General features: G+C 43.1%; 52 protein-coding genes (2 of these 52 only partly in view). 14 read left to right on the top strand and 38 right to left on the bottom strand.

The genetic code is table 11. The annotated features are described in order from the left end of the window. The 9 genes from gspK to gspC all read right to left on the bottom strand — a co-directional run. On the bottom strand, positions 1 to 920 hold the 5' portion of the coding sequence (gene gspK / locus DXX92_RS17445) for a type II secretion system minor pseudopilin GspK (RefSeq protein WP_116001948.1). 112 nt of this gene lie to the left of the window's left edge; the window shows 920 of its 1032 coding nt (coding positions 1–920); it begins with the start codon at positions 918 to 920; its stop codon lies beyond the left edge, outside the window. After that, entirely contained in the window at positions 913 to 1608 is a 696-nt protein-coding gene (gene gspJ, locus DXX92_RS17450; protein WP_116001949.1) for a type II secretion system minor pseudopilin GspJ, read from the bottom strand. The genes gspK and gspJ overlap by 8 nt, the downstream gene beginning before the upstream one ends. After that, positions 1608 to 2027 (bottom strand): type II secretion system minor pseudopilin GspI, encoded by a 420-nt coding sequence (gspI, locus tag DXX92_RS17455; RefSeq protein ID WP_116001950.1) that lies wholly within the window; start codon positions 2025 to 2027, stop codon positions 1608 to 1610. Before gspI ends, gspJ begins: the two co-directional genes overlap by 1 nt. Then, positions 2027 to 2620, bottom strand: coding sequence for a type II secretion system minor pseudopilin GspH (gene gspH, locus DXX92_RS17460; RefSeq protein WP_116001951.1), 594 nt, complete (start codon positions 2618 to 2620; stop codon positions 2027 to 2029). Before gspH ends, gspI begins: the two co-directional genes overlap by 1 nt. Positions 2621 to 2721: 101 nt before the next feature. Then, complete coding sequence (gspG, locus tag DXX92_RS17465) at positions 2722 to 3186, bottom strand: type II secretion system major pseudopilin GspG (protein WP_116001952.1); 465 nt, start codon at positions 3184 to 3186, stop codon at positions 2722 to 2724. A 2-nt stretch (positions 3187 to 3188) separates the two neighbouring features. Continuing rightward, positions 3189 to 4409, bottom strand: coding sequence for a type II secretion system inner membrane protein GspF (gene gspF, locus DXX92_RS17470; RefSeq protein WP_116001953.1), 1221 nt, complete (start codon positions 4407 to 4409; stop codon positions 3189 to 3191). Between the two features lie 12 nt (positions 4410 to 4421). Beyond that, positions 4422 to 5924 carry a type II secretion system ATPase GspE gene (gspE, locus tag DXX92_RS17475; protein ID WP_428977366.1) on the bottom strand — a complete coding sequence of 501 codons (1503 nt, stop codon included), beginning with the start codon at positions 5922 to 5924 and terminating at the stop codon, positions 4422 to 4424. 83 nt (positions 5925 to 6007) lie between these two features. After that, entirely contained in the window at positions 6008 to 8053 is a 2046-nt protein-coding gene (gene gspD, locus DXX92_RS17480; RefSeq protein ID WP_116002502.1) for a type II secretion system secretin GspD, read from the bottom strand. Between the two features lie 101 nt (positions 8054 to 8154). Beyond that, on the bottom strand, positions 8155 to 9126 hold the full coding sequence (gspC, locus tag DXX92_RS17485; protein WP_116001955.1) for a type II secretion system protein GspC: 972 nt from the start codon (positions 9124 to 9126) through the stop codon (positions 8155 to 8157). A 243-nt stretch (positions 9127 to 9369) separates the two neighbouring features. Here gspC and DXX92_RS17490 point away from each other — a divergent pair, with 243 nt between their 5' ends. The 4 genes from DXX92_RS17490 to DXX92_RS17505 all read left to right on the top strand — a co-directional run bounded on the left by DXX92_RS17490 (position 9370) and on the right by DXX92_RS17505 (position 13413). Further along, entirely contained in the window at positions 9370 to 9780 is a 411-nt protein-coding gene (locus DXX92_RS17490) for an RNA-binding S4 domain-containing protein (protein ID WP_116001956.1), read from the top strand. Positions 9781 to 9786: 6 nt separating this feature from the next. Then, entirely contained in the window at positions 9787 to 10653 is an 867-nt protein-coding gene (hslO, locus tag DXX92_RS17495) for an Hsp33 family molecular chaperone HslO (protein ID WP_116001957.1), read from the top strand. Between the two features lie 288 nt (positions 10654 to 10941). Continuing rightward, a complete protein-coding gene (gene pckA / locus DXX92_RS17500) occupies positions 10942 to 12552 on the top strand; it encodes a phosphoenolpyruvate carboxykinase (ATP) (protein WP_116001958.1) in 1611 nt (536 codons plus the stop codon). A 471-nt stretch (positions 12553 to 13023) separates the two neighbouring features. After that, positions 13024 to 13413, top strand: a complete 390-nt coding sequence (locus DXX92_RS17505; protein ID WP_116001959.1) for a hypothetical protein — start codon at positions 13024 to 13026, stop codon at positions 13411 to 13413. Between the two features lie 82 nt (positions 13414 to 13495). Here DXX92_RS17505 and envZ read toward each other — a convergent pair whose 3' ends face one another. From envZ to DXX92_RS17595, 18 genes are all read right to left on the bottom strand, one after another. Beyond that, on the bottom strand, positions 13496 to 14797 hold the full coding sequence (envZ, locus tag DXX92_RS17510) for a two-component system sensor histidine kinase EnvZ (protein ID WP_116001960.1): 1302 nt from the start codon (positions 14795 to 14797) through the stop codon (positions 13496 to 13498). Between the two features lie 56 nt (positions 14798 to 14853). Then, complete coding sequence (gene ompR, locus DXX92_RS17515; RefSeq protein ID WP_116001961.1) at positions 14854 to 15579, bottom strand: two-component system response regulator OmpR; 726 nt, start codon at positions 15577 to 15579, stop codon at positions 14854 to 14856. A gap of 305 nt (positions 15580 to 15884) precedes the next feature. After that, on the bottom strand, positions 15885 to 17798 hold the full coding sequence (locus tag DXX92_RS17520; protein WP_116001962.1) for an alpha/beta hydrolase family protein: 1914 nt from the start codon (positions 17796 to 17798) through the stop codon (positions 15885 to 15887). 151 nt (positions 17799 to 17949) lie between these two features. Beyond that, positions 17950 to 18429: a hypothetical protein gene (locus DXX92_RS17525; protein ID WP_116001963.1), complete on the bottom strand. Its 480-nt coding sequence runs from the start codon at positions 18427 to 18429 to the stop codon at positions 17950 to 17952. Between the two features lie 168 nt (positions 18430 to 18597). Further along, positions 18598 to 19215, bottom strand: a complete 618-nt coding sequence (locus tag DXX92_RS17530) for a DUF938 domain-containing protein (protein ID WP_116001964.1) — start codon at positions 19213 to 19215, stop codon at positions 18598 to 18600. 140 nt (positions 19216 to 19355) lie between these two features. Continuing rightward, complete coding sequence (locus DXX92_RS17535; protein ID WP_116001965.1) at positions 19356 to 19676, bottom strand: AzlD domain-containing protein; 321 nt, start codon at positions 19674 to 19676, stop codon at positions 19356 to 19358. Then, the gene (locus tag DXX92_RS17540) at positions 19673 to 20422 is read right to left on the bottom strand and encodes an AzlC family ABC transporter permease (RefSeq protein WP_220347671.1); all 750 of its coding nucleotides are present in this window, start codon (positions 20420 to 20422) and stop codon (positions 19673 to 19675) included. Before DXX92_RS17540 ends, DXX92_RS17535 begins: the two co-directional genes overlap by 4 nt. Positions 20423 to 20634: 212 nt before the next feature. Beyond that, a complete protein-coding gene (locus tag DXX92_RS17545; protein WP_116002504.1) occupies positions 20635 to 21468 on the bottom strand; it encodes a mechanosensitive ion channel family protein in 834 nt (277 codons plus the stop codon). A gap of 177 nt (positions 21469 to 21645) precedes the next feature. Continuing rightward, a complete protein-coding gene (locus DXX92_RS17550; protein ID WP_116001966.1) occupies positions 21646 to 22716 on the bottom strand; it encodes a sterol desaturase family protein in 1071 nt (356 codons plus the stop codon). Between the two features lie 242 nt (positions 22717 to 22958). After that, positions 22959 to 25205: a TonB-dependent receptor family protein gene (locus DXX92_RS17555; RefSeq protein WP_116001967.1), complete on the bottom strand. Its 2247-nt coding sequence runs from the start codon at positions 25203 to 25205 to the stop codon at positions 22959 to 22961. A 2-nt stretch (positions 25206 to 25207) separates the two neighbouring features. After that, the gene (locus tag DXX92_RS17560) at positions 25208 to 26479 is read right to left on the bottom strand and encodes an imelysin family protein (RefSeq protein ID WP_116001968.1); all 1272 of its coding nucleotides are present in this window, start codon (positions 26477 to 26479) and stop codon (positions 25208 to 25210) included. A gap of 111 nt (positions 26480 to 26590) precedes the next feature. Then, positions 26591 to 28351, bottom strand: a complete 1761-nt coding sequence (locus DXX92_RS17565; RefSeq protein ID WP_245961521.1) for a DUF4856 domain-containing protein — start codon at positions 28349 to 28351, stop codon at positions 26591 to 26593. 213 nt (positions 28352 to 28564) lie between these two features. Further along, on the bottom strand, positions 28565 to 29728 hold the full coding sequence (locus DXX92_RS17570) for a glycosyltransferase family 4 protein (RefSeq protein ID WP_116001969.1): 1164 nt from the start codon (positions 29726 to 29728) through the stop codon (positions 28565 to 28567). Beyond that, positions 29729 to 31261 carry an oligosaccharide flippase family protein gene (locus tag DXX92_RS17575; RefSeq protein WP_116001970.1) on the bottom strand — a complete coding sequence of 511 codons (1533 nt, stop codon included), beginning with the start codon at positions 31259 to 31261 and terminating at the stop codon, positions 29729 to 29731. Further along, a complete protein-coding gene (locus DXX92_RS17580) occupies positions 31254 to 32579 on the bottom strand; it encodes an O-antigen ligase family protein (protein ID WP_116001971.1) in 1326 nt (441 codons plus the stop codon). Before DXX92_RS17580 ends, DXX92_RS17575 begins: the two co-directional genes overlap by 8 nt. After that, positions 32576 to 33667, bottom strand: coding sequence for a glycosyltransferase (locus DXX92_RS17585; protein ID WP_116001972.1), 1092 nt, complete (start codon positions 33665 to 33667; stop codon positions 32576 to 32578). The genes DXX92_RS17580 and DXX92_RS17585 overlap by 4 nt, the downstream gene beginning before the upstream one ends. Further along, the gene (locus DXX92_RS17590) at positions 33660 to 34781 is read right to left on the bottom strand and encodes a glycosyltransferase (protein WP_116001973.1); all 1122 of its coding nucleotides are present in this window, start codon (positions 34779 to 34781) and stop codon (positions 33660 to 33662) included. Before DXX92_RS17590 ends, DXX92_RS17585 begins: the two co-directional genes overlap by 8 nt. Further along, positions 34778 to 35209 (bottom strand): serine O-acetyltransferase, encoded by a 432-nt coding sequence (locus DXX92_RS17595; RefSeq protein ID WP_116001974.1) that lies wholly within the window; start codon positions 35207 to 35209, stop codon positions 34778 to 34780. The genes DXX92_RS17590 and DXX92_RS17595 overlap by 4 nt, the downstream gene beginning before the upstream one ends. Positions 35210 to 35307: 98 nt before the next feature. Here DXX92_RS17595 and DXX92_RS17600 point away from each other — a divergent pair, with 98 nt between their 5' ends. The 4 genes from DXX92_RS17600 to DXX92_RS17615 all read left to right on the top strand — a co-directional run bounded on the left by DXX92_RS17600 (position 35308) and on the right by DXX92_RS17615 (position 39821). Next, the gene (locus tag DXX92_RS17600; RefSeq protein WP_116001975.1) at positions 35308 to 35901 is read left to right on the top strand and encodes a sugar transferase; all 594 of its coding nucleotides are present in this window, start codon (positions 35308 to 35310) and stop codon (positions 35899 to 35901) included. Beyond that, positions 35901 to 36518, top strand: coding sequence for an acetyltransferase (locus DXX92_RS17605; protein ID WP_116001976.1), 618 nt, complete (start codon positions 35901 to 35903; stop codon positions 36516 to 36518). Before DXX92_RS17600 ends, DXX92_RS17605 begins: the two co-directional genes overlap by 1 nt. Before the next feature lie 8 nt (positions 36519 to 36526). Then, the gene (locus DXX92_RS17610; RefSeq protein ID WP_116001977.1) at positions 36527 to 37729 is read left to right on the top strand and encodes a DegT/DnrJ/EryC1/StrS family aminotransferase; all 1203 of its coding nucleotides are present in this window, start codon (positions 36527 to 36529) and stop codon (positions 37727 to 37729) included. A 97-nt stretch (positions 37730 to 37826) separates the two neighbouring features. Next, positions 37827 to 39821 carry a polysaccharide biosynthesis protein gene (locus tag DXX92_RS17615; RefSeq protein WP_116001978.1) on the top strand — a complete coding sequence of 665 codons (1995 nt, stop codon included), beginning with the start codon at positions 37827 to 37829 and terminating at the stop codon, positions 39819 to 39821. A gap of 107 nt (positions 39822 to 39928) precedes the next feature. Here DXX92_RS17615 and DXX92_RS17620 read toward each other — a convergent pair whose 3' ends face one another. The 3 genes from DXX92_RS17620 to DXX92_RS17630 form a co-directional block, all read right to left on the bottom strand. Then, on the bottom strand, positions 39929 to 41026 hold the full coding sequence (locus DXX92_RS17620; RefSeq protein WP_116001979.1) for an NAD(P)-dependent oxidoreductase: 1098 nt from the start codon (positions 41024 to 41026) through the stop codon (positions 39929 to 39931). 62 nt (positions 41027 to 41088) lie between these two features. Next, the gene (locus tag DXX92_RS17625) at positions 41089 to 41553 is read right to left on the bottom strand and encodes an RNA methyltransferase (protein WP_116001980.1); all 465 of its coding nucleotides are present in this window, start codon (positions 41551 to 41553) and stop codon (positions 41089 to 41091) included. 12 nt (positions 41554 to 41565) lie between these two features. Continuing rightward, positions 41566 to 42768: an MltA domain-containing protein gene (locus DXX92_RS17630; protein ID WP_116001981.1), complete on the bottom strand. Its 1203-nt coding sequence runs from the start codon at positions 42766 to 42768 to the stop codon at positions 41566 to 41568. A 158-nt stretch (positions 42769 to 42926) separates the two neighbouring features. Here DXX92_RS17630 and DXX92_RS17635 point away from each other — a divergent pair, with 158 nt between their 5' ends. Then, entirely contained in the window at positions 42927 to 43475 is a 549-nt protein-coding gene (locus DXX92_RS17635) for a sel1 repeat family protein (protein WP_116001982.1), read from the top strand. A 123-nt stretch (positions 43476 to 43598) separates the two neighbouring features. Here DXX92_RS17635 and DXX92_RS17640 read toward each other — a convergent pair whose 3' ends face one another. From DXX92_RS17640 to DXX92_RS17650, 3 genes are all read right to left on the bottom strand, one after another. Further along, complete coding sequence (locus DXX92_RS17640; RefSeq protein WP_147301986.1) at positions 43599 to 44423, bottom strand: hypothetical protein; 825 nt, start codon at positions 44421 to 44423, stop codon at positions 43599 to 43601. 105 nt (positions 44424 to 44528) lie between these two features. Beyond that, positions 44529 to 46352 (bottom strand): alkaline phosphatase, encoded by a 1824-nt coding sequence (locus tag DXX92_RS17645; RefSeq protein WP_116001984.1) that lies wholly within the window; start codon positions 46350 to 46352, stop codon positions 44529 to 44531. 10 nt (positions 46353 to 46362) lie between these two features. Further along, positions 46363 to 47943 (bottom strand): alkaline phosphatase, encoded by a 1581-nt coding sequence (locus DXX92_RS17650; protein ID WP_116001985.1) that lies wholly within the window; start codon positions 47941 to 47943, stop codon positions 46363 to 46365. Between the two features lie 465 nt (positions 47944 to 48408). Here DXX92_RS17650 and DXX92_RS17655 point away from each other — a divergent pair, with 465 nt between their 5' ends. Continuing rightward, the gene (locus DXX92_RS17655) at positions 48409 to 48903 is read left to right on the top strand and encodes an acyl-CoA thioesterase (RefSeq protein WP_116001986.1); all 495 of its coding nucleotides are present in this window, start codon (positions 48409 to 48411) and stop codon (positions 48901 to 48903) included. An 80-nt stretch (positions 48904 to 48983) separates the two neighbouring features. Here the strand turns inward: DXX92_RS17655 and DXX92_RS17660 are convergent, their stop codons facing one another. Beyond that, positions 48984 to 49835 carry a PEP-CTERM sorting domain-containing protein gene (locus DXX92_RS17660; protein ID WP_116001987.1) on the bottom strand — a complete coding sequence of 284 codons (852 nt, stop codon included), beginning with the start codon at positions 49833 to 49835 and terminating at the stop codon, positions 48984 to 48986. Between the two features lie 342 nt (positions 49836 to 50177). On the opposite strand from DXX92_RS17660, the gene DXX92_RS17665 reads away from it, so the two are divergent. Continuing rightward, the gene (locus DXX92_RS17665) at positions 50178 to 51443 is read left to right on the top strand and encodes a S1 family peptidase (RefSeq protein ID WP_116001988.1); all 1266 of its coding nucleotides are present in this window, start codon (positions 50178 to 50180) and stop codon (positions 51441 to 51443) included. Continuing rightward, entirely contained in the window at positions 51434 to 52396 is a 963-nt protein-coding gene (locus DXX92_RS17670; protein ID WP_116001989.1) for an FHA domain-containing protein, read from the top strand. The genes DXX92_RS17665 and DXX92_RS17670 overlap by 10 nt, the downstream gene beginning before the upstream one ends. A gap of 128 nt (positions 52397 to 52524) precedes the next feature. Here DXX92_RS17670 and trpS read toward each other — a convergent pair whose 3' ends face one another. Continuing rightward, the gene (gene trpS / locus DXX92_RS17675) at positions 52525 to 53529 is read right to left on the bottom strand and encodes a tryptophan--tRNA ligase (protein ID WP_116001990.1); all 1005 of its coding nucleotides are present in this window, start codon (positions 53527 to 53529) and stop codon (positions 52525 to 52527) included. Positions 53530 to 53589: 60 nt separating this feature from the next. Next, positions 53590 to 54267: a ribulose-phosphate 3-epimerase gene (gene rpe / locus DXX92_RS17680; RefSeq protein ID WP_116001991.1), complete on the bottom strand. Its 678-nt coding sequence runs from the start codon at positions 54265 to 54267 to the stop codon at positions 53590 to 53592. 284 nt (positions 54268 to 54551) lie between these two features. Between rpe and DXX92_RS17685 the strand changes: the two genes are divergently transcribed. Both DXX92_RS17685 and DXX92_RS17690 read left to right on the top strand, forming a co-directional pair. Beyond that, positions 54552 to 55211, top strand: a complete 660-nt coding sequence (locus DXX92_RS17685; RefSeq protein ID WP_116001992.1) for a TorF family putative porin — start codon at positions 54552 to 54554, stop codon at positions 55209 to 55211. A gap of 181 nt (positions 55212 to 55392) precedes the next feature. After that, positions 55393 to 55596 carry a DUF2970 domain-containing protein gene (locus DXX92_RS17690; RefSeq protein ID WP_116001993.1) on the top strand — a complete coding sequence of 68 codons (204 nt, stop codon included), beginning with the start codon at positions 55393 to 55395 and terminating at the stop codon, positions 55594 to 55596. Positions 55597 to 55605: 9 nt separating this feature from the next. On the opposite strand, the gene DXX92_RS17695 is transcribed toward DXX92_RS17690, so the two are convergent. Together DXX92_RS17695 and DXX92_RS17700 are read right to left on the bottom strand one after the other, a co-directional pair. After that, on the bottom strand, positions 55606 to 56427 hold the full coding sequence (locus DXX92_RS17695; RefSeq protein ID WP_116001994.1) for a Dam family site-specific DNA-(adenine-N6)-methyltransferase: 822 nt from the start codon (positions 56425 to 56427) through the stop codon (positions 55606 to 55608). Positions 56428 to 56509: 82 nt separating this feature from the next. Then, positions 56510 to 57671, bottom strand: the 3' portion of a protein-coding gene (locus tag DXX92_RS17700; protein ID WP_116001995.1) for a hypothetical protein. The gene runs 338 nt beyond the window's last position; only the last 1162 of its 1500 coding nucleotides appear in the window; the start codon falls outside the window, past its right edge; its stop codon occupies positions 56510 to 56512.

Consider the following 57671-nt stretch of genomic DNA (forward strand, 5'->3'; position numbering starts at 1 on the left):
GTAAAGTATTCACTATCAACAACAAACTGTTGTTTTAGTGGCTCGCTGATATTGAGCTGGGTTACTTCTGGTAAGTTGTAAAATTCGGCTAATTCGTCAAAACCTTTTTCATCACGGGCACGAATAATATTGTTTGCTTCGTCTTGGCTGATATCGAGCATTGCAGACAACAAAATCGCCTGTTCATCGGTTAAGGTATTGATATTAATTTTGTGGCTTTCATTTTGCGGTAACACACAAACATAAGGCAAAATTGCCGCGATAATCGCTGGCGTAAAGTGCTCAATCACACGTAATTCACTGACACTGGCAAGGTAATGGTTAGCAGCAAAATATGGATATTCGCGTCCAGCATAATCATTATCTTCAGCACCACCGCTGCTCACTAGGCGATCATCTTCATCGAGCCAATCGGTTAAGGCATCTGCCATGTATTCCGCTTCAAAATCACCAACCCCTTCAATATTTAATTTAACTAACAAGCGTTCTAGGGTTTGTCGCTGAGGTGATTTATTTTCGCCGTCGCCAGCATTGTCTGTACCTTCACTGCGCAGCGCGTTCAAATTCAAGCATGCATGCAAGTCATAAATCGCACCAGTTATTTGGCCATTATCAACTGGATAAGTATTTTCGCCACGCGCCCATTGCTGGCTTAAATGGGTGACGTCTTCATCTTGTTCGTTATCAAGCTGTAACACCCTTTTTGCCAAGGCTTCGGCACTCATCGCATACCAATATGCCTGCTGATTAAACTGAATATTGGCGCTACGCTGCAACTGTACTTGTAGGCGGGCACTCATTTCCGTTGCCAAGATAGCGGCGAGTGCAACAACCAACAACACAGTGATCAATGCGACACCACGGGCGTTAACTAAGGGGTTCTTGCTAGGTGGACGTTTAAGTAAGGAGCTGTTAGCCATTGGCATCCCCTCCCCCTTCTTCGTCTGCACCATTTTGTGCTTCATCACCAGCAATAATAAACTGACGGCGAATTTCACCTAAGTCTTCTGTTTGAATAATAAGTGCCATGGCTTGCGGAAGACTGTCGCCGTTAATTTCTTTTTGCCATTTTCCCGCTTGGTAAAACTCGAATTTAACATCATCAACTTGCGTGATCAGTGGCCTAACTTTCGGCTCCTTGCCAACCACAGGATCAACAAAGGTAAAGTGCAATCGGTTAAGCGTGTTGTCACTAAGTTGATAGGCCACCGACTGCAAATCACTGCGGGGTAATAATAAATTAGGGTTTGCCCAACCAGAGCGAATAAAAGCTAAGGCATTGGTTTCAGAGAAAAAGCCTTGATCGTCTAAATGAATAAAACGACTACTGGGTGCTTCGCCATTAATGCGCATAGTGCGGCGAGTCAGTTGCAGCATGTCGCGTTCAATCACAATAAACGCACGGTTAAGTTCATTAATACGCTCATTCTTAATGCGTGACTGTTCGTCGCTGCGAAATACGGTATCAAATATAGTAAAACTGGCTAGACTCACCATCGCAAAAATTGCCATGGCAATGAGCACTTCAATGAGCGTAAAACCTTGCGCTTGATAAGCCTTGTTTCGCCTATTCAATTGAACTGATAAATGCACTGAACGCGATTTCATTATTTGGCCGTCCTTGCCAAAAAGGTGGTTAGCTCAGAAAGTGGCTGTTCATCGCTGGCTTGCTGGCGCACTTCAATGGTTACTTGGCGCAAGTTAGCATCTTGAGTACGAACAACTTTCTGCTGCCAATACCAAGTGGCTCCTGCCATTTCCACTTGCCCTTTACGATTGTTGCGCGGCGGCCAAGTTTGCGTATCTAAACTGGCTGCGGTCAATTGATTAGCAGCCACCCAATTGGCCACCGTTTTCTGCTCAAGCCGAGATAAATTGTCAAAGTTACTTTGTGCTGCGCCTAAAAGCGCGACACCGGCAATAGCAAAAACCGCCATGGCAAGCATCACTTCAATCAGGGTAAAGCCACGCTTGCTTGTTGGTCGTTTTTGGGAAAACTCTGATTTATCGAAACGTCTAGCTGGCATTACCTGTCCTGCCCGTTGATTGGGCCTTCAATGGTCAGCGGCGTATGATATAGCCCTGTCACCTTGTACTCGATGTCAGAGTCGGCAAATTCATCAAGGAAATAAAACGACACACTAAATGGCGTGATATCGCCACCAGATAACATCAGCACTTGTGGCTGTGGTGGCAGGTCTTCATCTTCTTTGAAGTCATCTTGCTCTGCTAACACTAACTGCAATTCTGTTAATAACGAAGGTTCGACAGGCAGTTCATCAAGCGTGAGTGATAGCCCCATGTTTTCTGGTAATTCAACAGGTACTAGGGTTTCCGTATCGCTCAGCTCAATCCATTGCTTACCATCGAATGCCAAAAACTGATAGCTTTGTTCTTCAATATACAGGCCAAGCTCGATATTGTTGAGCATGCCATATTCGCTGGCTAACTCGAACATACCAGCAAAACGCTGGCTTTCTTTTGCTAGCTGTTTATCGCTTTGATTACCACGAAAGGTGAATTGAATTGCTGAGGCAAGAATACCCACCACGACAATCACCATCATCATTTCAATTAGCGTAAAGCCAGTTGAGTGTGATGAAGGAGTACGATTTAACATGATGATGGCAAGCTATGACTGATAAGTTGAGAGTACTAAATAAATTGAGTTTGCAAGCACTAAACTAACCTTTTAAGCCTAGTGCTTGTTGGCGCTGATGGTTATTGAAAGTCAGTTAAGTTCCAGTTACCAATATCGTCATCTGTGCCTGCTTCACCGTCAGGTCCCATTGAGAAAATATCAATTTTACCGTTTTCACCTGGATTCAATAGCTGGTACTCGTTACCCCAAGGATCACTAGGTAGACGCGTGATGTAACCTTCTTCAGGGAAGCGGCGCGGTAACGGCTCAACATCTGTCTGGGTAACTAAGGCTTCTAGGCCTTGTTCGGTTGTTGGATAGTTGTAGTTATCCATTTTGTACATTTTTAAGTTAGTTTCTAGTGACGTAATGTCGGCCACGGCTTTTTGCACGTTCGCGCGATCTTGGCTGCCAATAATGTTCGGTACGACCATAGTGGCAATAAGGCCGATAATAACGATAACCACCATGACTTCTAGAATCGTAAAACCCGCTTGTTTGCTTGTTTTTGTGGCACGAATTTGTGATTGTTTTGCTGAATGCATATCTAATTTCCTACTAACGTATTTAGCTGTAATATCGGCTGTAAAATCGCCATTACAATAAAGAGTACAACGCCTGCCATGGTGACCATTAGTGCAGGCTCAAACGCCTTGATAGAAATATTCATCAAGGCTTCAAATTCTCTGTCTTGGTTGTCAGCGGCGCGGCCAAGCATTTGCTCTAGCTCACCACTTTTTTCACCACTGGCTATCATATGAAGCATCATTGGCGGAAAAAGTTTCGTTTGCTCAAGCGAAACTCGCAAACTGGTACCTTCACGCACCATGTCAGCTGACTCTTTGATTTTTTGTTTAATATACAGATTGTCTAGCACTTCGCCGGCAATTCGCATACTTTCCAATAGCGGTACGGCGCTGGCGGTTAAAATGCTTAGCGTTCGCGCAAAGCGCGCAGTATTAAGACCGCGAGATACTTTTCCGATCATTGGCAGCGCAATTAATCGCTGATGAAAACCAAAACGAAATTTCGGCTTTTTCAACAATTGACTAAACCCTAGCATCATCAATGAGAACATCAGTAATATGGCTAAACCATAGTTACTCAGAAAATCGCTAGCACTGATCAAAAACTGTGTGGTGCCGGGTAAGCCCTGCCCCATGCGTTCGAACTGCCCGACGATTTTGGGCACCACCACGGTGAGTAAAACCGCGACTACGGCAATGGCAACAAAGGTCATAATCACCGGATAAACTAAGGCTTGAGTCATTTGCGAGCGCAATTGCTGACGCTGCTCGGTGTAATCGGCAAGGCGGTTTAGCACGTTGTCTAAATGGCCTGATTTTTCACCCGCTGCGACCATTGCGCGATAAAGATGTGAGAATACTTGCGGAAACTCTGCCATGCTCTCAGCGAGGCTATAACCTTCAGTTACCTTAGTGCGCACCGCCATGATCATACTTTTCTGGCGATTCTTCTCACTCTGCTCAGCAACCGCCATTAACGACTCTTCTAGCGGTAGGCCAGATTCGACGAGGGTTGCTAGCTGGCGAGTCAATAAGGCTAAATCGGCAGCAGATACTTTGTCTCTACGGCTTGTTTTACCTTCACTGCGATCTGATTTTTTACCTAGACTGGCATTAATCTCGATTGGCATTAAGCCTTGTTCGCGCAACAAACTGCGGGCATGGCGCGGGGTATCGCCCTCAATCACGCCTTTAACGTTTTTCCCTTTAGCATTTACGGCTAAATAATCGAATGCGGCCATAAATAAATTCCGTTAATCTTCACGCGTCACGCGCAGCACTTCTTCTAACGTGGTTATACCCGCTAACACTTTGTCGAAACCGTCGCGGCGAATACTTGGTGTGCTTTGGCGAATGTATTTTTCAATCACCTGCTCACCTTGACCGTTGTGAATAAGTTCACGCACTTTGTCATCAACAAACAACAGTTCATGAATACCAGTACGGCCTTTGTAACCTTTAAAGTTACACTCACTACAACCAACGGCGCGATAAATTGGGGTTTGTTTGTCACTGATACCCAATAAATTGCACTCTTCGTCATCTGCCAAATGAGCTTCTTTACAATGCGGGCAAAGCGTTCGTACCAGTCGCTGTGCTAACACCCCAAGTAAGCTTGAAGACAATAAGAAAGGCTCAACCCCCATATCTTCCATACGAGTAATAGCACCTGCAGCGGTATTTGTGTGCAGTGTTGATAGCACTAAGTGACCCGTTAAACTGGCTTGCACGCCAATTTGTGCGGTTTCTAAATCACGAATTTCACCAACCATCACCACATCAGGGTCTTGACGAAGAATTGCGCGTAAACCACGGGCAAAGGTCATATCAACCTTAGTGTTCACTTGGGTTTGACCAATACCTTCAATGGCATACTCAATCGGGTCTTCAACCGTTAATACATTGCGTTGATGGTTATCAATCTGGCTAAGACCTGCATACAAGGTGGTTGATTTACCGGAGCCAGTTGGACCGGTCACCAAAATAATGCCGTGCGGCTTATCAATTAGCTCGGCAAAACGCTGACGGTTTAGATCTGTCATGCCTAAGTCTTGCAGATCAAGACGGGCGGCATTTTTGTCTAATAAACGCAGTACAACGCGCTCACCATGACCCGTAGGCATAGTCGAAACACGCACATCAACGGCACGGCCAGCAATTCGCAGGGAAATACGACCATCTTGCGGAATGCGCTTCTCAGCGATATCGAGTTTCGCCATGACTTTGATACGCGACACTAACAGCGAAGCCAGTTTGCGGTTTGGCTTTAATACCTCACGCAATACGCCGTCGATACGAAAGCGAATTTGCAAAACTTGCTCAAACGTTTCAATGTGAATATCAGACGCGTTTTCTTTGATCGCTTCGCTCAGCATGGCGTTGATTAGTTTGATAATCGGCGCGTCGTCTTCGTTTTCGAGCAGGTCTTCGGTTTCGGTCATTTCATCGGCAAGCGAGTATAAATCGACTTCGTTGCCAATATCTTCCATCATCTGTTTCGCTTCAGATGAGTCGCGCTGATACGCTTCGGTTAACAGCTGCTCAAAGTCTTCAGGAGACTGAACAATCACCTCATATGGCTCAGCTAAAAAGCGGCGCACTTCCATTAACACTTCAGGCTCAGTGGTGGCAATGCAATAAAGTTGGTAACCTTGCTCAGCGCTCACCAACAAAGCGTGATGGCGTTTGGCAAAACCAAACGGCAATTGCTTAGTGCTCACAGCAAGTGCAGCCTCGTCACGCATTTCAGTACTCATGTCAGCACTCATTCCTGCACTAATCCCAGTACTTGGCTCGTCAGTTGCGTCACTAGACGATGATTCAAGCGTTTGCGACATAGCTAATTAACACCACCATCAGAGCCATTTTCAGACTCGTTTTTGTCTTGTTCACGCTGCTTCATATACTCTTCGTAGCTTGGCGGCAGTGATAATTGATCATTCCACTCAGGCAAAATAGGAAGCTTACTGCCGTCCATCAAGCTCAAGCCTTCTTCTTGCTTGCGAATTTCGTCGGCACGAATGTAGTTGTATTTCGCTTTGGTCACTTCATTCATCAAGGTACCATCACGAATAATGGTTGGGCGTAAAAATACCATCAAGTTGCGCTTGCGCACCGTGTTACTGGTTGATTTAAACAAGTGGCCTAGTACTGGAATATCGCCAAGCAGCGGTACTTTTTGTTCGCTTTCTTGCACATCTTCGTCAATCAAGCCACCTAAAATCACGGTATCGCCATTGTCTGCCATGATCGTGGTTTTAATTTCACGCTTGTTAATCGAGATATCAACGCCGGTCGCACCACTAACAGATGAAACTTCTTGCTCAATCGTTAGTTGCACACCAGAGCCTTCATTGACCTGCGGCGTAACTTTTAGCTTAATCCCAACTTCTTGGCGCTCAACCGTTTGGAATGGGTTTGAGTTGTTATTACCAGTTGTCGAGCCAGTAATAATCGGCACTTCCTGACCAACTATGAAAAAGGCTTCTTCATTATCTAATGTAGTAATACTTGGTGTTGCCAAAATATTGGAATTCGTATCAGCACTGACCGCTTGCACAATAGCGCCCCAATTATCATCAACCACACCAAACATCATACCGTTAACTGACCCTAACAGTTGCGCAAGTAAGGTGTAATCGCCATCAGTATCAGGGTTAGTCGTAGTCACTGGGTTGCCGTTGCCATCAATGGTGGTCACAGTCGTGCCATCTTCGCCACGGGCATTAATAGCCGCAGCACCAGCTGCACTAATTGGCACAGGGCCATTGGTAAACTGAGTAAAGCCGGCATTTTCGTGATACCACTGCACGCCTAAATTAACACCGTCACTTTCAAACACTTCCACGATAATCGCTTCAACCAGCACTTGCGCTCTGCGCACATCAAGTTGGCGAATGACTGCTTCAAGTGAACGCAACATATCTGGCTGTGCGGTGATCACTAAGGTGTTGGTATCTTCATGAGCATCAATGCTGACATTGCGTTTTTGGCTACGCGATTTAGTGGTTTTCGCGCTATTCTCTTCCGCTTCAATTGATTTACTAACCCCTTCAAGCACATCAACTAAGTCTTCTGCTTTGGCATATTTCAGGTAGTAAACACGGGTATTACCACTGGTTTCTAATTCACTGTCTAGGCGCGAGATTAATTTAGCAATGCGCTCACGTGCTTGCGATTCACCACTGACAATCACACTATTAGTGCGATCATCAGCGACAATTTTGGGAATAAGGAAGGTTGGCGTACCAGCTTTAGTACCTGCTTTAGGTTTATTCATCGCTTCGATAATACGAACCATTTCACCCGCAGATGCATACTTAAGTTTAATAATTTGTACGTCTTGGTCGCCTGCGCGATCAACACGTTCAATAATTTTTACTAAACGATTAACGACCGCTGCAGAGCCTGTGATCATAATCACGTTAGCAGGGTCATAATTGGTCACATTACCGCCACCTGCCTGATCGGATAGCTGACGCAATAAAGGTACAAGCTCACGTACCGTGACGTTTTTAACTTCAACAATGCGGGTAACCATTTCGTCACCGACAAATTCACCAGCGCTGCCAACGACAGGGATTGCTGAGGTTTTCGCATCTTTATTACGGATAACTTTAACAATGTTGTTATCCATTTTAACCGCCGAGAAACCATACACTTCCAACACATTGAGAAAGAATTGGTAGTACTGCTCTTCGGTTAATAAATCGTAGCTTCGTACATTAATTTTACCGCGCACATTTGGGTCAACAATCATGGTTTTTTGCAGATTGCGGCCAACAATATTAACGAACTCATCAATATTGGTGTCTTTAAAATTCGGTGAAAACTGCGCAGCAAAAGCGGTACTGCTCATTGGCGCTTGGCTAAGCGCCAATGCCATCGCTAATGGGGTCAATACACGCTTCAATTTGTTTAGCTTATATTTGTTTGACTGAGTGGCTTGTTGCCATAGTGAACGACGGTTATTTTTATTTCTTAATATCATGGTGCAATGCTAAACAGTATTTCTGTTAACTCCCCGTTGCGATCAACTAATAAAGCCAGATCACTGGTTTCTCGTAATAACTTTAATGCTTGTGCTGACTCGCTTGGAATCGATAAATCCAAGCCATTCATTTGCACGGCGACATCGCCAGATTTCAATCCAGAAGCCCGAAAAAATGCAGGATCTTTGCCAGGCATCAAGCGATAGCCTTGTATTTTTCCTTGTGCGCGCTTGGGTGATATTTTCAAATAATCACTCAACTTTCCTGGATTTGACGCAATATCCGTTTTTAATGCTTTCATCGCTTTGCTCAGCTCAGCATTATTACGCTGATCTACCGCTTGCCCGCGCTTGACTGTACTTCGATTAGGGCGACTTTTAGTTGATGACGCGCGGTTTTTATCACGATTAGATGAAGCTTTGATGACACTTGGTTTTGGCTGCTTGTTATAGTCAAAACCGTCTAGCATCAAGGTTTCGACGCGACCAGATTGCTTTAATATCACTCGGTCAGCATACACTTGATGAAGCTGAGCACGTGTATTGATTATCTTATCGCCAACACCATAAGTTTGCTGTTTGCCATTATGCTCAATAATGGCTGCCGCTTTTTTAGGGTCACTAGCTGCGACCACCCCAGACAGCGTTAAGTTCAATTTAGTTTCAGGTGCATCCTGCACTTCTGGCAATGTTTCAACCACTTGCTCTGTATTGTACTGGCCAAAAATGTTGAGAGAGATAAAACGTTCAACATTAAATCGCGTTGATGAAGACGAGCTTTGGGAAGACGGTGAGTCTTGAATAGATAATGTTGGTGTTTGCTCAATGGGCACAAGTTGCCACGTAATCTGCGCCAGCAAATAAGCGATATAAAGAAGAATAATGAGGCTTATCGCTTTTGCGATCTGCACTTGCGGTAGTTTATTGAAATACTCGCTAAATGACGCCAAGTTGTCAGGCAACTGCATGGTAAAACATATTATTTTAATTCCATATTAGCAGTGATGATACTTGAGCAAAGGCAAAGCAACAAGAGAGCCTAGGCACTTTTATTGTATATACGAGTAAATATCATTCTTATTACAGTAAAATTCGTACTTATATGTAACCTAGCGCTGATATTTTGTTATTCAAGCCCTCTACTGCATAGCTAAAAATTAGATTTTGTGGTAAATTTCAGCCAATTTTTTCGGTAAATATTTGTGTCTTTTATGGCCGCTAAACAGCAAACTTCATCGCAATCTGGTGCAACGCGATTAGACAAATGGTTGTGGGCTGCACGCTTTTATAAAACCCGTGCTATCGCTAAGCAAATGATCGACGGTGGTAAAGTTTTTTATAACGGCCAGCGTACCAAATCAGGTAAAGCGGTAGCTATTGGCGATCGCGTTAAAGTTCGCCAAGGGTTCGACGAAAAAGAAGTCATTATTGTTGAGCTCGCAGATAAGCGCCGCGATGCAACTTTTGCACAAACGCTATATCAAGAAACGGATGCGAGTATCGAAACTCGCGAGCGCAACACTCTTGCCAGAAAGCAAGGTGCTTACTTTAGCCCAGCAACAGAGACAAAACCGGATAAGAAACAACGCCGACAAATCCGTCAATTCAAAGAAAGGATATAAAAGCTCATGCCCAATCAAGATGTGTTAAATCGCTATTTATTTGACGATAAGCATGCGCGCGGTGAATTAGTGCAAATTCACCAAGCTTACCAAGACATTCTTGCCAATCACCAATACCCTGATGGAGTAAAAACATTACTGGGTGAATTGTTAGCGGCAACGTGTCTATTAACCGCCACCTTAAAGTTTGAAGGTGAAATTGCTGTGCAGTTACAAGGCAGCAGCGATGCGCCAATCAACTATATGGCAATCAATGGTAACGACCAGCAAGAAATGCGCGGCGTTGCTAAACTGCAAGCTGAAACAAATGCGACTTCGTTACAAGAGCTCATTGGCAAAGGCATTATGGTGATCACTATTCGCCCAAATAAAGGCGAACCTTACCAAGGTGTCGTGCCACTAGAGCAACCAACGCTCGCGGAATGTTTAGCGCACTATTTTGAAACTTCGGATCAAATTCCAACCACAGTATGGTTATTTACTGACTTAGCTGCGAAAAAAGCGGCTGGGAGCCTAGTGCAATTGCTGCCAGACAGTGAAGATAAAGCTAAGCAGCACGAAGATTACGAACACCTTTGTCATTTAACCAGCACGATTAAAGCAGAGGAAATCTTTAATTTACCAGCACAAGAATTACTGCACCGCCTTTACCACGAAGAGCAAGTGCGTATTTTCGAACCACAGCAAGTGACTTACCGCTGCTCATGCTCAGAAGAGAAGTGTTTAAACGCTATTACTCAACTAGGCACGAGCGAAATTAAAAGCATTATCGCAGAACAAGGTAGTGTTAGCATGACTTGTGATTATTGTTTAACCACTTATGCCTTTGATGAGCAGCAACTTTCACCTTACATAAGTGAAGTAAAACACTAGTTAATCATTAATTTAAACTCAGGGCGCTAATAAGCGCCCTTTTTTATTGCTCACGCCTTATATTTACTGCACTTATAGCGAACATAAATTTATATCAATTTACCTTTTTGTCGTTTTATTACATAAAAAAACTGCTGATTAAGGCACTTAATGTAATAAAAGATGAAAACTTTCATTCACAATAATTTTTTCCTTTTTTTTTAGCCGACTATCACCTATTATCGATGGCCTCAGAGCGACTCTGAGCAACCCCATAACCTAATTGCTTTACACTGGAGAAATAAAGCCATGGCTGCTTTGCAAGACAAGATTGATCTATCTCAATACGGTATCACTGATGTTGCGGAGATTGTTTACAATCCTTCTTATGAGTTTTTATTTGAAGAAGAAACAAAAGCAGAGCTCTCAGGTTATGACAAAGGCGTTGTCACTGAGTCAGGTGCCGTAGCGGTAGATACGGGTATTTTCACTGGCCGCTCACCAAAAGATAAGTACATTGTGCGCGACGATACTACACGCGATACCGTGTGGTGGGCTGACCAAGGTAAGAATGACAACAAGCCGATGACTACTGAAACGTGGAACTCACTAAAAGGCTTAGTGACCACGCAATTATCTGGCAAGCGCTTATTTGTTGTGGATACTTTCTGTGGTGCCAACGAAGACACGCGTTTAAAAGTACGTTTCATTACCGAAGTCGCGTGGCAAGCACACTTTGTGAAAAACATGTTTATCCGCCCAACTGATGAACAACTTGCCGATTACGAGCCAGATTTTGTGGTAATGAATGGCGCTAAAACCACTAACCCTAACTGGCAAGAACAAGGATTAAATTCAGAAAATTTCGTTGCCTTTAACTTAACTGAGAAAATGCAGTTAATTGGCGGTACTTGGTACGGCGGCGAAATGAAAAAAGGTATGTTCTCAATGATGAACTACCTATTACCACTGAAAGGCATTGCCTCAATGCACTGTAGTGCAAACGTCGGCAAAGATGGTGACGTTGCGGTATTCTTCGGCCTATCAGGTACAGGTAAAACAACACTTTCAACTGATCCTAAGCGCGAACTAATCGGTGACGATGAGCACGGTTGGGATGACAACGGCGTATTTAACTTTGAAGGTGGTTGCTACGCAAAAACCATTAACCTAAGCAAAGAAAACGAACCAGACATTTACAATGCAATTCGCCGTGACGCATTACTTGAAAACGTAACGGTAGATGAAAACGGTAAAATTGATTACGACGATAACTCAAAAACTGAGAACACGCGTGTTTCTTATCCAATCCATCACATTGATAACATTGTTAAACCAGTGTCTCGTGCCGGCCATGCCAAGAAAGTTATTTTCTTAACGGCTGATGCGTTTGGTGTACTACCACCAGTTGCGAAATTAACGCCAGAGCAAACAGAATACTACTTCCTGTCTGGTTTCACGGCGAAGTTAGCAGGTACTGAGCGCGGTATTACTGAGCCAACACCAACTTTCTCAAGCTGTTTTGGTGCGGCGTTCTTAAGCTTACACCCAACGCAATACGCTGACGTTTTGCGCAAGCGTATGGAAGCGGTAGGCGCAGAAGCTTACCTTGTTAACACAGGTTGGAATGGCACAGGTAAACGTATTTCAATTAAAGATACTCGTGCGATTATTGATGCCATTCTTGACGGCTCAATTGAAGATGCGGAAATGGTTGAGCTACCACTGTTCAACTTAAGCGTACCAACAGCATTGCACGACTGTGATAGCAACATTTTAGACCCACGCAACACTTATGCTGATGCAGCTGATTGGGAAGCAAAAGCAAAAGACTTAGCGGGTCGTTTTGTTAACAACTTTGACAAGTTCACTGATACTGAACACGGTCAATCGCTAGTAGCTTCTGGTCCTCAGCTATAGCCAGTACCTTATTGCAAAAACCACATAGCAAGAAACAGAAAGGCCGCTAACATTAGCGGCCTTTTTTATTGTTGAGCAACTGAGCATTTTGAACTTTCACCTTTAGCATCATTCGCCTGCTAGATAGAAAACTGCAACAGGCAAGTCGCAAATCGAAAACTGTAAATTACAGCCAGATACTTTAAGTAACCTCAGGTTTGGATAAGAAATAGTGAATAACAAATTAATTCAGATAGTTATGCTCATCATTATCTTCTGGCGAGAAATTTTTGCTGATATCAAGGCAAATTTGCACGTCAATAGCTGGCCTATTGCAAGTAAATTTAACGCAGGTAGCAGTAGAAATAGCCGCTAGAAGCACATTAGTTATCCAGAGCTGAGGTTAAGTAAATACACCTCTTACCTGTTTGCCATTATCGCGAATTATCGACTAAGGTTTATTTGTTCACAGCATAATTTAAAGGAGTAAATATGCTCTACATATTGCTAATAAAGTTCACCTTATTTCTTTTACTTTGTGCATGGCTAACCAAACGAAATAATGTCGCGGTAAAAACTTGGAGCGACGAGCAACTTATCAGTGGCTTACCCCATTACCTAAAATTGAAAAAACAAACCCGTCCGCATCGCTTAACCACGCGCTTTTTAGATGTCGATAAGCGTATTAGCCAGATAAAATCAGAAACAGCTCAGCGATTTTCGCCAACATCAATCAAGATGTCGCAACTCAATTTAGCAAGCCGAAAAGCACTAGTCCGCCGTTTGTTGAATAAGCGCCAACAGGCCAAGCTCAATGGCAATTCGTTTGCGCATAAGTTGCTTGAGCAGCAAATTGAAAAGGTAGTTTTTCGTCATAGCTAGCCGCTAAAGCATCAGAGTTCTTAAATCCTAATTCCTACATAATGGCTGCGCTATTGGGCTATTTCGCGGTCAGATTCCTTTTCTATTTTGATTTATGACTAAGAGGGAGCAAGAGTTTCGCCTGTAAGCCACCGGTATCGCGATTAATTAACTGCACCTTGCCGCCATGAGTATCAACAATCCGTTTAATAATCGCTAAACCAAGACCACTGCCTTCGGTACCGCGTGCTTTGTCGCCTTGAGTAAATGGCTGAAATAAGCGCTCCATATCAGCCTCAGGAATACCAGCCCCTTCATCACAGACACTGATATGGGCGTAATGCTTGCCTTCAACGCCTGTGCACACTTGAATATTGCCGTGAGTATAGCGAATCGCATTTTGAATTAAATTGGCCACCGCCCGTTTTATTGCAACATAACGAAGTGGTAGTTGCGGCACTTCACCTGCCATAAAGGTTACTTGTCGATCACTAGGTGTTTCAGCATGAACCACGTCATCCACTAAAACATTCAGATCGGTGAGTTCCGCTTTATCTTTGCTATCGTGACGAATGTAATCAATGAATTGATCGATAATGGCGTTCATATCATCAATATCGCCTTCGATGCCGTCTTTTAGATAGTCGTCCTGCTCCGACATCATTTCCGCACTCAAACGAATACGTGTTAGCGGTGTGCGTAAGTCGTGTGAAATCCCCGCCATCAGTAAGTTACGATCGTCTTCTAACTGCTTTATCCCCTTCGACATATGGTTAAATGCCTGAGTCACCGCCATTATTTCAGTGGTACCTTCTTCTTCCAAAGGCTCAGGAAAATCACCTCGGCCGACGTCTTCAGCGGCGTGTTGCAGCGCACGCAGTGGTCTATTCAAGTTACGTACAAACAACCAACCAGCAGCAACCGATAACACCCCTAAAATGACAAGGAAAAAGAATAAAGGCACAAAATTAGATTGCTCTAAACCAGTAAAGGGAATTTTTACCCATAAACTGGGGGCTTGTGGGGGGCGAATCCAAAATAAATATTCATCGCCTTGTGTGATACGAACTTCTGCAGGGCCATCAAGTAATTCTGACATTTGCGCGGAACGAAATTCTAAGTACACCGCATCAGCAAGACCAAGGCGCATCGCATCTTTTTCTCGATACACACCGATGCCAGTCTCTCGCTGAAAGGCCTCTGCCATGGCCGGGCTGAGCTCAGAGTCTTTAATATCAATAAATACCACGCGAATTTGCTTGGCAAGTAATTCATTCACTTGTTGAAAATTGGGTTGAATAATGTAGAGCGTTATCGATACATACGACACCACTTGGTTAATCAACAACAAAAAGCCAATAAGTAAAACCGTTTGCCCAAAAGCACTGCGCGGCAATATTTTCATATAGAGAGTATCAACTAGTTGTTAAAGCAAGGCGAAAACTGGAGTGCAAAAGAAGCCTAAGCAGCTTCTTGTCCGTCTGGCACGAATACGTAGCCTAAGCCCCAAACCGTTTGTATATAGCGAGGTTTGGCTGGATCTTCCTCTAACATGCGACGCAGGCGACTCACTTGCACATCAATACTACGCTCTAACGCTGAATAGTCTCGACCCCGTGCCAAATTCATTAATTTATCACGAGAAAGCGGCTCTCGCGGATGGGTAACTAGCGCTTTTAATACCGCAAATTCACCACTGGTCAGCGGCATATTAATGTCGCCTTTGACCATTTCTCGCGTTGCCAGATTTAACGTATATTCACCGAACGAAATGACATTTTCTTCCAATGAAGGAGCACCTGGCGCTTCTTGAATTTTTCGACGTAAAACCGCTTTAATACGTGCTAACAATTCGCGAGGGTTAAACGGCTTTGGCATATAATCGTCTGCCCCCAGCTCTAATCCTATAATGCGATCAACTTCGTCGCCTTTTGCCGTTAGCATCACAATTGGGATGTTATTCCCATTTTGGCGTAAACGACGACAGATAGATAATCCATCTTCACCTGGCAGCATTAAATCCAACACTAGTAAATGGAAATTCTCACGCTCAAGCAGGCGATCCATTTGCTCAGAGTTTGCGGCTGAACGCACTACAAACCCTTGTTCAACCAAATAGCGTTCTAGCAGCGCGCGTAAACGCATATCGTCATCAACTACCAGTATTTTTTGAGTTTCCTGTCCCATAGTTTTGGCCTCAATAGCTGTCGTAATAACTTCACTATAAGTGATAAATTTTGCGAATAAAAACCAAGAATGTTACAAAGTATTAAGCTTTGGATATATGTAAACTATTTACATATATCCAAATGGAATCAATGCGAAACATTTTATATGCCAGAAAACTATATTGAGTTATCAGAGAAGCTAGACCAAAAGATGCCTTCAACACTCAACTGAAAACTAGCTAATTAAACCTTGTAAAACCAGATGCTCTGAACTTATTGCAGTGACTCGAATCGAGACTCCTGCAATAAGCTTAACGAAGTGAGTTAGATATGTTGTTGAATAAAGGCAAGGGACTCCTTCAGAAAAATCGTCCTTGATTCACTATTTGACAGCCAGTGGTCTTCACCTTCTAACTTAATAAAGCGACTCTCTTTGTCACCCATTTTATCGAGCTTTTTGTACATCTTTTCGGACTGAAAGGCAGGGACTACCGTATCGTTAACTCCATGGATAAACAAAATGGGGAGTGTCTTTGAAGATACTTGATGATAAGGGGAGTAGGTGTGTAATTTTTCATATTCTCCAGCTCCAATACCAATGAATTTCTTCCAATATTTAGGTGAAGATTTTTGCTCTTTTTCATGGTAGTAAATATCACTTAAGTTACTGATACCAGCAAAAGAAACTGCGCACTTATACAAATCATAGCGCATTGTTGCACTATACAGCGCAACATAACCACCATAACTCGCACCGACAACGCAAATGCGGTCTTTATCAACAATAGATTGATCGATTAACTGCTGTACTCCCTCGTCAACATCCGTTTGCATTTTCTTGCCCCATTCACCATAGGCTAATTTCACAAACTTTTTACCGTAGCCACTGGAGCCTCTAAAATTTGGCTGGTACACAGCAAAACCTTGTTGCGCGAAAAACTGTCGCATCCAGTCAAACGCCATTGAGTCTCGACTTTCTGGCCCACCATGGGGCAACACGATTAATGGCAATTTACCACTAGCTTTATTCGGCTTAGTTAAATAACCATGAACTTTAACCTTATCGGAAGTAGTGAACGCAAACGGCTCAACTTTAGCAAGTTGCGACTTATCTTTAATCGAATACCCTTGTCCAACCAATGAGAGTGAAACGCTCTGGGTATCGTATAAATAATATTCATTAGGATTTTCAGGCCCAGAGACTCGAGCAATAAAGCGCTGTTTACTAGCATCATAGGAGGTTAATTCAACTTCTGCTCCAGTGAATGTAGCCGACAGGTCAAGTTGCACTTGAGCTAACGTTTGGTCGAAATATTCAAACTCTTTAACATGATTGACGTGACTAATTCCTACCATTCGATTTGTATTATAATCAAACAGAATATTACTAACATCTAACCCTTCATAACCAACCAGTGTCGATTCACCGCTAATGAATCCGCTTTCAACTTTAGCTTTCATTAACTCAAGCAAGGTACTCTTATTTCGCTGCAAATAATAAACATACTTCCCACTTTTGCTGGCTGCATATATTATTTTTTTGAAATGCTTCTCTTCTTCACCATCTTTGTATTTGAGCACTTCAAAATCAGCTTCAGGATTCGCTCGATACATGTTGAGCCAACCATCTTTTTTGCCGATGTAGTGTTGGTAGCCCAAAATATTGCCATTCTTATCGCCTAGCCAATCTTCCGCATTTTTCTTTGAAAAATACTCTTCTCGACTGCCGTCAGATAATTTTACTTTGTAAACGGTGCGTTTATCACCGTGATAATTTGACAGTAAAATGAAGTCAGGCTCTTGAGGTAATTTACTAATCAGCTCAGGCGCACCAATGTTGAAACGGAACTGCATACTCTTGAAGGCGAAGTCCATTTTGTTGGTCATGGTATTGAGTATACCTACACGATGTAATGTAAATTTTTCATGGTCGGCATCCGAGTAATGAGGAATTGTCATATTTACGAGTAAATGGTGATTACTCACCCATGTAAAACTGCGGATTTGAGCCTTTTCTACACCAAAAAAAGAAGGTTTTCCCTTCACCAAAGACTGGCTAACAACTCCATAGCGCCCGTCTACATCTCGAAGATATGCAATGCTTTTACCGTCAGGGGAGATTTGTAATGCTTCAATCAGTGGCAGCTTACCAAGCGCCTCAATTGCTGATGCTTGAGCATAAGATTGCAACGAAAAGAAAATAACCAGATACACAACAACAGTGCGTAAAAACACCATAATAAAAGTCCTTTTTGGATGTTACACGACCCTATTTATGCCTTTCGTTTAGAAATAATGTTGTTATTAAACAAATAACTAAGAAAATACATATGGGTAGAAAATTGCCTTATAAATTAGCTATTAACTAATGTCGTATCAATAGCTAACACTACTTTATATATTTAATTGCCTGCTCCGTGACACATTTAGTAAAACTTTTTTGTCGTTGCTCTCGCGATAATCGACTAATCGCATTTTCAACAAGTGCCATTCGTTTTTCGCGATCAGCATCACTTAGTTTTGCAAATTGATCGTGAAAGCAGCCAACTAAGCCGAAATTAAGAGCAGTGTCAGATTGTGCATTTTCCCCCTGTAAACAGGTGCTGAGCTTTTCCGCTAGTAAGCCCTTGTCCATCTGCTCGATTATCTGGCCCAATTGGTAGGGAACAGGATCAATTTTGCGTTCAAGGTTACAACCAAAAAACATATCAGCAACAGCAACCTTAGGAATTATCGCTTGGTGCTTAGGGGCAAATTCTTTCATTAACCACGCTTTGTGCTCTTCACTCATTTTAGATTGTGCATAGCCATTGCTTGCAAATAATAATGCTGAGCAAGTGATGGAAATTTTAAGCGAACGAAAAGCCATAGAAAACAATACCTAAGATTAAAGTAAGCGGGTGTAAGTATAACGAATAAAATCCAACATTGGATGTGCTAATTTGTTATGACTTTTGTTATGAATAGGCGGTATTATTCACAGCCATCGTCACTCAATAGCTACCCCCACCTCGCCAATGCGCAAGTATTATCTGATTTATGTGTTGAACTGCCAAACCAGGAGTTGGTTATTCGCGGGCATATCAATATTTGCCACTAGTTCCATACCCGCCTGTTTGGCAAGATCATCAACGGCTTCAAAATCGCGAATAGCACTTTGCGAATCCCTTTCTTTTAACCAAATGTCGAATTCGGCGTTACTTTCACTGGAGTAATTGCCACTAAAGTTGAATGGCCCGTAGGCAATAAATAAAGTGCCAGACTTGGCCGATACCGACATATTCGCGAAACATTCAATCACGTGCTGCCAGCTCATAATGTGTAACGTATTTGCCGTATAGATAACGTCGAATGGTGTTTTAGGCCAATGCAAAGCATTGGCAACATCTAACTCAATTGGTGAAAGCATGTGCGCACTACCGTGAGCTTTGATGTTGGCCGTTAGTGGTGGAAGGTTAGGTGCAATATCGCTGCACTGCCAGCTAAGCTGAGGCAATTGTCCGCTAAAATAACAGGCATGCTGACCACTCAAGCTACCAATTTCGAGTAATGATTGTTTGTCAGCCAAATACGGCTCTATCGTTTGCCAGATAACGGCTTTGTTGCGTTCACAGCTTGGTGCAAAATTCTGCCAAGCTTGCTCTAATTCGTTCATTTTGAATCTATTTATTTATGATTATTAATAGTAACTATGATTAGTGACTATTAGTATTCACTAGTGTTAAGTAAGGTATTTTAGCGGATAGCCCCTGAACTTAAACGATAATCTGGGCCTTTAAGCAATTATCTGGGGCCTTAACCAACAATCAACCACTTCCATGCTACAAAGGCGGCTAGCCCGGCAACCACGGTAAGCAGCATATTTTTGCGCCAAAAGCTGATAGCAACAGCAACGATTGCGCCAACGATGTAGGGGTTTTCAATGCTGGCGTAGAATTCCCCTTTCGGCATAAAAACAGCAGGAAAAATAATCGCTGTTAACACCGCAATGGGAACATAGTTAAGTGCCCGCTTAAGCTTGTCGGGGAATTCAATGTTGTCTGCGACCGCAAACAGCACGTAACGAATACCAAAAGTAACAACAAACATACCAAAAATCAGTAAGACTTCGTTCATTCGCTTGCTCCTTCACTGAAGTCAGCATCTGATTGTTCGTCAGGTTGCGTTCCATCCTTTTTAGCTTCTAAATACATCGCCACCAAAATAGCTACTATCGCAGAGAACAATAGTCCTGTTTTATGTGGCCAGTCATAAGTGATTAACGACAAAACGCCAGCGGTTAAGGCACATGCTAGCGTTGCACGATCGTGTAAACAGGGCACCACGATACCAATAAAGGCAACTACCATAGCCATATCTAAGCCCCAATTCGCCATGTCTGGAATACTTTGACCGATAAACAAACCCACCAAGGTACATACTTGCCAATTAATATACATAAACAGCGCAGCGCCAAAATAATACCAATGAAAGTTGGCTTGTTTACCGTGGTCAGTTAAGTAATTACTGGCTACCGCAAAGCTCTCATCCGTTAGCAGGAATGCCATAGGAGCGCGAATAGCTTGAGAATAAGGTTTTACATGTGGCAGTAAATTTGCGGAATACAACAGATGGCGAAAATTAACAAAAAAGGTTGTTAGCACGATCACCGGCCAAGCAGCACCGCCAGCTAGTAACCCCACGGCGATAAACTGTGACGAGCCAGCAAAAACAAATACTGACATGGCTACCACAGCCCAAGCAGTAAGCTCAGTGCTTTGGCCAAGTGCCCCATAAATAATGCCAAACGGGATCGCCGCCAAAATCAGCGGAGCACAGTCTTTCATGCCGAGGGTGAATAATTTTGAGCGGGTATATTGCACAAGCCTTGCTGCAGATTTGATAAGTCCTATCAATTACATAGGGGTTAACAATTATTATTCAACCACATACATAATTAATGTTCGTGATATTGCCTATAAACAAGCTACCCCGATGTTTACAGTTAACAACAGGGTAACTTGCTTCGAGAGTGCTGCTGTTGGCTTTGGCTAATGAACGCTAACCAATGGCCGTTGAGACAGACCGAAATGGCTTATTCCGATGCTGGAATAAGATGCACATCTCGTTGTGGGTATGGAATTGTAATACCCGCTTCATCAAAGGCTATTTTTATTGCCTCGTGACTGTCAAAAAACACTGGCCAGTAATCATCTGACTTCACCCATGGGCGCACTAAAAAGTTCACTGAACTGTCAGCATGGGCAGAAACAAAAATATCAACCACAGGGTCTTTAAGGACACGAGGGTCTTTATCCATTACTTCCTGTAAAACTGCCTTGGCTTTTCTAACATCATCGTCGTAGCTAATGCCAAAGGTCATATCGACACGGCGTGTCTCTTCGACAAAAACGTTTTTCACACAACCGTTAGACAACAGGCCGTTAGGAATAATCACCCGCTGATTATCTAGGGTACGCAATATAGTGTTAAAGATTTGAATTTCGACAACATGACCAACATAGCCTTGGGCATCAATCACGTCGCCTGCCTTAAATGGACGGAAGAAAAGAATTAGAATACCGCCCGCAAAATTTGCCAAACTACCTTGCAATGCCAACCCTATCGCTAACCCCGCGGCACCCAGCATAGCAATAAGCGACGCCGTTTCTACACCAATCATAGAGGCGAAAATAATCACCAACACAGCTTTGAAGGTAATATTGAAAATACTGACAAGGAATTGATGCAGGGTTACTTCCACCTGCTTTTTAGTCATCGCGACATCAAGTAATTTGACAATACGGCCAATGATCCAAGAACCGATAATCCAAACAATTATCGCCAGTACTAGCTTAGTACCAAAGGTAATCCCCATTTCGCCAATCAGCTGCATATAGTGCTCAACCTGATTAACATCGATATTCATCGCTTGTGCTGTTTCATCAATCACAGCACTGACTTCGCTACCCTGCTCACTGCTTTGTGTCGTCATAACCTTCCCCTAATTGTTGATCTTTTCGTTGGTTTTAGAAAACTATCAACAATTAAGTGTAGGAAGGATTGGGCGATTATTAAAACTTTGAGGGCAAGCCAAATAATTGAGCTAATGCTCTGCTTGGTTACCAACTTTGGACTTGAGCTTGGACTTGGGCTTGGACGCGGCAGAACTCAATGATCGAGCCAGCACTTGCCAAGATTTTGCGAAAGGTTGCAAATAAATTCCGCGCAGCGTTTGATGCTCTGCATATTCGTCACCAATACCAATACTCAAGGTTTTTACACTTGATGCTCGTACCAAAGTGCCAAACAAGCGATCCCAAATAGCTAAAGCTGAGCCTAAATTCACATCAAATAGCTTAGGGCTGTCGCTGTGGTGGATTTGGTGTTGAGCAGGTGAGATAAACCAGTTTTCTACTTTATCTCCCCAACTTAACCAAATATGACTATGGCGTAAGTTCGAGCCCATAATATTAAAGGCAAAGACAAATAAATTAGCGCCAACAATATCAATCATTTTCAGCGTTGGGCCAAATAAGAAATAACACAAACCAACCACTATGCCTTGTGTTAAAGCCATGCGACACGCATACAAATAGCTTTCCACCGGATGCGAGCGATAGATGGTAAAGGGTGTCAGCACTTTTGCCGAGTGATGCACCTTGTGAAATTCCCACATAAACGGAATTTTATGCAACATGTAATGCAATAAAAAACGGGTAAAGTCATCAACAATAAACAGCAAAACAGTAAATACCATCATGGTCGCAGCGGCAGACAACTGAATATGTTCAATCACCCCAAACACATTTTCCAGCGCTGACGAAATGCCAAGCGCAATGGGCACCATAGTGACCATCACCAATGGAAATAACGCCGCCTTTAGCAACTTATTGAGGACAAACAGCGCATAATCGTTTTTAGCTGATTGGCTAAAGTAGATGGATGCAGGGAAAAGGAAATGCCAAAAGCGTCTAAGCGCAGATTTTCCAGCAAGTTGCTCTGCATTGAAATGTGATTCGGCTAGAGGCGAGGTTTGACGCTGTTTGCCAACACGCCAAAAAACAAAAGCAGCTAGCGCGATAGAAGAAAGGACATAGCCCCAATAAATGCGTTTGTTCGCGTCAAACACATATAGGGATAATTCTTTAAAATTGCTTAGAAAAAAATCTAACATTTCTCAATTCCAATACTGGCGCTGCTCCTTGTTATCACTATACTCTCGCCAGTATCAATACGCACATTGGCCGTAATAAAAATTGGCCAATGGCTAATCGCTAAAAATGTAGCCTCTAGCGTCATGCTAGAAGCTGAGTGTTCTAGCGCTACTATTCAGTTAAAAAGTCGACTAGTAGCGCATCTTTAAAGCTCAATTAATCAACACTTTATAAAAAGCATGATCAAAAGCTTGATAACAACTTAGAAGCTGTATTGATAACCAACAATCGCTTGTTGCGGTTTCGTTGGGCGTGCACCAAACGGGCGACGACTAACAATTTCTTGTTTATCAAACACATTGTCTAGTTTTAGGTAGACACTACCATAGTCACCAAAGTCGTAGCTCGCCGACATATCAACCACAGTCAATGACTCTGTTGTTACACCTGATAGCACCACGCCATCACCAGAAGCTTCTAGCATTTCATCAATGTAACGCGCCACTAAACTAACTTCCCAGTCGTTGCTAGCTAAACCTAAGCTGACAGAAAGCTGGTTTTCAGGCAGGTAAGGCAATGCGTCGCCTTCTTCAACAGCGCCCCACATCGGGAAGTCAGAAACAAAGCTCGTATCAAACTCACCGTCTATGTAGGTGTAGGTAATTGAAGTTGGTACATCAATACCCCAATCCGTTGCAAAAGTGTGCGAGGCCGCTAATTCTAGCCCCAGTACACTGGCTTCACCACTGTTAAACTCGGCATCTAAGTTACCACCACAGGCAGATGCCGCTGAGAATGAGCAGCTTTCTTTCAAGCTGTCGAAGTCGTTGAAAAAGACAACTGCTTCTAACTGAGAATTACCGTTGTGATAGCGGGTACCAACTTCATAGTTAACACTGTTTTCAATATCAACTTCTGGGCTTTCTTGTGGGCGAGTCGGTACAAAGCCTTCGTGTACACCAGCGAAAAAGCCTAGTTCGTCAGAGTATTTGTAGAATACGCTCGCACTTGGTAACCAGATTCTTGAATCTTTATTCAGGTAGTCGCCTTCACTGCCCGGTGCTTCATTCTGATATTCAGAATCAATAAACTCACCGCGAATACCTAAGGTAAATTCAAAGTCATTTACGTAAATCGTATCTTTCAAGAATACCGCTAATGCTTCGCTTGTTTCACGGTTACTGGTTGTCGCAACTTGCGGCGAGCCATCAGACACTAAGTTGCCCGAGCGCATAAAGAATGCATCTTCAGTATGGCGACGGCGAATTTGGTCTTTGTGAAAGCGGAAACCCGCGTTAACTTGATGCTTAAGACCCGCTAGCTCAACATTGTAGTAAAGCTCTGATTGAATACCTTGCGAGTAGAATTCGCGGTAGTTATCACCGACTAACAGTTTTTCAAACTCTTGTACTGAGTCTTGTTCACCGGTCAAAATGCGATAAAAACGCGCATTCACTTCATCTTCAGGATTCGCCAAAATCTCTTGCAGATCGCGATTAACCAAGCCGCCTTTGAAGCTATTAAGCTTAAACCAAGAGCGATCAAAATCGTTGTGGTAAATACGTGTGGTGACATCAAAGGTATCGTTGCCAATAAAGTGGGTAAACATAAACTGTTTATGTTCCCAGTCCATCAATGCCAGTTGGTCAGCAGCGTAGCGACGATTCGGGTTTTCAGCGAAATCTGCGTCCGTTAAACCTAAGTAGGTTTCATTAGACTCTTCATCAGCATAAGCAAGTTTCAACTCAACAATTTGGCTGTAACCACCGCCAGAAAGGTCGTAGTTAAACTTCGCCATGATATCGTTTTTCTCAAAACCAGTATCACCACCGCCATCTAATTCTTTAAAGCCATCAGAGCGCAAGTGCACTCCTTCAACCACATAACCAAAGTCGCCATTAGTGCTACCAAAATAAGCTTTGGCACGACCAAAACCATCACTACCTGCCGCTAAATCAATCGAACCCTCTTTGGCTTGTGGGACTTGGCGAGTCACTAAGTTAATGGCACCCGCCACAGTATTGGGGCCATACTTGGTAGCCGCAGGGCCTTTTGATACTTCAACCGAAGTGATTTTACTCATCATCGGGAAATAGTAAGCTGCTGGCGCTGAATAAGGTGCTGGGCCAATCAGAATACCGTCTTCCATCACGGTAATTTTCTGGCTACGCTCAGGGGTTGCACCACGAAAACCAATATTGGGACGCAAGCCAAAGCCGTCTTCTTCACGAATATTGACACCTGGTACGCTGTAAAGCACACGGTTAATATCGTTAAACTTGAACTTCTCGAGCTCAGCTTCGCCAATTACCGTAGTTGAACCTGGTTCAGTACGTAAGCGGTTGTCATTGCCTAATATTTGAATGCGTTCGTAATATTCAGCAGGCTTGTCATCATCTGGGTTTTCATCAGCAAAAGCTGGCATAGCAACAGACGAAAGCGCTGTCGCAACCGCTAAAGCAAGCGTAGTGCGGTTGATTGTTTTATTGTTATTTGTCAAAACAGCCATGATTAATCGTTATCCCCTGCTGAAGTTTGCGGTAACTCAAGCGCTAAACTATTAATAAAATCAGCTTTTAGCGTATCGGTAACGGCTTTCACACGCGCGTGACTTTCAGTCACTTGTGCTTCGTTATCCGCCAACGTTTGCGCTAAGCTCATTTGGTAAGCTTCAACATCGGCAATCGCAGCTTGTACATCTGCCGTGATGGTGTCTGCCGTTGCTTGATCGCCAACATCGATAAGGTAATCTGTAAAGCCAATGCCGTCTTTACCCGTTAATAATTGCTCAAAGCCACGTAAGTTGTTCATCACATGCTGAATTGATTGGCTAGCAAAGCTTGATTCAACATCCTCTGGACATGCTTGTGAACCACAACTATTCGCGAATAAACCCAGTGGTGTCGCCAACTTGCCATCTTTTGTTACAGTGTCGAGATAGAACATAGCGTCACTGATGCGATTAACCGCATCGTGTTCGCTAGCGATGTTACTTGTTGAGGTGCCAGCGGTTTTAAGTTGCTGCGCATAGCCATTGTCACCCGTCCATAAACTCAGTAGTTCACCACTCGAGTTGACAATATCGTTCGCTACTTCAACCGCAAAACTACAACGCGCAATTTTACGATAAGTTTCGGTTTGATTGTTCCAGTTTTCAGGTGATCCTGTTGGGCAACTATCAGCCAGCTCATTATTAAATAGCAAGTATTCTAACGCGGCCAAACCTTTGCGTGACGGTGTGCGCTGAGTAATATCGTATGGACGGCCATTGACCGTGCCTTCGGCGAAAAACACGACATCAAAATCAACGGCACAGGAGTTCACAATAGGCCAAGAGTAGATGTTATTTTTCAATAAGCTGTCATTCTCAAGCAATGGACCAAGCTGCATTAATTCCGCTTGTTGCCATGTTGCCATTGCTGTACTCCAGCCATTTTGAGCAGCTAAACGTGCATCGGCAACCGCTTGCTCACTGACACTTAACTGCTCTAACGCCGTTTCAGCCTGACAGTAAGCATCAACAAGGATAGCCTGTGCTTGAGCATCTTGTTGGAACTGCTGGAACGTTGGCGTAATCACATTATCTGCAAGATTAGCGATCAATGCTTGCTCATTGAATTCAGTTTGTGTCGGTGGCTGTGTGCTACCACCAAAATCAGGGCCGGCCTCGGCACTTGTATCTTCACCACAAGCACTTAGTAACGCACTACTCACTATCGCTAGTGTTATTGCACTAAGCTTTTTAATCGCCTTTGATGACTTAACAGTTTTCGACTGAGACATTAAATCTCCTAAGCTTTTTATGTTGTTATTAAACGACAAAAAGCCTGGCTGAAGATCAGCCAAGCTTTATATTTTTAACTAATTGTTTTAGTTATATTTGTTTTTGGTTTATTACCAGTTCGCCACGTTTTCTGCATCGAAACTCATTGCTGCTTGAATAATATCACGAGCTGCTAACAAGTCCGCTTTGTATGCTTCTACATTTGCTGCGTCTAATACTGGTGCATCCTGCATTAATTCGTGTAATCGAGTGAAATCAGCGTCAGAAATTTTTGAGTAAGGGTTGAATTGAATACCCAATGCAAAACCTTTCATTTCTGACCAGTGCTTCGCTAAGTCAGTGTAATTGAAATCAGCTGTGCCTAATTTATCTAAGTCAGCGCGTGTATCGTTAATGTAGTGAACAACGGTCGCCACAATTGCACGTTCCCAAGCATCAACAGCTGCGTCACGATGCGTTAATAGTTCCGCCATTTGCTCATCTGTTAAAGCCATACCTGAGTTAGCATTAATAATTTCACGACCCGCAAGGAATGCTTCCATGGCTTGTTTAGTGAAATCTGTTGGGTTCGTGTTGCCCGCTGTTGCGCGATCACGCTTACCAGCATTAACTGATTGGCCGAATAAGAACTCAGATTTTAAACTAATTTCACCGTCACCATCTGTGTCATGCTTACCATTGTATTCTTCACGGTCACCAGCATCAGCATCAATTTTGCCTGAAATTTCGTTGTCTGAGTATTCAAGGTAATCAACGGTTGCACCGAAGTAACCAAAGCCTTCATCAAATTGATGCTCAAGCGTTGAGTATGACTTACCAGATACAGCTGATACGTTATCGGTTAATAAACCTTTGCTACCATCAATGTCGTTACCTGCTGCATCAACAACTTCGTTACCTAAGTAATCGTCTGTCGCTTGAGAGTAAGTAATACCCACTAATAAAAACTTTTGAATAAGTTGCTTCAGGTCAGTACCGTTGGTGTTTAAATAGATATCAGTAATATCTTCACCAGTTGCGGCTTGACGAATAGTACCGTTGATATGTGCTTCAGCGTTATCAGCTAACTGACCAAAGAAAATATCAACTAGGCCTTCAGGTGTTGTCGAGCCTTTCGCGCCCCAACCTTCAAAGTCACCATCGTTCCATAACTTATGCTGGCCTTTTTCATCATTACCAGCCAGTTTACCTACAAGGTTTTTGTGGCTACCTGAAATGTCGGTTAAGAATTTTTCTTTTGCATTGGTGAAAGTGATTGGGAAGTTATCGTATTGAAGCTCTGTTGTGCGGAAGAACTTATTTAATACGTCCATCACGTCTTGACGGCTGGTTAACGTGCCATCATCTAACTCGTCTTTCAGTGTATTTGAGATGTAATGATTAAATTCTGCAATCAAAGCATGGCGAGCTGTTTGACCGGTGTAAGACACACTTGATTCACCATCAACAAACTTACTGTTGAACTTATATGTGTCGAGTAAATCATTAACATTAATTGTTAACTCTTTTGAAAAAGTAGCACCATCAGCATCTGATACGGTTACGTTAACCGCCATTGACATTGCTTGCTCGTAGTTTGCTGCAACACCGTCAGCAAGTTTAAGCTCATCACCATCAATTGCGAACACATCGCTATCAACAGTAAATGTCATTGCACCACCTTCAGCATCTGTTGCTGAAAGCTTACCTACTACTGCACCCGCTGCGTTTTCATCAACCGTATTGTTATCAATAGCAATATCTGTTGGTGCTGTGTTTGGTGTTGGCGTAGGCGTTACGGGACCTGTATCGTCAGAACCACCGCTGCTGCCACCACAGGCAGATAAAGTTAACGACGCTAAAATAGCTGTAGTAATTAGAGACTTTTTCATTTTCGAGATTAACCTTGTTGTTAGTATTGAGCGCATCCCCATAAGTTATAGGTTATTAAATGCTCATGCGTAAAGTTATGTAAATTTTGTAAAGCATACTAGCACAAAGATAAATGCAAATGCGAATAAATATCATCAATAACTTTATGTTTGTTGTTTATGATCAATATTCGATTTTTGATTGTAAAAATATTAAGGGGTATCGCGCGTTCACTATTCGACTATGATGTCAGCAGACTGCGCCGTATTATCGCTTGCATTGTCGCACTTAACATTGAGTTCCATCAAAGAAAATAACTGTTGATTCACTCGATTAACATCGAAGTAAGTTTCGACAAATTCTCGACTCTTTTGAGCCATCACAGGCCATTCATCGCTGTTTTCAATAAACCAAAGCATAGCGTTGGCAAGCGCATCCACATTTTTGCTTGCCACTAACTTGCCATTCTCGCCGTTAATTACAGTATCGCGACACCCTGGAACATCGGTTGTTAAAATGGGGCGGCCGATGGCCATTGCTTCCAGCACAGTTCTGGGCAAACCTTCATGATAAGAAGGCAGTGTATAAATATGACATTGTTCGATAAATGGGCGCACATCCTTTTGTTCACCCAAATAATCAATGTACTCTCGCCATTGTCTAACATCATCGGATTTAAGCCCGTCAGGTGAGGGGTCAAAAGGACCTACAAGCTGAAAATTTACTTCAGGATATTTAGCTTTAACTTGTTGCGCAGCTTGGGCGTATTCTCTGATGCCTTTGTCACCCAATAATCGGGCGATCAAAAGAAAAGTTATAGGCTTTTCAGGCAACGGTTGTTGAGCATAGTCGGTAAGCGATACGCCTGAACCATGAACTCGGCCAGTTTTTTCAATATTTACTAACTTTTCATCAATAAATATCAGCTTGTTTTCGTTATTCTGGAAAATCACTTTGCTCGCAGAACATAAGCTAAAACGATACAAACATTTAACCAAGCCTCGTATTAGTCGCCTTTTAAACGAGCCTTTTTCAAACGCATAACCTAAGCCAGTTATCATCGCATAGAACTGAGTTCTGGCAATTAGCTTGGCCGCAATGCCTCCCCAAATAATTGGCTTGATAGTATATGCGAGGATCTTGTCAGGCTGCTCAGCACGAAACAGTTTTAACAATTGCCAGAGTGTCGAGAGATCCGCTAAGGGATTTAGGCCATTACGCTCAACCTTATAACCAACAAAACGAGCTCCGATAGCCTCTATCTGTTCAATAATATCGCTAGTGGCATATGCTGTTGATACCACAACATCATGCCCTTGAAGCACTAATTGCTCAATTAAGACACCGCGAAATTTAATAATGGAATCAGGGAAAGCGCCAAGAATCATTACTTTCATTTACTTAACACCTCTCACTTCTGCCCTAGCAAACACATTGTTCAAAATACCTTTAATCCATTGCTTTTCTTGTTTATCAATGAATAGCCAATAAATCAGAACCAAATAACCCATAAGAAAAAGAAGGCACTGGCAGATTAAGCCAAACCAGCCACTAAGCTCAGGTATGATGAACGCAGAGCCTACAACGGCAATACTTAGTACTGGCAACATAAGAACAGCAGTTTCATAGTAAAAACGCTTAATCTCTATACCTAGGCTACCTAAGTAGCGGCTAATTAATAAAACTTCACCGATAAGTAAAGTCGCTGCAGTACCAATTGCGGCGCCAACCAGCCCATAAATATTGACTAAGAACACGGAAAGCATGATATTTAGGCATGCAGTAGCCAGTAAAATAAGACTTTTTGTTTTATGTTTATTCATTCCGTGCAGTAATGCATTACTAGCGCTGAGCGTTAGTACAAGGGTGAAAGGTATCATAGGAAGTAATGCGACCCAGTAAGCTAATTGAAACTCTGAACCAACAAATAGTTGGATAAATTGCTGTCCAAATAGAATAAAAATACCGAGTACAAACGCCAGAACGATCAACTGCATTCGACCGACTTTAATAAGCTCATCAGTTAATTGTGTCATCGTTGCTTTCGCTGTCACCATGCTGATTATTTTCGGTGCGAATACGTTTGAAATCGTACTAGCAAAGGCAATAAAACATAGAATAAGCTGAATACCAACGCTAAAAATAGCTACCGCTTCGCTGCCTTGCATGTAGCCAATAATAAGGTTATCAACACGCCAGTTTATTTGATTAACAATCACAGCAAGTGCTACAAACCCACTAAAAACAGCTACCTCTTTCAAAGCTGCAAAATTAAAGCCTTGGAACGAAACTTTGAACTTAAGTTTCCAGAAAACGAAATAGATACGCATCACCGCTTGGCAAACATTAATAACAAGGTCTATCAACGCAATTTCGATCACGCCGTAACCAAGCAATAATGCACCAACAACCAGCGAGCAGCGGAGCAAAAAGAATGAAATTTGAGAGCTTTGCTCAAAGACAAACTTTTCGTGCGCAGTAATTATGCCGGTAAAGCTGTTACTCATTAGAGTCACAATCACACTAAGTAGCAATAGCGCATAGCTTTGTTTGAGTAGGCTTATTTCCTCTAAGGTCAAGCTCTCAGCAAACATGTTGGGTAAATGCCACCAAATATAGCTGCCCACCGCAAAGACAAGCATCGCAATTAACGTATAGATAAACAGCACATTACCCAAAAACTGATGTTGAGCTGGTACGTCATTTTCAGCACGATACTTTGCAATGAATCGAACAGTTGTATTTGATAAGCCAAGCTCAAGTATTACGAGATAAAGTGCTAATGAAGAAACTAGGCTGTAGATCCCGTATTCACTGACCCCCAAATGATGAATCATAAAAGGGATAAGCAATAAACCGAGAATGTTTCTTAGCGAGATAGATAAGTAGCCTAACGCCACGCCTAGGCTGCGCTGTTTAGCGTCATTCATGTTTGGCTCGGCAGGTATTTAAGATGATCATTAGTAACAACAAGTAGCTGGTATATTTACCTAAGTTCTGTAAGCTCAAGCAATATAAACTGAAGACAATAAGCGGTAACAAACTGATCGCATAAATTTGCTGAGTCGATGTTCTAATTTTTTCAGCTTTAAAGCACAGATAAAAAAAATAAAGAAAGATAAAACTGCCAAGCAGACCAAAACTGACAAGCAACTCTATATAAGTATTGTGGGGGCCAACAACCTCTGTAAACACGTTATTGTTCAAAAAGAAATGGTTATAGTAACCGAGGTAACCATTGATTCCTGCACCAAAGAGCAGAAAACTTAAATCTAACTGCGTAAATAGCGTTAAGTATTCCACAAAAATAGTACTACGAGCTCCAGTCAGATCGGCGGCATTATCGCTAGAGAAACGCTCGAAAATTGCCAGTTCTGTAGCAGCACCATGCCAATAGAGCACAAAGCCTAGTACCACTAACACTGCAAAAAATACAACACTCCGATAGACCATTTCCCCGATAGCGGTGCGAAAATACAAAACAAAGTAAAGCAACAAGCTAAAACTCGTGACCAAGAAAAAACTTCTAGAAACAGTTATTGCCCCAACTCCTAATAATGCCGCGCAAAGCGCCAATTGGGAGATTGAAATCCGCTCTCTGGGCTGACTGGGTAAATAAAAAAATACCAATAACAAGCAAAATAACCCGAAATTGTTCGGGTCGCCGGCAGCACCAGAAAAGCGTTGTATAACATTAGTGTTATATACCACTTCGGGATGAAATACCTGACTAAGCAGGCCAAATAACGTCGAAAATACAAAGCCAAGTAGAAATGCAAACCGCAATTGCGCAAAACTGGCATATTTTCTCTTGTCAAAGATCAGCATGACCACCAACAAAAATAGTAATAGCCAACGAATAGTTTTGCTTGAGAACACCACTGGATTGTAGATGATATGCAGCAATTCAAAGCCAATCAGTACAAGTGCAGCAATAATGCCAGGAAGGTAGTATTGGCTCCTTCCGCCTTCAGTTAGCAGGTAACGCCCTAACACAGCTAAATAAATCAAAGTGGCTAGAGATACAGGCAAATAAGGATTTGTCGAAAACGGTGCCAAACATGGGATCAAGAAAATTATCAATTGTATGCTGCGAGAGAAAGGCAACAAGCCTGCAACAGCAACCCCAATAGCAACTACACCTAACATTAGAACAGCTTGTTGCGTGATCGCCAAAAGTAAAAAAATAAAGCCTATTAGCATAAGCTCGACGGGAAATTTCTGTACTGACCCCAAAGTTAACTTCATTGGATTTGATAAATACCGATAAGCTTATCGACGACTTCATCAATGGAATAACCATGACGTGAAAAACACGCCAGCGCCTTGCTATCTGCTGCTTTGGGTGTCATAAGATTTAATTGTTCAGTCCAGCGATTAGGCTCTGACAATGACAGAAATTTCAAACTGCCCATTCCCATGTCTACTTCTTTTGCGACAGTGTTTGACACTAAACACGGAAGATTACTTGCTTGCGCTTCTAGTAGGGCAACTGAAACACCCTCAAAAACTGACGGCATAATAAAAGCGTCAGCGATGGCCATAAGTTTAGCAATCTCATTATTTGACGCCAGCAGGGAAAAACGCTGATTAAGGTTAGCAGATTCAATTTGCTTCGCGACTTCTGTTTTTAACGGGCCATCACCTACGCAAACAAAATGAATATCGTTATATAAATTCTTATCTTGCGCCAAGGCTAGCAAAAACTGATGGTTTTTTACCTTGGAAAATCGGCCGACATGTAAAACCAAATGTTTGTGCTTAGGTAGCTGATATTTCTCGTAAAGTGCTTTTCGACTATTATCTGATAAATTGGGCAGGTTATATTTTTTTACATCGATAGCATTGTTTAATTGTTCAAAACGACGTTGACCAAATAAGAAGCTTCCTGCTTCTTGACCACAAGCAACATATTGATTGCTAGCTGCTCTCGTTAGCTGCTTAATCACCCCAAATAAGGGTCGTAGCCATCTTGCCTCCAAACCTGCAGTATGAGAATGGCAAACTCTTACTGGTACATTGGCGAGCTTTGCTTGCCATAACATAACCACATTCTTAAAGCTGTTGTGCACGTGAATGGCTTGGTAGCGTGTGCCATTATTTAGTATTTTTCGAAATGCAGCCATATAATTGAGCGGTTGCTGCCTAAAAGTGGGAAGAATAAAAACACGGCCGCCTAAAGCAGTAATTTCCTGCGCTAGCGGGCCGTCATTAAAGCTAATAAAGTCAAACTGCACAAGGTTTCTATCTAGCGCTCTATACCAGTTCATGACCACAGAGGAAATGCCACCTAACGCTAAGCTGGGGATAACCTGTAATACATGATGCCTAGCCATGAGCGTTATACGCACTAATCAAAGTAGAACGGGTTTGTTCTAATGTATAACCACGCTGCTTAAGCTGATTATCAATTCGGTGTTTGGGTAAAACGGGAATATTTGCCGCCTTCTCAATAGCAACTTGCCAATCACTTAACGGCCTCTTCAAATCAATAAATTGGCACATTCCTAGACCAATATCAGCTTCTTCTGGTAGGCCTGTCGACAATACACAGGGCAATCCTGCGGCCTGAGCCTCCAAAGCAAATACACCAAGCCCTTCGTTAAAACTGGTCATCAAAGCAACATCAAACATGCCCAAAATATCTGCAATGTCGTTGCGCTTTCCCCAGAACCTTACTTTACCTTGAAGCCCGTTCGCTGATACTTTGCGTTCAATTTCATTACGCAATTCTCCGTCCCCGATCAAATGCAAACGTACCGCTTTACCAGCTATCTTAAGGTTTCGCTCAGTTATAAATTGCAGTAATTCAACTAAAAACTGATGGTTTTTAACTGGGGAAAATCGAGCGACACAAACTAGGTTCAAAGTATCAGTGGGCAGTCCAAGGCGACGCTTATCTGAGTCGCTAAAGTTTGTTCGATGTTGAACTTGCTCAAAGTTAAAAGCATTGGGAAGACAATCATACTGGCTTTTATGACCGAATAAGAAGCGCCCTGCATCGTTTGAAATCGCAAACTTATGGGTCGCACAAATATTTGCTAAGGTGCGTCCAAGAGCAAACATGACTTTAGTTTTGAAGCTAATTTCGTTAGTACTTTTATTGCGCGCATGAACAACGCGTACTTTTAGACCTGCTAACCACGCAATGAAAACCGCTATACCAGAGTAGTATGAAGTATGGGCATGCAACACATCATATTGGGGCGCACATTTTAGTAGACGATATAAGCCTAACAAATTAGACAGCAGGCCATGCCTAGGATTAGGAATGTGATGAATTGTGCCTCCAGAGGTTAAAATTTCGTCGCTAAAGTAACAGACTTCATCCGTCATAATCACAAACTCGTTGACAACCCCTGTGCCTTCTTGCGTACGATATATATCCATCATACGACTCTCGGCGCCACCTAAGTTAAGGTTGGCGAATAAATGCAACACTCTAATCATGCGCTCACAACTCGTCGCGCAGGTATTCCTACCACCGTAGTGTTTGACTCCACGTCCGAAAGCACAACCGAGTTAGCGCCAATTTTAGCGCCATCGCCAATCGTCACGGGGCCAAGTATTACAGCACCAGCGCCGATAAATACCCCTTTACCTATAGTTGGCACACCGTTTTCGCTGCCTGTTTTACCATTGCCACCTATTGTGACATTTTGATAGATCAAACAGTTATCCCCTATTTGTGCATCACGATGAATTACAACACCTAAGCCATTGTGAAAGAAGCCAACATTTTTACCAACATCAGCGGTATATTTAAGATCACAGGCAAAAATAATTCGGCTAAGTTTATAAATAATCTGGGGAATTAAAGGGATGCGTTTGAGATAAAGATACCGCGCCAAGTAATACCAGCGAACAACTGCGTGCATAGAGGAATAAGTTTTTTGATTTTTATTATGTAATCAATTTACTATGGTTAAAAATTAAAATAAAGCACTCTAGCGCTGAACTCAAAATAAGAATAATAATGATAAAAAGACTATTTGATTGCACGATTGCAGTCTCTGTTTTGCTGCTTTTATCGCCTTTGATAATCCTCGTCGCAATACTAGTTCGCATCAATTTAGGCAGCCCGATTCTTTTCAAACAACCAAGACCTGGCTTGCACGGTAAGACCTTTCATATGGCCAAGTTTCGTTCAATGACCAGTGAAACAGATGCTGAAGGGAGCCTTCTGCCAGATGCTGAGCGTTTAACTCGATTTGGTAAATTTCTACGTGCGTCGAGCATGGATGAACTACCAGGTCTTTGGAATGTATTAATCGGCAATATGAGTTTAGTGGGGCCAAGGCCCTTATTGGTTGAATACTTGCCACTTTATTCACAAGAACAAGCCCGTCGTCACGATGTTAAACCTGGAATTACAGGTTGGGCGCAAGTTAATGGCCGCAATGCACTGAGCTGGCAAGAGAAGTTTGATTTAGACGTTTGGTATGTAGATAACCAATCATTTTGGCTCGATATTAAAATTCTGTTTTTAACCGTTTACAAAGTGTTAAAACGCAGTGATATATCAGCGCAAGGTCAAGCCACTATGACCAAATTTACCGGAAATAGCTGATGACTAAGCTAATGATTATTGGCGCAGGGGGTCATGGCCGTGTGGTTGCCGATTGTGCGCAGGCGATGGGGAGATTTGAGGAAATTGTCTTTGCTGACGCCAGTTATCCTAACAGAGAGTTCAATAGCCATTGGCCTATTGTTGCTCAGGATACTGGATGGCAAAAATATTTGAACCAATACGAATTCATCGTCGCCATCGGTGATAACCATGCAAGACTGAAGATGATCGAGGAAATTCGTAAAGCAGGCGGTCAGTTGGCTAGCTTGATTCATCCTGCTGCAGTAGTTAGCCCCTACGCAAACATAGGCGATGGCTCGGCAATTTTTGCCAATGCTGTTGTTAGTGTTAATTGTCAGCTAGGTCTCGCAACGATAGTAAATCACAACGCAACTATCGACCACGACTGTAAGCTCGGTGACGCCTGTCATATCGCACCTGGAACTAATATTTCAGGCGGTGTAACACTTGGCCATAAGGTCTGGGCAGGTGTCGGTAGTACTATTATTCAAAATCGCCAATTAGCGGATAACGTTTACCTAGGTGCAGGTACGGTTGTTATTAAAGATATTGAGCAAGCTGGCACCTATGTCGGTAATCCAGCGCGAAAGTTATAAGGTTTTACGTGTTAAATACTAAATTTTCCCCATGGCCGAGCTTTAGCCAAGAAGAAGCGGATGCGGCATCAAAGGTATTATTATCCAACAAAGTCAATTACTGGACAGGACAAGAAGGCCGTAAGTTTGAGCAAGAGTTTGCGCAGTTTGCCGATTGCCAACATGCCGTTGCTGTTGCTAATGGTACGCTAGCGCTCGATTTAGCCCTGCATGCGCTCGATATTGGCGAAGGCGATGAAGTTATCGTCACCCCTCGTACCTTTATTGCATCAATTAGCTGTGTCATTAATGCAGGCGCAACACCTGTATTTGCTGATGTTGATTTAACCAGCCAAAATATTACACCTCAAACCATTAAGCCAGTCATTTCAGACAAAACCAAAGCAATTATATGTGTGCATTTGGCGGGTTGGCCATGCGATATGGATGAAATTATGGCATTGGCAAGTGACCACAAGTTATTTGTTATCGAAGATTGTGCGCAGGCGCATGGCGCCAAATACAAAGGCCGCTCAGTCGGTAGTATTGGTGATGTCGGTTGTTGGTCGTTCTGCCAAGATAAGATTATGACCACAGGTGGTGAAGGCGGCATGCTCACCACGAACAACGAAGCCTTATGGCGTAAAGCCTGGGCCTTTAAAGACCATGGCAAATCTTACAATGCCGTATTTGAACGAGAACATCCGCCCGGCTATCGTTGGCTACATGAAAGTTTTGGGACTAATTGGCGTATCACTGAAATGCAATCTGCCATTGGTCGTATTCAATTGACGCGCATGCCTGCGTGGCAGCAAGCTCGACAAGCTAATGCGGAAAAAATTCTAGCAGAATGTGAGCGTCAACCTTGGCTTACCGTGGTAAAACCGTCAAACGATTATCAGCACGCCTACTACAAATGCTATGTGACTATCGTACTGGAGGAGTTACCTCAGGGCTGGTCAAGAGATAAGGTTATTCAGGCGATAAGCCAGTTGGACGTCCCTTGTTATTCAGGCAGTTGCTCCGAAGTTTATAAAGAAAAGGCATTTGATAACACTCACTTTCGCCCAGCAAGCCCCCTCAGCAATGCCAAAGCGCTTGGCGAAACCAGCTTGATGTTCCTTGTTCATCCAGCCTTAACAGAAGCAGAAATTGCGCAAACTTGTTTAGCGATCAGGCAACTTGGCGAACAATTTGCGGAACAAAGCAACAAAAAGGTTACCAAATTGTAAATATTTGTAATGACAAGTTAATTTAATATTGTCATCATGGTTCAAAAGGATACACCCCAAAACGGAAGTACAAAAATAATAAAAAGGTGTATAACCCATGAGTAGACGTATCGATCTGATCCCAAGCCAGATCAAGCTTGTTATTGCCCTAAGTTATGATTTAGGAGCGCTGAGCATCGCTTTTTTCCTGTCGTATTTCTTGCGTTTAGGGGGCGATATGCATGTGTTCACGCTTGCTGAGCTCTCCGTATTTGTCTTAACCGCAGGCTTTACTTTGAGTTGTTTTTACTTGCTCGACGTCTACTCTTCCATCGTTCGTTACTTTAATGCCAAAGCCTCGCTTAAAATCACAGGCATTTTAATTGGTGCCGCGTGTGTCTGTTACCTTTCTTCGCAAGTGATCGACGCGTTTGTGCCACGCTCTATTCCTTTCTCTTTTCTCGTACTATCAACTTTGCTTATTGCAGGGGCTCGTGCCTTAGTAGGAATTACCGTGGGAGAGCGCTTATTTGAAGAGCGTGACCAAGTAGTGATCTATGGTGCAGGTAGCACTGGTAGGCAACTGTCAACCGCACTAAACCAAAGTAACAAATACCATGTATTAGCGATTGTTGACGAAAAAACCCGCTACAAAGGCCGTAATCTGCACGGCACAAAAATCTATGGCCTAGACCAGTTAGAGCTGCTTATCAAAAAATACGGTCAATTTAAGGTGCTGATTGCGGTCTCGCAAGTCAACCCTGAGCGTATGAAAGAAATCGTCAACTTTTTTGAACCCTATGCGCTAGAGCTACTCACTGTGCCTTCAATGCACGATATGGTTTCGGGCAAGCATAAAATTGACGAGTTACGAGAAGTCTCGGTTGATGAATTACTTGGCCGCGAGCCAGTAGAGCCCATTCCAGCATTGCTTAGCGACAATATAAAAGAGAAAGTCGTATTAGTGTCAGGCGCAGGAGGGTCGATTGGTAAAGAGCTTTGTCGTCAAATCATTAGCCAAACCCCACGCAAGCTCATTCTATTGGATGTCAGCGAAGCCTTTTTATACGAGATCAATCAAGAACTTAACGAGTTCCAACAAAGCCACAACACAAGCATTGAGCTTGTTCCGACGATTGGTAATGTGCAAAACGGCATGCTGATGACCCGTATTATTCGCACTCATCAGGTACAAACCATATATCACGCGGCGGCCTACAAGCATGTCCCTATGGTGGAAAACAATGTCATTGCAGGCATTACCAATAATGTTTTAGGCACATATGAAATTGCCCAAGCGGCAGTTTTTTGTGAAGTTGAAACCTTTGTTTTAATTTCAACCGACAAAGCGGTACGCCCGACCAATGTTATGGGAGCTACCAAACGAATGGCAGAGCTTGTGTTACAAGGACTCGCCAAGCGCGACCATCAAACGCGCTTTGTGATGGTGCGATTTGGCAATGTCTTAGGTTCGTCAGGCTCTGTTGTTCCTTTGTTTAAAAAGCAAATTCGCAGCGGTGGCCCAATTACCGTGACTCACCCAGATATCATTCGCTATTTTATGACCATCCCTGAAGCCGCTCAGTTAGTGATTCAAGCAGGCGCTATGGGTAAAGGTGGCGATGTATTTGTGCTAGATATGGGTAAGCCGGTGAAAATCGTCGATTTAGCCGTGAAAATGACCCATATGATGGGCTTTACCGTTAAAGACCAAAACAACCCTGCTGGCGATATTGAAATACAATACAGCGGCTTGCGCCCTGGTGAAAAACTTTACGAAGAGTTATTAATTGATGACCATGCGCAGGCAACTGACCATCAGCGTATTCTTACCGCAAACGAGCGCTCAATTAGTTGGGCGGAAGTGATGGTGCTACTCAATAAAATCACTGAAGCAATGAAAGATGACAACATCGACGAAATTCGTCAATTGCTTATCGAAGCGCCATTAGGTTTTGTCCCCGCAGAGCACAGCGCTCATAGCCTTGAGCCTGCTGCCAAAGTAACTGACAAAGCGGCTGATAAAATAGAAAGTGTTGATCATGTTCAAACAGCGAGCACAAGTACAGAAAATACAATACAGCCAGTTTCATCCGCGCCGCTGCTTGTTTGATGCCAATAACACGCTAACAAGTTCGGCTAGCGTGTTATTTGTCAGATGTATCTAGACTTTAAATCTACAAGAGAGTTTAGTTATGCTGGTTAGGCTGGTTAGGCTGGTTATGCTAAAAAAGGCTTCCATGCATATTCAGGTAGCATATGCATACCAGCATTAAAATTATCACTGTCTGAAAACATATGCTTAACGCCGGCCGCCATCAATGCCAGCGAGACGTCAAAGGCATTTAAACTATCACCGTAGCCAGCGGTTAAGTTAAACATTGCACCATTTGATAGCGCATAAAAGTAACGCTCACCTCGGCGATACTCGAAAATTTCTGGCATCAGTTCATTCACTTGATAATCGGTTAATGCATCGAGCCTGATTTCATGACTAACATGACCAACATTCATCACAAACGCCCCACCTTTTAACTGATTTAACAGTTCAGCAGAAAGTACACCAGCAACGCCTGTTGCGGTTACTATCACATCGGCTTGCAAAGCTGCTTCATTTAACGACTGACAGTGCCAACCGTCATAGGCGGCAAGTAATGCACGTGAAGGATCGTTTTCTGCAATAACCACTTGGCCACCAAATGCTTTAGCGGCAGCCGCACAGCCTTGCCCAACTAAACCATAGCCAACAATAAGCACTTTCTTTTCATGTAACGACAAATGAGTTCGCTCCATAAAGGCTTGCCATGCGGTTAACCCCACCATATGGCGATTATGCAAACCTTCTTTAGCATCTAGATCATCCCAGTTAAACACCGGATGTTTAAGTGACAAATCTTTTAGCGCCGATACCCCAGAGCCCGTACCTTCAAGGCTAGCAATCACACTTTCGCCAGCACCTTGATGATAAATACTACCGAGTTGCGCGCCAAATTCGCACAAGTAGTGTGGCTGCCAATCCAGTGCGTCATATAGTGATTGTTGCCACTTTTGATCAGACATGTTTTTCCATGCTTTGGCTTCTGCACCGAGCGACACCAAGTATTCGACCACTTCATTACGCACTGTGGTTGGATTGCACGTGGTGACAAACAATTCACCACCTTGGCGCAAATACCCTTCGTAGAACGCCAGCATTTTAATATCTAGATGGGTACTCACTGCCATGCGCTTGCCTGAGCAATCACCTAATTGCTTAACAACATTGGCGGTACGCACCATATGGCGATTATTCCACGCCAGCTCTTGGGTAAAATTCATGGATAACTCCGTTTAACTGTTTAGGGACGCCCCAGATTTGAAAAGGAAAATAGGTAATGAGGTTAACTAAGTTTTGCCAGTCGATCATACATCACGATGCTACCCGCAACCGACACGTTAAGGCTGTAATCACCCGGCAATTGCACTAGTCGATGACATTTTTCCAGCGCTTGTGGTGGCAGGCCAGATTGTTCGTTGCCAAGTAAATACACGCAACGGTGAGGGTGTTCAAAGCGTGTAATATCGTGCGCATTTTCGTCTAACTCTACGCCAATCAATGGCGTGTCGTAAGGCAAGTTTGCTACTAACTCATCAATAGAGTCGTAATGATACAAGGGAATTTTCTGCCACGCGTTAACCACATCGGTGGTTTGCTTTTTGTACTTTTTATCAACGGTGAAAATAAATGCTGCACCCAAAATATAAGCAGAGCGCCATAGGGTGCCAATATTGATTTCATCAACATTATTCATAATGCCAATGCCGAAGAAGCCATTTTGAGCATAAGTTTGTTTTAAGCGAGCCATAGTTTACATGTGTTATTTATTAGTTTTTTTAAGAAGAATCCAAACATCTGCATAGTCGGGCAAATGTTTATTGGCAGCATAGTAATCTTGCCAGCCGCGGTAACTCCCTGCGAGCAAGTCTAATTGGAATAGATTATTGTCAAACGCACCGCCCTCGTCAGCCAAAATAGCTAAGCGAGCTTCAGAATTAGTGCCTTCAGAGTTAACGCTTTGAGTGGTGTTATCGCGAACTTTATAGTTAAGCAACATCAATTTGCCTAAGCCGAGCTGCCTGACGTTACCTGCTAAGCTGACTTGCGGTTTAATCGCAATTTTATTCGGCAAATCTTGCCCATACCCGAGAATACTTGGCACTTCGGCGAAATACCAATAACGCGCTTGTTCGCGCTTGCCGATATGGTAGTCATAAGCAATGCCATTATTGCGATGAACGTTAAAATAGCGCGTATTTCCATCGACCTGCAACACGCCCGTACCTTGCAAAAGCACATCATGTAATGCTTCTTCGGTCATCCAAACAAGTGGTTTGGCAAGCTTGCCTGCTAGCAAAGCACCTTTTATTACCTCTTGTCGCGTGTATTTATAGCGAGTGAGCTGTTCTTTTTTGAGCTCTGCAGCTTGCTTAGAGAGCCCTTTTTCGTCAAACGGGAGTTGGTAAAGCGCTTGATCAAAGGTTGCAGTTTGCACACTGCTGCCATCGAGCAACTTGGCATAATACTTAGTTAAAAATAACTGCCGCTCAGGGATATTATTAAGTAATCGCGACTTCACTTCATTCGTGCTACTGCTGGCAATTTTAGTCGCTGTTGGTTTATCTGGATACCAACGAACAAAATCAAAGTTCGCTTTAACAAAGGCGTTATCATGCAATCGACTCGGCCGCCCTGCTCTGACGTCGCTGCGGTAGGTCTCGCACAAAAATGCCAGAGTTTCGTTAACCCGCTCAAGAGAAACGTTATTGCCAATCACAGCACCATGGTGCACCGCTTTTTCGTCATCAGGATTTTGCACAATGTATTGCTGCGTATTGTCAGCAACGATACACAATTCACTGCCCTTAAAGCCTTTTAGTTGGCCAAAATCAGGTTGATGGTCAACTTCAAAAGATGCTGCTGCAAACACCTTAACCGAGCTTGCTATAAATACACTAGTTACAAAAGCAATCGCGATAGCGGCATAGGCGCTTGAGCACAGAATTCGGAGCAAATTTTTCATTAAAGAATGCAGGTGTGGTAGCTAAGAAGAATCAAGATCTTATCAAGATTTGTGTCAAGAATAACAGTATTAAATACCCTGTTACATTTCGACATCTCTATCGTGAATTTGCTTCATTAAAATACAGGCTGACATGGAGTTAACCAGAGAGTATCAAGATGAAAGCCAGCCTACTGTATTTAAACAAAGTCATGATCACTAGTTCACTGGCGCTAATACTAGTGATAAGCCCCACCAGCCATGCTCGTTCAAACCAAAACGATTTAATTGCTATTGATACCTACCAGCAAGATATCAAACAAGCATTAGCTCTTTACCAAGCAAAAGACTTTACCAAAGCCTTGCCTGCACTTGAGGAAATAGCAAAGCGAGGAGATAAGAGAGCGCAATACATTGTTGGCACTATGTATTTGAATAGCCAAGGTACTGCGCAAGACTTAAAGAAAAGCTATGCTTGGCTTACCGTTGCCAATGAGCAAAAAACCAAAGCATGGAAAAAGCCACTGCAAATGCTGGATGAAAAGCTACCCGCGGATTTTTTAGCATTAGCTAATCAAGAGGCTGCCGATTATGTTGAAAAATATGGTGCCAAGGCGCAAAAGCTTAAATGTCGCCCAGTAAAAACCTTGGGTTCAAAAAAAGCCAAGCATACATGTGTCAAGTCTGAGCTCAAACCCGGATTCTATTTTTTAGCCCAGCGCAGCTAACCACTGAGTCTGCTAACAATATTAGAAGACTGACTTGAATGCCAAATCCTTTTGCTAAAAAGGCTAGCGGCATATTTGGCATTCAATCGCTTCGCTAAAAAACAATGATGAAGGGCGCAACTACTAGTGATGATGGTGACCACTTTGGTTCGTAGCACCGGAAAAGCCCTGGTTGATCATCTTCGCTAAAAACGGGTTATTTTCGTTGTCGCCGACATCCGCATAGTCAGTTGTTGGCAATGCGTCCCACTTGGCAAACTGTTGATGAGCAGCTTGCTTAGCCACTACTTGATCGTTTTCGAGTTTAGTTAACTGCAAACGGTTTGTTTGCCCATTGTCTTTATTCGTCACAACAAGCTCTTGCGGTAACTCCACAGCAGATAACCATTTAAGCTGATACTCATGTGTTGCTGTTTCTAGTGCATAGTGTTTCACTTGCTGGCAGCCTTGCTCGCTTGTTTGTTCGAGGCTCATGCTCGTTAATAAATCTTGCTTGATCAAGCTGCGAACATAGTGCCACTGACTCGGAGTTTTCAGTTCATCCGATTGATACTCAATACCTTGTTGGTACTGTTCGAAAACACGGGTTAACTGCTGTTGATTGTGCTTACTTAAATACCAGATATTAGCAATTTGGTGTTTGGGATTATAATGAGCAACCCGCTGGCCTTTGCGAACAAGTACTAATTCCTGAGCACTTTCTTGAGTATTGTGATTGCTATGCGCTTCACCATGAAAAGCATGCGCTGCGGCGTGATGCTTCGCATACGCATTTGAATCACCAAAGCTTTGCTCAAAATGCGCGACTAAATAGTCAGCATTGCATGATTGCAACCCTGAGTCTGTCTTATCATCCTCACCCGCTAGTACTAAAGCCGGTAAGCTTGTTAACAGTAAAATAAAACTAACTGATTTTGTCATTTTCATCATTGACGATGGAGGACGCATAGCGCCTTCCAATTCCTTTTATTGCTTATTTTTTGTTACTTTCTTGTATTACTTATTGGTAAGGCTGAGCTTTCGGTATTCCAAAAGCTCAACGCTTGCGTACTGCTACTCTAGTGCTTCGTCCGCTTGCTCAACAAAGTTGGCAGCATGATTCATAACATGGAAGATCAAACTTTGCTCATTAGTCCCTGTCACTAAGTGTGCACCTGGCCCCATCGCATAGACACCAACATCTTCACCCGCATGCGTTTCAGAGCTTAGCGGGATCAAAGCTTCTTGATGGAAGCCTGAAGACTCGGTGTTAACGGTCGTTAAATCTTGACGGTCATTGACGATTTCCATGCTGTAGGCGACATCGGCATCGTTTTCACTCCCTAAGTCTTTATAGCCTCGACCATTAGTGTAACCCACAGTGGTATATGGTAAGCCGTCTGCCGCAAGGCTTGGCTCTTCATTACCAACACTTACCACTTTACCCAAAATTGGGTTACCGCGTTTCGGGTAGCCGGCAATGGTAAAGACATGGCTGTGGTCAGCGGTGACAATAATTAAGGTGTCTTCTAGGTTCGTTGCTTTAACCGCTGCATCAACTGCTTTAGCAAACTCTATGGTATCGGTTAACGCGTTATAGGCACTGCCTGCGTGGTGACCATGGTCGATGCGACCCGACTCAACCATTAAGAAGAAGCCTTCATCATTGTTATCCAGTACATCAATTGCTTTCGCTGTCATCTCAGTGAGCGACGGCTCGCCTAGAGCATCTTCACTGCGGTTTGCTTCATAGCGCATGTGCGACTCGTTAAACAAGCCGAAAACACGCTCTGTCGTGGCAGGATTAATGGCATCAAAGCCAGCTTGGTCGATAACATATTGACCAGCACTGTATTTAGCTTGCCACTCAGCAGTTAGGTCACGGCCATCGGTGCGATCACCTTCTATACTGCTTACCGCGTCACCAGTATTGAACGCTGCATCTTTTGGCAAGAAGTGACGACGACCACCACCGAACATCACCTCAATACCGTCAACATCTAAGCCTGTAAAACGGGCTTCTAGATTGCTCTCAAAATTCACAAGTTGCGAAGCAATGTCTTCACAGCCAGCGGCAACTGCATCGGCAGGCATGTCGGAAACATCTTCCCAGTTGCGATCCGCCGACTTTGCATAAGTTGCCGCGGGCGTTGCATGGGTAATACGAGCCGTAGAGATAACCCCCGTTGATTTGCCAACAATTTCGGCCATTTCAAGCGCAGTAACCAACTCTTGGCCAGCGACTGAGGCACAATCACTGCGCGATATCCCCTCGGCAACACCAATCACGCCAACATCGGTTTTAACACCAGACATCATCGCTGTCATCGTGCCCGCAGAATCTGGAGTTTGCGCATCAACGTTGTAAGTTTTAACAAAACCAGAATATGGGAATTTATCAAAACTTAGCTCGTACTCTTCACCCGCTAAGCCGGCCTGCTGCCCCGCCATAATTCGCGCTGCAGTAATGGTTGAAATACCTAAGCCATCGCCGACAAACAAGATTACGTTTTTCGCTTGGCCTTTGGCGATTTCAATTGCCTCAGCACGGTTTTGTGCAATTTCAACGCGACGCTTAGCTTGGGTAAACCAAGTATTGGTGCTGGTAACATCAGCGGCACCTCCGTTAGCATTTGTAATGGTTGGTGCACAGACAAATTCCGTGGCATCAATTTCGCCAGCATCAAGCGTATTGTTGCCGTTGTCATCTAAACCCGAGTCAATTTGAACGCCGCCGTTTAAGCAATTGGCGTTACCCACCGCTAGCGGGGTTTGCAGCACTAAACTGTTTAAACCATTGGTACCATTTGTGCCGTTTGTACCGTCGCTACCATCGTCACCGTCACAGCCCGTTAGTGCGACCAAAATTGACAACGACAAAATTTTTAAAGTTTTCATGTCACTACTCCTAGTCGTTCAGTAAGCCAAGGGATTGATTAATTAAATGAAACACAACATTTTGCTCAACAACACCTTGGGCTAAATGTGCGCCTGGACCTTTAGCATGAAGTGAAATATCTTCACCAGCATGGGTTTCAGAGCTTAACGGAATAGTGGTTTCTTGGTGAAAACCTGGGGCCTTAGTATCAACCGCGGAAATATCTTTACGGCCCGAATTTGGGTCAATGCCGTAAATAGCGTCAGCATTTGTTTCACTGCCTAAATCAGCAAAACCACGACCATTTGTGTAACCAAGTGTGGTGTAGGGCATGCCGTCAGAGGCTAAACTTGGCTCGTCGCTGCCTACTGAAACCACTTTTCCTAAAATTGGATTACCACGTTTAGGGTAACCGGCAATGGTAAATACATGGCTGTGATCCGCTGTTACTAAAATCAAAGTTTCTTCAGGGTCTGTCGCGTCAGCAGCTGCTTGCACAGCTTTGGCGAACTCAACAGTATCGTAAAGCGCGTTATAAGCATTACCTGCGTGGTGACCGTGATCTATGCGACCAGACTCAACCACTAACAAGTAACCCTTGTCATTATTGTCTAAGATATCAATCGCTTTGCTGGTCATTTCAGACAATGAAGGCTCACCGGCAATATCGTTGGCGCGATCGGCTTCGTATTGCATATGTGATTCGTTAAACAAGCCCAGCACTTTGGTTGCGGTTGAAGCGTCAATTGCATCAAAACCCGCTTTGTCCATAACGTAAGTGCCACTGCTGTACGTGGCTTGCCATTCGGCAGTCAGATCACGCTCGTCGGTGCGATCGCCTTCTACCTCACTGCGTGCATCAGCACTGTTAAATGCCGCATCTTTAGGTAGAAAGTGACGACGGCCACCGCCCATGGCAACTTCAATACCGTCTACATCAATACCAGGAAAGCGCATTTCTAAATTCTTCTCAAAATTAACGAGCTGAGAGGCGATATCTTCACACCCGCCAGCAACAGCAGACTCTGGCATGTCTGATACATCTTCCCAATTGCGATCAGCCGATTTGGCATAGGTAGCGGCTGGTGTAGCATGCGTAATACGAGCAGTAGAAACAACACCTGTCGATAGGCCACGAATTTCTGCAAGCTCAACTGCGCTGACTAGCTCATTACCCTTAACGGTTGCGCAATTGCCACGTTCGATATCTTCGTCAACACCGATAACCCCAACATCGGTTTTTACACCTGAAATCATTGCCGTCATTGTGCCCGCAGAATCAGGGGTTTGCGCGTCAACGTTGTAAGTTTTAACCTGCGCAGAATACGGGAAAGTTTCAAACGACAAATAACCTTCTTCGCCTGATTGCCCTGCCAATTGCCCTTGTAAAATACGTGCTGCCGTTAAGGTAGAAATTCCCATACCGTCACCGACAAATAAAATGACATTTTTGGCTTTGTCTTTGGTTGTTTGCGCAAGCTTGTTTGTGATCACTTGCTCGGCATTGCTGTACCAGCTACTTGATTTTTGCACATCTGGTAGCACTGCCGCCTGTGCGCTCGTTGCTAGTGCCGAAGCAATTAGCGAGCGAAGAATCCATCGAGAATGCATGTCTCGTTCCTCTGAAGTTTGTTTTTAGTTTGAAGTTGCTTTGGAGGGCTTTTTTTATACCAATTGAATTAATTAGTTGATCAATTATGGAGCAGGAAAAAGGTTCATAAACAAGGCGTTATTTTTTGGTAACTAGTTATTCTAATTTCAAAAATAACAACGCAGTTGATGAGCGTTTTAACCAGCCAGAATGATCAAGTATTTATTGAAATTGGTATTCTTCTTTGCCGCAGAAGTTGCCCAACAGCGAACCGAATATAGGTGAGAAAAATGACAGCTAGGTGGCGTGTTTATTACTGACGTATGAACAATTGTTGACACTAGACTAACAAGTGTCACACAGGTGTCATTTTGTGAATGACGATTAAAAATGGCGGCTTTCCCACCAGAAGCATTTGCATTTATATGATAACTAGATGATTATCAGATTTAATTTATTCAGCAATTGCATAAATAGGGCTATTTATGACAACAGATAACACCCCCACAAGTAATACCGTAGAGTTTCGTTTTCTGGCTGAGCCAACCGATGTTAACTTTGGTGGCAAAGTACATGGCGGTATGGTGATGAAGTGGATAGATCAAGCTTCCTATGCATGTGCTGCTCAGTGGAGTAAACACTACTGTGTAACGGTATCGGCTAACGCGATACGCTTTATTCGACCAATTCTTGTCGGTCAATTAATTAGCATTGAAGCGCGAATTGTTCATACCGGAAAATCGAGTATGCATATTTATGTGGTTGTGCGCGCTGGCGACCCCAAAACAGGTAAACAAGCGGTTACCAACCGATGTTTCATTACTTTTATGGCGGTCGATGATACTGGCTATCCAACGCCAGTTCCTGCTTATACGGCGATAAGCGACGAAGATAAGCAGCTTGAAAAAGTGGCAATTCAAGCGAAAGACTTTGCTAAAAAGCTCGATAATGATTTTGAAGAGAAATTAGGGTGGAAATAACACCACCCTAAACCTTAACGATAGACGTAAACAGTGCAGCACGGGCTGCAAGCTGCCTAACATTTGTCGTTGCAAAAGCGTTATGTGCGACGACGAGCAATTAAACCTAAACCTAAAATTAACATTACCCAAGTTGTCGGTAATGGCACCGCAACCGCAGGCTGGTTGTTAGATAAGCTGCCACCAAAGGCCGCAGTTAAGCCACTCGTGTCCGTAAAATTAAGAGACAGCGTGTTCCAACCATCGGCAGTACCTGCAAACGTAGACGCTGAAATTTCAGTCAATACATAAAATGACTGGCCATTATCGATATTAAATGACAGATTGCCGGGGACATCCTGCTCACCAAACTCAATACCAACTTGTTCAATGCCCGCTTGCTCAAAGTTTCCACCCAGTTCTTCGTATAGATACTCAATATCAAACGGGTCCCAGCGTAAAAATCGATCACTTGAGCCGGTTAGTACTGCGACAGAAGCCGTGAGATAATTAGTAACATCAACTCCAGAAGGTGACACAACACCATGCAAGTTGAAATTTAAATCTATGTTGTGATCATCACTTCCTTGGTAGGTGTAATGCTGAACAGCAAATGCTCGAGCAATACTGTTTTCACCAAACTCAGAACTTGCGTAGACTTTTAAGGTTGGCAAAAAGCCAAAGCCGTCAAGATTTGCATAGGCTCTAGACTCACCAAAATCACTGTATCCGCTCACTGAGCCTGAACTGTGGTGTTGACCACCTTCTTCATCGTAGGCAATGATATTAGGAAAAAAGTCACTATTCACACTACAGCTACTATGACCGCAGTCTCCAACAACTTGCGAGTTAACATACACCCCCCAACCATCAATTAAAGAAGCCGAGGCTTGTTGTGAGAAAATTAGTACAGAAGAGAGAAAGGCTAGTCCTAGTTTTTGTTTTTTAAGCATTTATTGCTCCTTGCTACTTGATAAAACGAGCTCTAGCAAGCAAAGGTAGTACCAGTAAATTTTTATTTAACAATTTCAACACCTTAAACCAAATAAAATCTCAACCAACAAGTCAGCTGTAAAGATTACAGACAACTTACTGTTTATTTTTCAATCACTTATGATTATAAAATAAAAATAGTGGAAAACTGAAAGAAAACGCCTGCTGCATCGTACTTTTATCTGTAGCGTCAAATCGAGTACTCAACCAATTTATGCAATTAATGATTTTTTCATTTAAGTACTGTTGGTTACCTCAAATACTTGGCACAATGAATTGAATTAGAAGCAATGGAAGTCTTAATGAAGGTATTAATTACTCTGCTGTTAATCTTCAGCCCACTTTTCTCTGTGTTTAAGCTGTCTGCAGCTGAACAAGCGGGCACAATTTTTAAACAGTTAGCACCATCACTATACCAAATCCGGCTAATTGATAAGGCCAGTGGTGAAAAATCAACAATTGGCTCAGGTTTTCAAATTACCGCCGACGGATTAATCGCAACTAACTATCACGTTATTTCAGGCCATGCCCAGTACCCTGAGAAATATCACATTCAATATTTAGATCATCAAGGCAATAAAGGCGAGCTAAGCTTAGCCAGTGTTGATGTTATCAATGATCTGGCCTTGGTGAAGCGCGAAGTACCTGCGCCAATGGCATTTTTCTCGATTGCAGATCATGCGCCAACCAAAGGTGAAAAACTCTATTCGTTAGGTAACCCACATGATCTTGGAATGATTGTCGTTCCCGGTACCTACAACGGTCTAAAAAAAGAATCCTTTACTGACAAAATCCATTTTACGGGTTCAGTGAATTCCGGCATGAGTGGCGGCCCAGTGGTTAACAAAGCAGAGCAAGTCGTTGGTATAAATGTTGCCACTTCGGGTAATCAGATCGGGTTTTTAGTGCCTCATGACAAGCTAGCTAAGCTGTTTAAAGGCTATAAAAGCTCGCCTCCTGAAACCATAGAGCAACAAATGGCGGAGCAACTTATTGCCAATCAAAAAGCCATGGTCGATACCCTGTTGACCAGCCAGTGGCAGCCCAAAATGCTAGGCTACGGTATAATTCCAACCATAGATGTACCTTTTATCCGCTGTTGGGGTGAGTCGAATACCGATAAGCAAGATGCGCTTATTCAATCAGTTGTCGCCAATTGTGCAATGGATGAAGACACTTTTATCGATAACAACTTTTTTACTGGTGGCATCGAAATGCAGTTCCAATATATGGAAACCAGTAAAATTAGCGATTTTAAGTTTTATCATTTGTATCAGCGCCAAGTCGCACGTGCAGTTGCAAGTAACAAAGCGACGAAAGACGATGTTACCGAATTTGCCTGCCATCACGACATTGTGATGCCAGCATCTAGCAAAATTAACAACAAAAGTATTTTGTGCACACGCAACTATAAAAAGTTTCCCGACTTATTTGATGTACTTTATTTAGGTTTATCGGTTGACCGTGATACGCAAGCATTAATCAGTCACTTCACCATTGCAGGTGTCGAGAAAAACATGGCATTGGCCTTTACTAAGCAGTTTATGGAGTCAGTATCATGGAAATAATTATCGAAGAGTTGAGCAAAGGCCATAAGCTTATCAGCCGCCAAAAGTATAATAATGGCTCGGTAAAAATTGGCCGAGCCTACAATAACGATGTTATTGTTAGCGACCCTCATGTTTGCCCTGAGCATTTGTCGGTTAATTACAACGGCGAGCACTGGGTAGTAGAGGATGACAATAGTCTTAACGGCTCTTTTTTAGGGCAAAGTAAACAGACAGCTCATGGTCACATTGTAAAATCAGGCGATGTGATTGCCCTTGGCAACAGCCAAATCCGCCTGCTATTTCCACAACATCCCGTGCCAGAAAGTGTGCCATTTAGCGCCTTTGAAACGTTAATCAATCTTGCCCGCAATCCTCTGGTCATAGGGTTAAGTATTTTGCTCTTTACGCTGGCCTCCGGTTGGTTAACTTACCTTGATAAAGGCAAAGAAGTTAACTTTACCCAGTTGCTTGTGCCTGCCATTGGGATGGCCTTGGTGTTTAGCATATGGCCAGCGCTCGTTTCCTTGGTATCGCATTTAACCAAGAACGACGCCAGAGTAATGCATCAAATCGGCACTTGTTTTGTGTTTTTCTTGCTACTGATGCTGACGGATATAGTGCAAGCCTTGGTTAGCTTTAATACTTCCAGCAATTGGCCTATCGCATGGCTCACCTATGCACTGCCAATTGGCGTTGCATTTACTCTATTTTGGCTAAACTGTTATATCGGCTTTCATATGAGCGAGCGTCGACGTATGGCTGCGGCAGCAACCTTAACCTTAATATTCTTCGGTGGTGGTGCTTTAGTTCATTTCAGCAGACAGCCAGAATTCAATCCTAGACCACAATACGACGCCACCATCATGCCACCGAGCTATTTATACTCGAGTAGCAGTGATGTTGATAGCTTCCTTGACGATGCTGAGAAATTATTTGAGAAAACACGTCAGCAATCGTTAACGGAAAAATAATCAGCAATATCATTAAGATCAAAAAAGCGAGCCTTGAGAACCAAGACTCGCTTTTTTATTTATGTGGTTTTTATTGTTTAATGCTTCATTATCTAAACAATGGGTTGAGCAGACTATTATTGCGTAGACTATGGCTTAGCAACAAAGCCAATCGCGTCGTATACCTTAGTTAACACCTTGCTAGCATGAGCAGAAGCTTTTTCTGCGCCATCGCGCATCACTTGCTCTAAAAATGCTTGGTCTTCACGGTACTGATTGTAACGTGTTTGAATTGGTTCAAGTAAGGCAACTACTGCTTCAGCAACATCACCTTTTAAATGACCATACATTTTATCTTCATAGTCAGGCACTAAGCTTTCAACCGTCTTACCCGTTGCACATGATAGCAATGACAATAAATTAGACACACCTGGCTTTTCTGCCACGTCAAAGTAAATACGCGCTTGCTCATCAGAATCTGTTACCGCACGCTTAATTTTTTTCGTGATCTTTTTGGTGTCTTCTAGCAAACCGATAAAGTTGTTCGCGTTATCGTCTGATTTTGACATTTTCTTCAGTGGATCTTGCAAGCTCATAATACGCGCACCAAATTCTGGAATATGTGGATCTGGTACCGTAAAGATATCGCCATACAAATTATTAAAACGCGTTGCAATGTCACGTGCCAATTCTAGGTGCTGCTTTTGATCATCACCCACAGGTACACGGTCTGCGTTGTAAAGTAAGATATCAGCCGCCATTAGTACCGGATAGGTAAACAAACCAGAATTCATATTAGCTTCTGACTTTTGCGACTTATCTTTGTACTGCGTCATGCGGTTTAACTCACCCATCTGGGTGTAACAGTTAAGTACCCAGCTAAGCTGTGCATGCTCTGGCACGTGTGACTGAATAAAGATGGTGCTCTTTTGTGGGTCAACACCACATGCAAGGTACAGTGCTAAACCATCTAAAGTCGCTTTTCTAAGCGCTGCGGGATCTGGACGAACAGTAATGGCATGTTGATCAACCAGCATGTAATAACACTCGTGATCGTCTTGCATATTAACCCACTGCTTCAGTGCGCCTAGGTAGTTTCCTATCGTCAATTCGCCAGATGGCTGACAGCCACTCAATACAATTGGTTTACTCATTTTGCTCTCTTATTTCTAAATTACTTAGTACTTGCTGACTAAATTAGTATAAATACTGGATTATTTGCTGTTTACCGATGCTAGTTCAGCGCGCATTTGTTCAATCACCGTGCGGTAATCGGGTTGTGAAAATATTGCTGAACCAGCGACAAACATATCTGCGCCTGCTTCCGCAATTTCAGCGATGTTATCCACTTTAACACCGCCATCAATTTCTAAGCGAATATCACGACCGCTTGCTAAAATACGCTGTTTCACTGCGCGCAACTTATCCAGCGTTGTAGGAATAAATGATTGCCCACCAAAGCCTGGATTTACCGACATGAGTAAAATAACGTCAAGGCGATGCATCACATGGTCAAGTATGTTCAATGGCGTTGCAGGGTTTAGCACTAAGCCAGCCTTACAGCCATGATCTTTAATTAACTGCAATGTGCGATCAACATGATCGCTTGCTTCTGGATGAAAGGTAATAATATCAGCCCCTGCTTTCGCAAACTCAGGCACTAAACTATCAACAGGCTTAACCATTAAGTGCACATCAATAGGTGCGGTAATACCATAGTCACGCAACGATTGGCATACCATAGGACCAAAGGTTAAGTTTGGGACATAGTGGTTATCCATCACATCAAAGTGAACCACATCAGCTCCCGCTGCTAACACGTGAGCGACATCATCGCCAAGTCTGGCAAAATCAGCTGAAAGAATAGACGGTGCAATTAAAAATGAAGACATACATGTACCCTACCAGAAAATCTGCGCTACTTTACCTAAACCACAGTCAATATTGAAGCGAAAGCCACAACAAACGTTCGATTTTTATGCACTCATTTGGACACACTTCGCGTTCATCTGCACTATTTATGAGCAACCTTCAACTCTACGGTAAGTAAAACCTTATTCACATTAACAATAAGCCACTGTTATTATTAGAAATAAATGATTTTCAAGCAATTACTCAAATTAGGCACTTGCTTTGCTATATCTTTAGCAACAATAAAAACATAGAGAGTATACACATGAAAAAAGTACTAATGGGAATGGCGGTTGCTTCAAGCTTAGCAACTATGGTGGTAGTACCTAATCAAGCACAAGCAGCTGTCGAGGCTAATATTGGTGCAACAAGCAACTACTTATGGCGTGGCGTAAGCCAGAGCTCTGACTCTGCTTCAGTATCGGGCGGTATCGATTACAGCAATGACAGTGGCTTTTATGCCGGTACATGGGTTGGTTCATTAGGCGACGGTAACGGTGCAGAAACTGACTTCTATCTAGGTTATGGTGGTGAAGCAGGTGATTTCGGCTATGACGTCGGCTACATCTTATACCACTATGCAGACTTAGATGACGGTGACTTCGGTGAAGTTTACTTAAATGGTAGTTACGCTGACTTCAGCTTTGGTGTTGCTTACACTGTAAACAGCCAAGTTGACGATGGTTCACTATTCGACACAGGTGACATCTACTACAGCGTTGGCTACGGATTTGAAGTAGCGAAAGAATACAGCGTAGGCCTTACCTATGGCTACTACGACTTTGATGCCGGTAGCGACAGCGATTACGGTCACTTCCAGTTAGATGTGAGCAAAGGTGACTTTACCTTTACGGTATCACGAGCTGATGAAGACTCTGGCGATGATGACACCAAATTTGTTGTGAGCTGGGGGACAACTTTCTAAGCTAAGCGATACTGAGCTAAGCTAAACCAAGCACAACAAAACTTAATACTAGGCACTTACATGGCTTCATGTAAGTGCCTTTTCTTTTATATTATTTAGCCAACCCCAACGTTATTGTCATTTTTTATACAATTTTGCATACTCATACCAAGCGATCGTCACATTGGCGAGGGATAAAAAAATGCGTGACAATGAAAAAGACCTAAGCTGGTGGCAAACGTTTAAAAGTGTTGGCGCGGCATTTTTTGGCGTGCAAAGCAGTACCAACCACAAACAAGATTTCAATAAAGGAAGACCAATTCAATTTATCTTAGTTGGGCTTTTCGCCGTGATCTTATTTGTGATGAGTCTAGTGTTGGCCGTTACCTTTGTTATGCCGGCCTAAATGGAGCGACTACTTATAAAGCGCCATTAATTCGCCCACTTTTTTGCGGTTAGTTGCTTTTTGACTAATGGTACGGGCCACATTTAGCTTGCGAATACGATGGGCGTGCTCGTAAATTTTACGTGTCCAAATCGTGTCGTGATTGCTGATCAGAACACTCGTCCCTTTCACTTCTGCGACAGTTTCCTCCGCAGCATTAGCCAAATCCGCTTGCTCATCAAGACCAAACCCGTTACCAGCATAGGAAGTGAAGCTAGCGGTTTTACTTAGTGGTACATATGGCGGATCGCAATAAATCACATCCCCTTGCTGCGCCCTAGCAAAGGTATCTCGATAGTTCTCACAAACGAACGTCGCCCGTTGCGCTTTTTCAGCAAATACCTGAAGCTCTTTTTCAGGAAAGTACGGCTTTTTATATTTGCCAAAAGGCACATTGTAACCACCTGACTTGTTATAACGACAAAGACCGTTATAGCCGTGGCGATTTAGGTAAAGGAATAGCAGTGAACGCTGATAGATATCGTCAGTTTCATTAAATGTTTTACGCAAGTCATAATAAGCGTCAGCCTGATTATTTTGCTCAACAAACAACTTGGCGGCGTCATTAATATATTGCTCTGGCGTATCTTTAAGAATTTGATACAGATTAATCAAATCGCGATTGATATCGTTTAAGATATAGCGTGAAAAGTTGCTATTTAGGAAGACTGAACCTGCACCAACAAAAGGCTCAATTAAGCACTCACCTTTGGGGAGCATTTTGTTGATGACGTCACACAACGTGTACTTGCCACCCGCCCACTTTAAAAATGCTCTGTTTTTATTGGTCATTCAGCCAACAATTCCACTACTACCATTAAATCGACTGGGGATTGTAGCTTGAATCCCTGCTAAGACCAATGTTTTTTAAGGGCTAACGGTTGCTTGCGGCCATTTCGGTAGCAATGGTTTTTGTTGATTTAATCCAAATACCTGACTGTTGTAATTCTTCACTTAATTGTTTCATTGCACTTACCGCCGCAGCACGTTGTGCATAAGTCATGGAAGTCACTACCACATAAGGCTGGTCATTCAAGAGACGCGTGTAGTACTGGTATTGCGTTAGTTGATATCGTTGGGCAAAGCTCGCTGCCAAGCTTTCCGCTTGCTGCTTAGTATTCTCTAGATTATCGCTAACATTTGTTAATGCTAAGTTTGCAAATTGAATAACAACACCTTCAATTCCTGTGTCAAAATATTTGGAATCATATTCCAATTGCTCGTTATTACTTGCTGAATCGTCGTTGGTATTGTATTCATCCAGTACCTTAGTAGCAGCTGCTGTTGGTACTGCAAGAAGCTCTTTAGCATCACCCTTTAGCTCCGATACAACAGTTTCATTTACAACTTTGTTATTCGTTTCAACAGCCGCTAATGCTGATAACACGTCAATTGGCGCCGCTGGGCCTGCATTAAGGACTACCTCTTCTGCTGACATATCTTGTGTCATATCTAATGACGTTTCTGGTGATGTTCCTAATGACAATAACGCAGTTAAAATCTCTTGTGGGTTTGCAACTTGTAGTTCAACTTGCAGGCTTTGAGCGCCAACAAGAGCCTCGCCAATATACTCAGCCGTTGCAGCTTCTGCAGACTGTTCTTTGCTAGCTTCACTAGAAACAATCAATTCACTGGCTTTAACAACAGTCGCTGTGCCTTCACTCAAATCATTTTGTTCAGGTAATTGACTAAACGTCATGGCATCACGTTGATACAAGACATAAAGCGTAACAAAGGTCAGTGCCAGTAACACAACTAGCCCAATCACTAGTTTATTAAACGGTGTTAAGGTTAAAAAGCTGACCTTCGATTTGAAGAGTTCGGCATTTACTGAGATCAATTGCCCATTGGCCGCAGAGATCATCGACAGCTTTTTATTGAATAAGCTGTAGTTTGTAACGACCAGCTTGCCCAAAGCCGTCTGGCCTAACAATACAACTGCAATATCTCGGCCCGATTTTTTTGCAAGCTCTGACAATAACGTCAGTTCATGTACTATTTGTAGGGACAAATGATGGGCATGTTCAATGACAATC

The organism is Thalassotalea euphylliae (assembly GCF_003390395.1).
GTDB classification, from domain to species: domain Bacteria; phylum Pseudomonadota; class Gammaproteobacteria; order Enterobacterales; family Alteromonadaceae; genus Thalassotalea_F; species Thalassotalea_F euphylliae_C.

Coding starts and splice junctions, on each gene's coding strand:
- DXX92_RS17490 (WP_116001956.1), top strand. CDS start 9,370: ATGGCCGCTAAACAGCAAACTTCATCGCAATCTGGTGCAACGCGATTA.
- gspH (WP_116001951.1), bottom strand. CDS start 2,620: ATGTTAAATCGTACTCCTTCATCACACTCAACTGGCTTTACGCTAATT.
- DXX92_RS17660 (WP_116001987.1), bottom strand. CDS start 49,835: ATGCTTAAAAAACAAAAACTAGGACTAGCCTTTCTCTCTTCTGTACTA.
- gspD (WP_116002502.1), bottom strand. CDS start 8,053: ATGGCATTGGCGCTTAGCCAAGCGCCAATGAGCAGTACCGCTTTTGCT.
- DXX92_RS17605 (WP_116001976.1), top strand. CDS start 35,901: ATGACTAAGCTAATGATTATTGGCGCAGGGGGTCATGGCCGTGTGGTT.
- DXX92_RS17620 (WP_116001979.1), bottom strand. CDS start 41,026: ATGAATTTTACCCAAGAGCTGGCGTGGAATAATCGCCATATGGTGCGT.
- DXX92_RS17525 (WP_116001963.1), bottom strand. CDS start 18,429: ATGGCTTTTCGTTCGCTTAAAATTTCCATCACTTGCTCAGCATTATTA.
- DXX92_RS17685 (WP_116001992.1), top strand. CDS start 54,552: ATGAAAAAAGTACTAATGGGAATGGCGGTTGCTTCAAGCTTAGCAACT.
- DXX92_RS17555 (WP_116001967.1), bottom strand. CDS start 25,205: ATGGCTGTTTTGACAAATAACAATAAAACAATCAACCGCACTACGCTT.
- gspC (WP_116001955.1), bottom strand. CDS start 9,126: ATGCAGTTGCCTGACAACTTGGCGTCATTTAGCGAGTATTTCAATAAA.
- gspF (WP_116001953.1), bottom strand. CDS start 4,409: ATGGCCGCATTCGATTATTTAGCCGTAAATGCTAAAGGGAAAAACGTT.
- DXX92_RS17585 (WP_116001972.1), bottom strand. CDS start 33,667: ATGGCTAGGCATCATGTATTACAGGTTATCCCCAGCTTAGCGTTAGGT.
- DXX92_RS17535 (WP_116001965.1), bottom strand. CDS start 19,676: ATGAACGAAGTCTTACTGATTTTTGGTATGTTTGTTGTTACTTTTGGT.
- pckA (WP_116001958.1), top strand. CDS start 10,942: ATGGCTGCTTTGCAAGACAAGATTGATCTATCTCAATACGGTATCACT.
- gspJ (WP_116001949.1), bottom strand. CDS start 1,608: ATGAAATCGCGTTCAGTGCATTTATCAGTTCAATTGAATAGGCGAAAC.
- DXX92_RS17690 (WP_116001993.1), top strand. CDS start 55,393: ATGCGTGACAATGAAAAAGACCTAAGCTGGTGGCAAACGTTTAAAAGT.
- DXX92_RS17615 (WP_116001978.1), top strand. CDS start 37,827: ATGAGTAGACGTATCGATCTGATCCCAAGCCAGATCAAGCTTGTTATT.
- rpe (WP_116001991.1), bottom strand. CDS start 54,267: ATGTCTTCATTTTTAATTGCACCGTCTATTCTTTCAGCTGATTTTGCC.
- DXX92_RS17550 (WP_116001966.1), bottom strand. CDS start 22,716: ATGTTAGATTTTTTTCTAAGCAATTTTAAAGAATTATCCCTATATGTG.
- DXX92_RS17635 (WP_116001982.1), top strand. CDS start 42,927: ATGAAAGCCAGCCTACTGTATTTAAACAAAGTCATGATCACTAGTTCA.
- DXX92_RS17650 (WP_116001985.1), bottom strand. CDS start 47,943: ATGCATTCTCGATGGATTCTTCGCTCGCTAATTGCTTCGGCACTAGCA.
- DXX92_RS17545 (WP_116002504.1), bottom strand. CDS start 21,468: ATGAATATCGATGTTAATCAGGTTGAGCACTATATGCAGCTGATTGGC.
- hslO (WP_116001957.1), top strand. CDS start 9,787: ATGCCCAATCAAGATGTGTTAAATCGCTATTTATTTGACGATAAGCAT.
- gspI (WP_116001950.1), bottom strand. CDS start 2,027: ATGCCAGCTAGACGTTTCGATAAATCAGAGTTTTCCCAAAAACGACCA.
- envZ (WP_116001960.1), bottom strand. CDS start 14,797: ATGAAAATATTGCCGCGCAGTGCTTTTGGGCAAACGGTTTTACTTATT.
- DXX92_RS17655 (WP_116001986.1), top strand. CDS start 48,409: ATGACAACAGATAACACCCCCACAAGTAATACCGTAGAGTTTCGTTTT.
- ompR (WP_116001961.1), bottom strand. CDS start 15,579: ATGGGACAGGAAACTCAAAAAATACTGGTAGTTGATGACGATATGCGT.
- DXX92_RS17560 (WP_116001968.1), bottom strand. CDS start 26,479: ATGTCTCAGTCGAAAACTGTTAAGTCATCAAAGGCGATTAAAAAGCTT.
- DXX92_RS17565 (WP_245961521.1), bottom strand. CDS start 28,351: ATGAAAAAGTCTCTAATTACTACAGCTATTTTAGCGTCGTTAACTTTA.
- DXX92_RS17595 (WP_116001974.1), bottom strand. CDS start 35,209: ATGCACGCAGTTGTTCGCTGGTATTACTTGGCGCGGTATCTTTATCTC.
- DXX92_RS17695 (WP_116001994.1), bottom strand. CDS start 56,427: ATGACCAATAAAAACAGAGCATTTTTAAAGTGGGCGGGTGGCAAGTAC.
- DXX92_RS17625 (WP_116001980.1), bottom strand. CDS start 41,553: ATGGCTCGCTTAAAACAAACTTATGCTCAAAATGGCTTCTTCGGCATT.
- gspG (WP_116001952.1), bottom strand. CDS start 3,186: ATGCATTCAGCAAAACAATCACAAATTCGTGCCACAAAAACAAGCAAA.
- DXX92_RS17570 (WP_116001969.1), bottom strand. CDS start 29,728: ATGAAAGTAATGATTCTTGGCGCTTTCCCTGATTCCATTATTAAATTT.
- DXX92_RS17575 (WP_116001970.1), bottom strand. CDS start 31,261: ATGAATGACGCTAAACAGCGCAGCCTAGGCGTGGCGTTAGGCTACTTA.
- DXX92_RS17640 (WP_147301986.1), bottom strand. CDS start 44,423: ATGCGTCCTCCATCGTCAATGATGAAAATGACAAAATCAGTTAGTTTT.
- DXX92_RS17670 (WP_116001989.1), top strand. CDS start 51,434: ATGGAAATAATTATCGAAGAGTTGAGCAAAGGCCATAAGCTTATCAGC.
- DXX92_RS17630 (WP_116001981.1), bottom strand. CDS start 42,768: ATGAAAAATTTGCTCCGAATTCTGTGCTCAAGCGCCTATGCCGCTATC.
- DXX92_RS17590 (WP_116001973.1), bottom strand. CDS start 34,781: ATGATTAGAGTGTTGCATTTATTCGCCAACCTTAACTTAGGTGGCGCC.
- DXX92_RS17520 (WP_116001962.1), bottom strand. CDS start 17,798: ATGGTGTTTTTACGCACTGTTGTTGTGTATCTGGTTATTTTCTTTTCG.
- DXX92_RS17505 (WP_116001959.1), top strand. CDS start 13,024: ATGCTCTACATATTGCTAATAAAGTTCACCTTATTTCTTTTACTTTGT.
- DXX92_RS17530 (WP_116001964.1), bottom strand. CDS start 19,215: ATGAACGAATTAGAGCAAGCTTGGCAGAATTTTGCACCAAGCTGTGAA.
- DXX92_RS17580 (WP_116001971.1), bottom strand. CDS start 32,579: ATGAAGTTAACTTTGGGGTCAGTACAGAAATTTCCCGTCGAGCTTATG.
- DXX92_RS17645 (WP_116001984.1), bottom strand. CDS start 46,352: ATGAAAACTTTAAAAATTTTGTCGTTGTCAATTTTGGTCGCACTAACG.
- trpS (WP_116001990.1), bottom strand. CDS start 53,529: ATGAGTAAACCAATTGTATTGAGTGGCTGTCAGCCATCTGGCGAATTG.
- DXX92_RS17600 (WP_116001975.1), top strand. CDS start 35,308: ATGATAAAAAGACTATTTGATTGCACGATTGCAGTCTCTGTTTTGCTG.
- gspE (WP_428977366.1), bottom strand. CDS start 5,924: ATGAGTACTGAAATGCGTGACGAGGCTGCACTTGCTGTGAGCACTAAG.
- DXX92_RS17665 (WP_116001988.1), top strand. CDS start 50,178: ATGAAGGTATTAATTACTCTGCTGTTAATCTTCAGCCCACTTTTCTCT.